Raw genomic sequence first — 43,880 nt, 5'->3', positions numbered from 1 at the left:
CACGCCGGACCTTCTGATAAAGCTCCACTCTCTTCATCCTTCTCCTCCGCCCAAAAACGGAGGTTAGCAGGACTGGCCCCTTTTTATCCCGGTGCTCTCAGCCGACGGATGGCCCCTTTTATTACCGGTGTTCTCAGAAGCTGTCGAATGCTGTTCGGGAAGACCCTGAAAGGGTGTAAAGTTGATAGGACTCGCCGGCGGCATCGGCGACATTGTAGAAGAAGGCGCCGAACTTCGCGCCGGAGAGCTCGGTCGCGATATCCGTGATTGATTGGACAATCCGGTCAAGATCAAGGTCGCGCGAGATCACGTCGGCAACCCGGTTGAGCGTCTGCAGTCGCTCCGTTTGCTGGGCAAGGAGTGCCTCGGTCTTTTTGCGCGCTGTGATATCGCGGGCAATTTTGGAGGCGCCGATGGTAGAGCCGTCTGCGGCCTTGATCGGTGACACTGTAAGAGACACGTCTATCAGCGCACCATCTTTGCGCTGCCGGACAGTTTCAAAGTGCTCGACACGATCGCCCGTCTTGAGGCGACTGATTATCTCGTCTTCTTCGGCTTCTCGATCGGCCGGGATAAGCGTCCGAACCGATCGCCCGATGATCTCATCGGGGGCGTAACCAAAAATACGCTCAGCCGCCGCATTCCAATCGGTGATGATACCTTCCAGCGTCTTTCCGATGATGGCGTCGTCGGAAGACTCTATGATCGCGGCCAGGCGGTGTGCGTCCAGCGAAAGACCCTGCCCAGTGGGTCGCGGTCCGTGCATAGGGATCTCGGCGTCCGCAGCCATCAGGATCGGTTCCCGCTGCCGCCGAGCTCGGCAACCGCTAAAAGCAACTGGTCCATCTTGTACGGTTTATCGAAAACGCGATCGAACAGGTCGTTGCGCGATCTGGCTATGGAGCCTTGCGCGCCGGTAACAAGAATGATCGGGATGCGCTGGAGCGCGCTGTCCGCTTTCATTGCTTCTGCAAGTTCAAGGCCTGTCATCAATGGCATCATGAAGTCGGTGATGACCAAATCGGGCACGAAATTACGGACAAGCTTAAGCGCCGCCGCACCATGCCCGGCATCATGCACCTCGTGTCCGGCCTCTTCAAGGCTAACCACAAGCAGATCCGCAATCAGGAACTCATCCTCGGCAACTACGATCTTCATGGAGAACTCCACCGGGGCCTTTTGTCCATGGTAGCCGTCATGCTTCCAAAGGCTTGGCCAAGCCGGTTGAAATCCCGGTAGCTGGTTCGAACGGTCCCTTTATCGCCAAGCCGTGACCGTCGATATAGACTTCTTGCGGCGCTGCCTGGAAGGATTGATCACGGATCTTGAGCACAGACAGTGCCCGCTTGTACTCGGATCTGATTTCGACTTGTCGCATCATTATGAGGTTATCGAGCAGACTCGAGATCTCCGGCCCAGGCGCTGCTACCTCGGGCGCGAAAAGGTCACGCAACTCCCACGTTCCCACTGTGGTAACGCCCATGGCGCGCAGTTCGTTCGTCAGGGCAGCAAAGAATTCCACCATGCGCGGTCGATGCACCGCTGCGCGTTCGAAGCCGCCAAAGGAATCGAGGAACAACCTTTTCACCCCTCGAGCCGAAACGGCATCGAGAAGCCGATAAGCCATCTTGTCGATGAGGTTCTCGGTCAGCGGCTGCCAGAGAATTTCAACCTCACCTCTCTCGACATGGCCGCTAAGGTCCAACCCCAAGGCCTTCGCCTTCAATAACAGCCGGTCTGGAGATTCGTAGAAGCCAAAGTGGAGGCCCGGCTCCTCCTTTGTGGCCGCAGAGAGGAAATTTATGCCGAAGGAGGTTTTTCCGCAGCCCGAAGGCCCGATCAGCAGGGTGATCGATCCGCGGGGAAGGCCGCCATTCGTTATCTCGTCGAAACCGCTGATGCCGGAACGTAGGGGCCTCGGGTCGGGCTTGTCCTCGATCGACGGGGCGTGGAAGGCGGCTTCGATCCGCGGGAATACGCGGATGCCGTCGTCCGCAATTTCATATTGGTGGTATCCACCCAGCGCAGCGCTTCCGCGAGACTTGCGGGCCCGCAGACGGCGTACAGTGCGTACGCCGACGAGTTCTTCATGCAGTTCCAGCACACCGTCCACCATCGTGTGCTCGGGGCTGTCGTCTTGAACGCCGGCGCTTGTCAGAAACAAAACCGTACATCCGACGAACGCAGCTTGGCTCTGCACCTCGGCTACGAAGGTCTTTACGTCGAGGTCCGTCTCAGCGCGGTCTCTGGCATTCAAAAGGCCGTCGAAGACAATCAGCGACGCCCCCTGGCGCTTCGTCTCTTTACGAAGCAAACTGACCACCGCGCCGAGACCTTCCTTGCTGAGGGTCTGGAACACGCTGATATAAGAGATGTTGGTGCCAAGCTCCGCTTTCTCAAAGAAGCTCAGAGTCGACAGCGACTGAAAGAGTCGATCGTGCGTCTCAGCGAGCAGGGTTACGTACAGCACCTTCTTCCCGGCCGCCGCGGTGGCAAACGCGATCTGATTGCCGAGGATTGTCTTGCCCGCGCCCGGCTGCCCCTGCACGATGTAGGATGCCCCCTCAACGAAGCCGCCGCCGAAAACGGTGTCCAGGCCGGCAACTCCGGTCGAGAAACGGGGTAGGGACTGCGTCACGGATAACCTCACTAGCGCCTAGATGCCTTATCGGCCTGCCTCGGCGCTGATAGCAGGCATCGCCGCGGCCGTCTGCAATATGAATTGATTATTTTGCAGTTTGATCAGCTTACGTTTGGCTGAGGGCGGAAGCGTCGGTCAGCGCCTTCAGGCGCCTTTCGGCCGCAACTGCCCAGAGGACGACCTCTTGCAGACACCGGGCTCTGCAATGCCGGCATAAGGCTCGTGCCTGATTGCCACTAAGCCAGCGACAGGAACTTGGCGGGGGCCTCTTGCGGACAAATTCCGGAACAATTCGTGGCAGGAAGGACGAATGACACGCCTGGCATGAAAAGTCGAGATTTCCGATCAGACGCGGCAGCAAACCTCGAATGGTAGCTGGAGGTGCTACCAGCTGCTCAGGCTGGCTGGATGAGGCGCTTCTGCAACGGAGTACGGCTTGTCGGCACGCTTGCCAAAGAAAGCGATGGCGCGTGGCTGACCGTAAGACAGGTTTTAGAACCTGATGAGTTTCCGCTAACCGCTTCTTTTGAGGGAGGAGGGCAGAGCTCGCTCCGCGGGTTGCGGGCATCACCTGCCGAGTTAGCAAGCACTCCGCACCCGGGAGGTGGAATTTGAGCACTGGGCGACTTGAAAGGGCCAGCACCGAAAATACGGCGTCGGCAAAAGCTGGGCTGCGATTCGCGTGGCGATACCGCCAAAGATTGTCCGCTCACACGTTTCCTGCTCTTGCCTTTCGCATGGCAGCACGCAGCTGAGACGGAGAACTCGGCTTGGCGCAAATCTGCGCGGCGGGGTAGCGCGAACGCAAGTCCGCCTCGTTGGCATGCCCCGAATGGAAGATGAGCGGAATATTCATCTCTTGGAGCCGGTCGGCGGCGGGGAAGACTTCCCCATCCGGGAGACGCACATCCAGGATGGCAAACACCGGACGCTCCCGCTCAAGCGTCTGCATCGTGGCAGCGACAGTGCCGCAGTGCGTTGAAATGCCCAAGCCTTCCTCGGCAACTAGGTCTTCCAGATCAAGCACCACGAACAGTTCGTCTTCGACGATCAGGACCGTCTCGTTCATGATGCGATCACGCTTCCCGGCAATTGTAGGCGAAGGCAGAAGCGGCCTTCATGCACATCGCGCGATATCCGCGCGCCAAGCTGACGAACCGAAGTGGCGACGAGCAACGTTCCAAAACCCGACCCTTCAGCCACTTCAAGCGTATCCGCACCAACTTCGTCCCAGATCAATTCAATTCCGTCGGCGGCTAAAGTCCATTGGACCCGAAGAGTTCCCGCGCGGGGCCCCAGCACACCGTATTTCGCCGCATTGGTCGTCCATTCGTGAAGGATCAGTGCCAGAGAGGAGAGGCAGCTGCGCTCGATTCCGATATCCGGACCTTCGACGAGAATTTCAGAACGCCCTGCGTAAGCGGCCGTGGTGGTCTCGATGAGCGTGCGCAGCGCGATTGTTTGCTCTTCGCAGCCCGACGGCGCCGCAAGCGAGTGGGCGCGGCCTAATGCGGCAATGCGTTCCCGCAAGTCTTCACTATAGCTGCGCACATCTTCGTGCGATCTGCCCGCGGCCGCTATCATGCCGCTAACCACCGCAAACAGGTTCTTCACCCGGTGGTTCATCTCGCGCAGCATGAGGCCCCGCGTTTCTGCCACGGTATATTCCGCGGTCATGTCGATCGTCGCACCGACCAGGCGTCGCGGGCGGGATCCGATCAATCGTCCATAAAACTTGAGGTGGCGATATGCGGCATGGGCCGATCCGGGCTCTGAGACGCGGAAGGCCGCGTCGATATCCCGATCGTCGTAGAGAGCGTGGGCGATGCTGTCTTCGATCGCCGCGCGGTCCTCGGAATGGACCCGTTCCAGCACCTCGCCCAGGCCGAGCTCGCCCGCAGGTGCCAGGCACAGCTGTTTTCGGCTCGTTGGGTCCAAAATGACCTGGTCCTCGTCAGGGCGGTACTCCCAGATGCCGATTCCGCCGGAGCGAACGGCAAGGTCGAGTCGTTCCCGCTCGGCCGCCAAATCGTCCTCCATCACGAGCGCCACGGTGATGTCGGTGAGCACAAGCGTGGCGCCATCGATCGTTCCGTGCTGGGTGCGATAGGGCAGGACGCGCAGCGACATCGTCCGGCCGCCATCGCGGGTGCGCACCCGTCGGTGCAGCGGTTCTCCGCTTTGCGCGACCCGCCGAGCGTCGTCGAGATAGCTGCCGTCATCCAGGCGCGTTGCGACGTCAGCGAGCAAGCGGCCGCGATCGCTCGGCTGAAGGGGGAAGATTGAAGTCGCTGCTTCGGTGAAGCTGCGGATCCGAAGCTGGCCGTCGAGCACGATAACCGCAAGCTCGGTGGACTCGAAGAAATTGCGCAAGTCGGAGTTGGCGACGGTGAGTTGGTCGACTTTGCTCTTGAGTTCGTCATTGACGGTTGACAACTCTTCGTTCGTGGACTGAAGCTCCTCGTTCATCGACATCATTTCTTCATTGGAGCTTTTCAGCTCCTCGTTGGCGGTCTCCAGTTCCTCCACCGCCGTGCGAAGCTTGTGCCGCGTGAGGCGCAACTCCTCCTCGAGCGCTTCCATGTGATCGTCGCCCGGTTCGATCTCCGCATAGTCAGGGCCGTCGAAGGGCTGGAACGCGCCGCGATCGCGCAAGATCAGCAGCAGTGTACCGTCGGGCAGCGGCTCGCAAACGACTTCCAACGGCTGAACGCCGTAATCGGAGCGAACCTCGACATCGCGGGCTACTACGCGCTTACGGGCATCGCGCGCCTGGCRCACCAGCGGGCCGACGACATCGCGCAGTCCAGGCTTGGCGAGGGAGATCGCATTTGAACCGCCGGTTCGCGAAACCGGAAAATCGAAGTAGCGGCTCAGCTTGCCATAGGCGGCGAGGACCGCGCCGTCCTGATTGAGCACCATGGCCGGCGGCGCGTAGTTTTCTGCCAACCGCTGGACCGCGACCCCGGCTTCCGGCTGCTTGCGAGGGCTGTTGCGCGCGCCTGCCTCTTCACGGCGCCGCTGTGCTGCGTGTTCGCCGCCAGGAAGGTCCAGCGGATAGCTGGGGCTTCCCGGCCCGCGCTCAAAGATGCGGGCATGATGGTCGATGGCCGGAAACAAGTGGTCGAAGCGGCCAATGCTTTCCGAAGGGCCGAGGAACAGATAGCCGCCCTGACGGATCGCATAGTGCAGGATAGGCATGACCGATTGTTGAAGTCGGTCGTCGAAGTAGATTAGAAGATTGCGACAGGAGACCAGGTCGATGCGCGAAAAAGGCGGATCCTTGACGATAGAGTGGTTTGAAAAACGAATGAGATCACGAATTTGGCCGGAGATCGAGAACTTGTCTCCATGCGGAACCGTCCAGCGTTCGCGCGCCGGGGACGGAATGTCGGCCAGCGCCGAGGCGGGATAGAGGCCTTCACGCGCGATCTGCAACATCTGCTCGTCGATATCGGAGGCGAATATCTGCACCGGATTGGCCAGGTTCATGTGCCGGGCCGCCTCGGCAAATAGCATCGCGATGCTGTAGGCTTCCTCTCCGCTCGAGCACCCCGGCACCCACACGCGGACTTCGTCATCGACTGCGCGGTCGCGGAGCAGCGGCTCGATTACTTTCTCGCGAAGCGCCTCGAACAAAGCCGGATCTCGGAAGAAACGTGTGACGTTGATCAGCAGGTCGCGGAACAAAGCCTCGCGTTCGACGCTGTCGGAACGCACACGCTGTAGATAGCCGCTGGCCGAATCAATGCTCAGCACATGCATACGCCGCTCTACCCGGCGGACCAGGGTAGAGCGTTTGTAGCCCGAAAAATCGTGGCCCACCCCTTTGCGCAAGGCGGCGCACAGCTCGTCGACGTGATCGGCGACCAGTTCGGCCTCGCGCTTTTTTGGCTTCCCGCGGCGCCGAGCGAAGAAGGCGCTTAGGCATTCGATGATCTCGCCGGGCTGCTTGACGTAGTCCACCAATCCGGTGCCCACCGCGGAGACCGGCATACCGTCGTAGCGAGCGCTTTCCGGTGTCTGGACCACGCACACACCGCCGTGCTCCTTGATGGCGCGCAAACCCGTGGAGCCGTCGGCACCGGTTCCGGATAGTATGACGCAGGCGGCATCGGACTGCTTTTCGGCGGCAAGCGAAATGAAGAAATCGTCGATCGGCCGCCTCAACCCCCGCGGCTGCGCGAAGTCGGTTAGTTGCAAGCGCCCGTCCTGCAAAGCGAGACCCCGTCCGGGGGGTATTATATAGACGCGGTCGGGGCGCAGTTCCTCGCCCCCCTCGCACTGGAGCACGTCGAGCGGCGTGGCGCGGTCCAGGAGCTGCGCCAGCATGCTCTCGTAATTGGGGTCGAGGTGCTGGACGACGACGAAGGCCATTCCGGTCGGCAAGTGGGCAGCCGAGAGCATTTCGCGTAAAGCTTCTAGACCGCCCGCCGATGCGCCGATGCCGACAACGGGTACACTGGGGTGCTTTTTGGACATGATCACAGGATAGAGCTGTTGTCCAGGTTGGCTAGGGTGAGCTTGGCCTGGGCAATGGCGGTGGCGGAATTGGCGATGGTTGTAAGCGTTCCCTCAACGATGATCCCGCTCTCGGCGGCGATCGGACTTAACCGGGTCAAAGTATTACTGAGCTGCGCGTCATAGGCTCTGAGGCGATCGGGCTGTGCGCGGCTGACGTCGAATTGGGAAGCGAAGATGTAGCGCGCGCGGCCCGAAAGCGTGCGCAGGCGCGACATATAGAGCAAGTTGACGAAGGGCTCACCGTCCTTTCGAAAATTGAGGATCGGAGTTCGGACGCTTACCGCAGCATCGTCCTGCAGGAAGGCACGCAGCCGTGCGCGGCCTTCATGATCCCCGGCATTGCCTTGGAGAACCCGACAGTTGATTCCCGCCAGGTCGACCTGCCGGTAACCGGTAAGCTCCGTGAACCGGGCGTTCACCATGATAAGCTCATTATCGCCTGCAGGATCGCCCAGTGCGAGCGCGACCGGAGAATTCTCGAAGAAGGTAAGAAGTTCCTCCGGGACTGTCAGATCCGACAATTCGATACTCCTGAGGCAAGTGCGATCATAGCGGCGATCTCCTGTGAGAACAGAAAGCAGGGATGGCAGGCGCTGTGCACTATCTGCTGCAACAGGTCGAGACCTGGCGGCCTACCACATACCAGGCGGTGAACCCTTTGCCTGGCCCCTTATTCGGCCAACGAGCGCTGCCACAAGGTGAGCCGGGGGTGAACCCGCCGCCTGTGTCATCGTTTCCTTGCTGGCGGCACTCCAGATTGAACGGCCTTTTCGCGCTCACAGGCCAAAAATGAATCGCAGGAGGCCCATGATCCATCATCTGCACCATCTCAAACTGGAGGATCACCTTGATGCCAACAGCCCAGAGGATTGGGGCGATAGGGTTTGCCGATGGGTTTATGACCGCGGGCAAGCGAGCGATTTCACGACCTTGCGCGAGATAGCTAGACTTTTGCCTGAAGTCCGAGCGGAAAACGCATCGATGGATCTGCGTCTTGGTGAGGCCATCAGACAATCCAGCATTATCCGGTCGAAACCCATGGTGGCTTTAACGTGCAGGCAAGCACGACCCGGCAATGCGGCTAACACCAGATACGAGTTTCCAAAACAGGCATGTCCAGTTGGTTCAGCGCCGCAATAGTAAAGCCGACCATGTCGACTTGATGGTTGACCTGCAGACAAGGATCGTTTCTTGCGGCGCCGCGAAAGCTTAGCTTGAAGAAGTCCGATGATCCCCTCTCCGGCGCCATTCCATCGGTGATGTGAAAATCACCGACGGACATCGCAGCGCATGCCATGACCGGTGCGACCGGCGCTGCTGCACCGAAGACGTGATTACCGTAAGCTTCGCGTTTGTCGCTGATGTAACCGGCCGCGATATACACGATGAAAAAGGTGCCCTGGGCTTTGACCCAGGACACCATCATCATCTCAAGGGTATCGCTTAGAAGCGGTAGCCGAGCATCGCGGCAACTTGATGACGATCAGGCTGAATGCCGGTGCCTTCATAGTGACCATAGTCGGAGTAGCGGTATTCGACACGAGCAAGGAAGCCCGAGACGTTGGTCTCGACACCGGCGCCCAGACGGTAACCGTCCAGCTTGTCGCTGCCGCTAACGATCACAGCGCCGTCGTCATAGCTCGCTGTGACCTTGGCGTTGGTGTAGCCACCCTTTGCATAGACGAGGAAGCCGGGGACCAGTTCGCCGCCGAGGCGAACGCCGGCGTAAAGATCGCGGCCAGTCTTGAGCGATGCACGATCGCCGACGACGAACACGTTATCAGCGCTCTCCTTGACGTTCGAATCCGCATATTCGCCTTCGACACCCAGAACGACGCCCTTGATGTTCTTGTCGAAACCGACGACCCCGCCGAACAGAATGCCATCGTCGCTACCACCGCCGATCGGCGTATCGATACGGACCTTGTCCCAACCGGCCATTGCCGCAACATAGGGCCCATCGAACGGCACATTCGCGTCCTGTGCCATGGCGGGCACTGCTGCCGAGGCGGCCAAGGCGAGAGCGGAGACGGCAAAAAACTTCTTCATCTTAAATTCCTGCTTTTCAGTCATCGGCTTACCGATGCTGGTGAAACCGCCGCCCTGACAAAGAGTTTCATGGAGTGTTGCGCGCAATCCATATTGCGCGGACTTAGTGACATCTTTGCAACACAAATGATCCTTATCTCGATGGCAGCAGGGCAGGGCCTTACCTTGATCCATGTCGTCGTTGGCCCTGAGCACGAGTGAGAAAGCGTCGATCGCCCCCATCGAAATGCTGCAGGTGCAGGTAACCGAGATGCGCACCCTGCATCCGCGCCAGCGGCAATCCCTCACCGCATCGAAGGGCTTTTCCGTTATGCAATTAGCGCGGCAAAGAACAGGGCTTGTAAATCGCTGCGGGCAGGCGCCGTAAGGAGCGTTGATTGAACGCGCCGGGAGAGGAAGTGTGGATGTGTTCGCGAGTGCCGCAATAGCTTAAGGGCGGCATCCGGGTGTCGAGAATTGGCAGCCGAGGTAAAAGTAGGGTCGGCACTTGCAAAAGCTGCGTCGCTTGCCGACAAACTTGTCGATGGAGCAGGCCAGGACGACCTCACCGGGGGATCTTGCCAGCTTCCCTCCCTTGATCGAGACGCGAATAAACCAGAACCTTGGCCGGCGAGGGAAGCGATCAAATCAGCAGAACAACCCGATTGCAAAACGCCTGTTGATCGATGGCCACCATTCGGTGACTAAAAATCGCAGCTCACGAATTTAGACCGCAACTTTTCCCCGAGAAGGAGCGAACAGCAATGTGAAGGGGCAACCGCTGCACCTTCGGCCACGATCCATGCTGGAGCATTGCAATGAAAATCGGGAAGAACATCGTCACGTCGCTGGCATTTGGCCTATCGCTGGCCGCAGTGCCCACGCACAGTTTCGCCGCTTTGCCTCAAGGCGCCAAGGCGCCCGACTTTGCGCTGAGCGCTGCACTTGCCGGCAAGGAGTTCAGACTTTCGCTCCAAAAAGAGCTCAAGAAGGGGCCGGTCGTGCTCTATTTCTTCCCCGCCGCGTTCACTTCAGGCTGCACCGTGGAGGCCCACCTCTTCGCGAAAGCGACGGGCGATTTCAACAAGCTGGGCGCCAGCGTCATTGGCGTCACCGCGGGCAATGTGGAGCGCGTGACAGAGTTTTCAAAGTCGGAATGCCGAAACAGGTTCGCCGTGGCCGCCGATCCGGGCGCCAAGGTGGCAACGAAGTTCGACACGACAATGCAGGCCGCGAAACGAACGATTTCTAATCGGACGTCTTTCGTGATCGCACCCAACGGCACCATTCTGCTAAGCTATACCGACATGAACCCGCAGGCGCATATCGCGAAGACATTGGCCGCAGTCCGCGCGTGGAAAGCCAGGCATGGCTGATCAGCCCTCCGTCACCGCCCCTTCTGTCGCTTGCGAGACCTCACCATGCTTGTTGCCCTGATATCCGCTTTCCTCGGCGGATTGATCCTGAACCTTATGCCGTGCGTTTTTCCTATCATCTCCCTGAAGGCCTTCGGGCTCGCGCGGCAGGGGGGTGATCTCAAGCGGATGCGGCAGGAAGGGGTGGCTTTTTTCGCTGGCACATTGCTGGCAATGTTGGCCCTGGCCGCCGCGTTAATCGCGCTTCGGGCCAGTGGGCAAGCGGTGGGATGGGGTTTCCAGCTTCAGTCTCCCCTGGTTGTCGCACTGCTTGCGCTCGTGTTGCTTGGTTCTGCGCTTAACCTCGCCGGCATGTTCGAGTTCGGGCTCAGCGTCCAGCGTCTGGGGCAGGCGGCCGACGGGAAGGGCGGGCTCCTGGGTGCCGGACTGACCGGCGCGTTGGCCGTCGTCGTAGCAACGCCGTGCGCCGGGCCCTTTATGGCCGGGGCCATCGGTTTTGCACTGGTTCAGCCACCACTGGCCGCGCTCGAAGTTTTTGCCGCGCTGGGGGCGGGCGTCGCTGCGCCCTTCACGCTGCTCTCCTTCAGTCCGGCGCTCGCTCGGCGCTTGCCACGTCCCGGCGCTTGGATGACGACGCTGAAACAGGCACTTGCCTTTCCGATGCTTGCAGCGGCGGCCTGGCTGCTTTGGGTGCTGGCACAGCAGACCGGCAGCACTGGCCTAGCTGTGATGCTGGGCTGCGCGCTTCTGCTGGCATCTACCTGCTGGATCTACGGCATCGCGCAAAGGCGCAGCATGACCGGCCGCCCCGCCGAGCGCCTTTACGGCCTCACCCTGTTAGGGCTGGCAAGCATTGCAGCCCTCTGCGCCTCTCCGGGCGGCGCGCTTCGCAAGCCGCATACCCCGGCACAGGCACAGGCACAGGCCAGCTCGAGGCCCCTTGAAAGCAAGCCGGTACCGTGGTCGCCCGAAGCCGTCGCGCGGGAACGTGCCGCGCGGCATCCTGTCTTCGTCGACTTCTCCGCTGAATGGTGTCTGACCTGCAAGGTCAACGAGAAAGCCGTGCTCTCTACATCTGCGTTCAAGGCAGCCATCGCCCGCACGGGTACAACCTACATGGTCGCGGACTCGACCAATTATGATCCGCGCATCGAGCAGGCTATGATGGCTCTAGGCCGATCCGGGCTGCCGCTTTACCTCGTCTACCCCGCGAAGGGTGGCGACCCGGTTGTGTTGCCGCAAGTATTGGATACGGCGACGGTCCTAACGGCCATGGAAGCGGCGTCGGGCAAGAAGGTTTGACGAATGACAGAGCGAACCCCTGCCTCCAGACGGATCGTCGCGCCGGCGTGACCGATCCGCTCCCCCTTGAGCATGCATGGCCCAGTCTGATGCGGCGTGCGCAGGATGGCGACCAACAAGCCTACCGACTTCTTCTGCGCGCGCTGGTGCCTGTCCTGCGAGCGCGTGTCCGCCGCCGTATCTTCGATGACGTTCTGGCGGAAGACGTGGTGCAGGACGTGCTGATCACAATCCACCGATTGCGCCATACTTACGATCCCGAAATGCCGCTGCTGCCGTGGGTGTCGGCTATCATCTCTGCACGTTCCGTAGACGCCTTGCGGCGGCAGGGTCGCTCGCGGAACCGCGAGGTTGGTGATGACGAGGCACTTGGTGGCAGTGCCGATATCCCGGCGTCGGCCGCCTTCGCAAACCTTCATGCGCAACGGGATCTCGCGCGCATGCTGAGCATCCTACCCAAAAGGCAACGACAAATGGTGGAACTGGTGAAACTGCAGGAATTGTCTCTCACCGATGCGGCGCAGGAAAGCCGGCTCTCCGTTTCCGCCGTCAAATCCTTACTGCACCGGGCGCTAATGCGGTTGCGCGAACATGGAAAGCAGACCCATGGTTGATCATGACACCCTGATCGATAGGCTTTGCGAGGAAGCCGCACCGGTGCGCCGGGTGGCGTCGATATGGCGCCGAACGCTCGTTTGGGTTCCTGTCGCTCTAGCGCTAGGCTACTTGGCGAGCGGCTTGGTTCATCGCACAGCGACGGACTGGCACGCACCGATGGCGGGCATCGCCGCTGTCAATATCGGTCTTTCCTTGGCATTCGGCCTCGCCGCTTTCGCAGCCGCCTTGTCCATGAGTATTGCCGGCAGCATCGCACGGATAAAGATATGGGGCTTGGCGATCATTGGGGGCTGGCTGGCTTTGTCTGCGTATAGCATCGGTATTTCCGCGCAGCGAGCAGAACACTCGGGCGAAGGAAGCTATTGCTTCACCTTCGTTGTAATCGCAGGAGTTCCTATGGTCGCCGTCGCCATTTTGGCGCTGAGGCGAACCAGGTCGCTTCGCCCCGTCCGATCCTTGGGGCTCGCCGGAACCGGCATTGCATTTCTTTCATTCGGGCTGCTGGCCTTTTGCCATCCGGTCGCGCTGTCGGCGGCAGACTTCGTTGGCCACTTAGCGGCAGGCCTCTCCCTGGCCGGGTTAACGATCGCAATCGGGCTCAAAGCAGTCAAAGTATGATGGCTGCAAGCGTTCTCGACATTCGGCAGGCTGGTTGCCGTGGCCATAAACCTACCACGACCGGCCCATAGCGCCTTGGCCGGAGCAGACCTTTCGCTGACATATTCGGCGTCGAACGCTTCCATTTTGTCTGCTAAAACTATGACGATCTCGTTCTCCCTCGCAGGCGAGCCCACACTCGTGACCGACACAGTATCGGTCTCGGACAGGCCATTGCTGTCGCTTTTGCCGAGGCTGGCGTCGACGTGGCTCTTGCCGGTCGTAGCCAGCCTACCGGGTCGGCTCGATTAACACCTATGAAAATTATGGCGAGCCGCGAAACGTCTTGCTTACACTTCGCGCCGGTTACTGATGCATTCGGCGCCTTGTCGGCCATTTATGCCCTGGACGGACAAGGCGCTCGTTCAGCAGATAAATAGCGGAGCTTCGGCATCCATAGAGTACAAACGGGAGCCATTCACAGGGGAGTTCTGAACCTGAGCATCGGGATTTGACGTCCGAACGACGACAAACGGTCGGCATCATTGAGGGCGAACGACAGGTATGGGACTTTGCGCTCTGTCCGCTTCGGAGCCGCGATAATGGGATAGCGGTCGTTCTCGCCTTAGGATGCTGATTTCAAATTCAGCCAAAATAGCCGCCGTTCGGGCGGCCGCTCAGCATCCCTGAGAGCCGCCGTACATTCAACTCGCCAGCTACGGCGACCGCTAGCTCGTTCGCCGCCTCCGTTCGGCACAACCCCGCCACTGGATCTCGGCGAAGGCATGATCGGGCCGCTACGCTACTACTTTTCTCCGATAAACTTTGCGCGCGCCAATGGTCCAGCGGGGGGCAGGAATGGTAATACCGCCGAAGTGAACTTCCTTCACTACCCAGCTTAAGCTCAAACAATCGGCGCGACCGCCGCCGATTTCACGCTCGCCGGCGGGAAGCGCGCGCGACTAGGTCGCCTGAAGCCAAACATGCCAAAGGTCGATGGCACCCGGGGCATTGTCGGGCGGCGATTTGTGGTTAAAATTAAAGCCGCGCCCATGCCGCGAGCACCCGACATCGATTGTGTTGCCGAGCGCGACTGGTCCCATCTCGACGTTGTAGGTCTCGGCGTGGCCCTCTTGTCCAAAATAGACCGAAAGTTTCGTGGATATCGTCGAACCGTCCCGAACATAGCCGAGCATGAATGCCTCGCGGGCGCCCCAGCCATATTCTCCAATGAGAAAGCGGCGCACGCCCTGCGAACAGTACATCGCCTCGGTCTTGGTGTTTGCCTAGCAGCTTGGCTTCGGCCACCAACGGAAACCGGGCGGATCGACAGGTGAGCCAAATCGAAAGATCGGGCTGCTTTTCAAGATGCGAGCCGTCGAAACTGATGCATTCGTCGCTGCGTCCGACGCAGCGGACAAGACTGCGCCATAAGCCTGTATCATCGTCAGCCTCGTCCACCATCGCGTTGAGCCGGCTTACCAACAGTGCCGTGACTTCGGGCTCGGATCCGGTTTCTACCGTATCGGGCCATTCGTCGCGGACGTGCGCGAAGGCGGCCGCCAGGGTCTCGGCGAGCACGATCATGATCGGTGCGGCGATCGACGGCAAGGGAAGGTCGAGGCCGCGCGTCAGTTCGGCGACCTGATCCGGCCGCGGCGTCAGCACGGATTCGCTCATGCTGCGTCTTTTCCCGTGATGAAGTCGAGTTCGTTCCAGACAATATGCTGCGCTAGGAGCCGCGCCTGCGTCGCAGTCCAATAGCGCTGCTGAGCAAGTCGCGCGACGAAAAGAACTTCGGGAGCGGCGTGCAAAACCATTTCGGTTGCCGCGCTCGCGTCGGCGAGAGCAAGCAGGCCCTCCCATTGGCCGGGCAGACCGGTCGAGGGCGTGCTGCCGGCCCGCTCGATATGGATCCCGCACCATGGCGAAAGGGATCGGGTTTGTATCGGCTTTGCCGTGACCACCGTACCGAACCGCTTCGCCCAAGGCGCGAGCTCTCGCTCGAGCTTCGCGCAAAAGTCCGTCAAGTCTCGGGGATGTGCTTGCGCGGAGACCTTCGCGGCGGTGAACGGCGCGTTGTAGCCGAGAGTGTCGGAAATGACCTGGAGATCGGCTGAGCACAGACCGTAGAGTTTGGCGACCCATTGATCGACATCGCTCCACGATGCTCTATCCGCCGCAAGGTCTTCGAAGAGCGAGCAGAGTTCGGCGGACTGGGCCTCGCTGAACCGGCGCAGGTCGGGAACGGGAAGCCGGCTGAGCGCGGCCTTCTCGACGACATCGCGTTCGAACCCGAACTTCCCGCTCGTGATCAGCGCAAACCACAAAGTGAAACGACTGCCCAGTATGGGGCGAGAAACCGAACCAGCGTCTGGCTGGATCCAAGGGTGCCCGTGCTGAAGCCGTAGAAGCTCTCATTATAGGCCGCAGCTTTCGCGGTCACGCCAACACGCAATCTTTCGCGTCCGGCCGGCGGTGACTGATGCACGAGCGCGATCGGACCTCCGAAGAGCGCCGGATCTCTCGGATCGTGGATCCGGCGATGCTGGAATGGGAACAATCGGTTGATGTCGATCAGAATGTTATCGAGGCTGTCGGCCGTGATGTCGGGAAGGCCGTGCAGGTAGTCCGCCGGCGCCCCTGGCTTGCCATCGCCGTACTTGCGGATGCGGCTGCTCGGCTTAAGCGTCTGGTAGCCATTGCCGGCACCGGTCAGGTATCCCGTCGGCGACCCGCCGACGAGATCGCTCCACAACTCGGCGAGCGTCGAAAACCCCTTGCGTCTGATGCGTTCGACCAGCGAGAGGTCCGCCTTGGTGCCGCGGAACAGGATTTTCAGCAATTCGGGCGTGCGGGCCAAGTCCTCGGTGGCTATGATCTCGGCGGCATGGGCGTCGACGCGCATGCTGCCGGCCACATTGAGCGATGATTCCAGGCGCGGGCTGATCAGGCGGAATCCCGCGCTCGGACCTGGGACGCGATTGGCCGCGAGCAGCAAGCAAAAGGGTGCGTCGATCTCGGGCCATGATCGGGTATGGCTTACCCTACAGCATGGCCAAGATCATCGCATCTCGGTCGATGAGAAAATGTGCACTCAGGTCACGGGCGCGATCAAAACCGCGCCCATTAGGTGCCGGATCAGGGATGCGACGCTGCTCAATCGCCCCGGGAGTACCTGTTATCCTGCTGAATATGGACAAGCTGATACGTCTGCCTCAGCCCCCACGATCCACACCACAGCCCTTTTACCCATAGACCAGTGGATGGGGTCCGCGGGTTCCTCCATGTCAGGATTCCGTACGCAAGCGCCCGAAATCCTTGGGCGAGTTGTCATCCGCAGAGACTTCGCCGAATGGCTGATTCAACCGAGAGCTGCCATTCGCAAGCGTTCCGGAAAGGATGGTGAAACAAGAAAGTCGCTAAGCCAGGGCTGCGAGGCATGCCGCTAGGGTGTGAAGTCGCTCGCTAGGAGAAGATTCCTAGGCGACGGGCTTTGGTGCCCGTTGAGGCTTTGGAATTAAGTACGGCCTCTGCAGTGCGGAACTTAATTACAAGTCTCGGTCAGTCGGCCTGGAGGGCAAGTAGGCCGCCTGAACCGACAATCTGACTTGGGGTGAAGCGCTCGGCAACTGCACTATCGAAACATCGAGATCAGGTCATGCCGGAGAGACCGGAGGCCCGGCGTGCCGGGCCTCCCACCAATCAATAATCCATCGCCGGCATCGGCGCGGATTTCTCCTCCTTCGGCACCTCAGCGACGAGCGCCTCGGTGGTGATGAGGAGCGAAGCGACCGAGGCGGCGTCCTGCAGCGCCGTGCGCACCACTTTCGCCGGATCGATCACGCCCGCCTGGACGAGATCCTGATACTCAGCGGTGGCGGCATTGAAGCCCCAGTTGTAGTCGGAGCTTTCGAGCAGCTTGCCGACGATATAGGCGCCATCCTCACCGGCGTTCTCGGCGATCTGCCGAGCGGGCGCACGCAACGCCCGGCGGATGATGTCGATACCGGACTGCTGGTCGTCATTGGCGGCCTTCAATCCATCCAGCGCCTTGATTGCGCGGAGCAGCGCGATGCCGCCGCCCGGCAGGATGCCTTCCTCGACCGCGGCCCGCGTCGCATGGAGCGCGTCGTCGACGCGGTCCTTCTTCTCCTTGACCTCGACCTCGGTTGCGCCGCCGACGCGGATCACCGCGACACCGCCGACGAGCTTGGCCACGCGCTCCTGCAACTTCTCGCGGTCATAGTCGGACGTGGTGGTCTCGATCTGCTGGCGCAGCTGCGCGACGCGGCCATCGATATCGTCCTTCTGGCCCACCCCGTCGATGATCGTCGTATTATCCTTGTCGATCGTCACCTTCTTGGCGCGGCCGAGCATGTTGATCGTGACATGCTCAAGCTTGATGCCCAGATCTTCGGAGACCGCATTGCCGCCGGTCAGGATCGCAATATCCTCCAGCATAGCCTTGCGGCGATCGCCGAAGCCCGGCGCCTTGACCGCGGCAATCTTGAGTCCGCCGCGCAGCTTGTTGACGACGAGCGTAGCGAGCGCCTCGCCCTCGACATCCTCGGCGATGATCAGCAGCGGCCGGCCGGACTGGACGACCTTCTCGAGCAGCGGCACGAGCGCCTGCAGGTTCGAAAGCTTCTTCTCGTGGATTAGGATGTACGGATCGTCGAGCTCGACCTTGAGCTTCTCAGCATTGGTGATGAAGTAGGGCGAGAGATAGCCGCGGTCGAACTGCATGCCCTCGACCGTCTCGAGCTCGGTTTCGAGGCTCTTGGCTTCCTCGACGGTGATCACGCCTTCGTTGCCGACCTTCTCCATCGCTTCCGCCAGGATGCGCCCGACCTCCTCGTCGCCGTTAGCCGAGATGGTCGCGACCTGCGCGATCTCGCTGTTGGCGCCCACCTTCTTGGCGCGGGCTTCGAGGTCCTTGACGACCGCGCCGACGGCCAGGTCGATGCCACGCTTGACGTCCATCGGGTTCATGCCAGCGGCGACGGCCTTCGAGCCCTCGCGCACGATCGCCTGGGCGAGAACGGTCGCGGTGGTGGTGCCGTCACCGGCCTTGTCGTTCTGCTTGTTCGCGACCTCGCGCAGCATCTGCGCGCCCATATTCTCGAACTTGTCGGCGAGCTCGATCTCCTTGGCGACGGTAACGCCGTCCTTGGTGATGCGGGGAGCCCCGAACGACTTCTCGATGACGACATTGCGGCCCTTGGGACCCAGCGTCACCTTGACGGCGTTGGCCAGCGTATCGACGCCGCGCAGCATGCGGTCGCGCGCGTCCGACGCGAACTTCACTTCCTTGGCAGCCATCGCTGCTACTCCTTTCTAATGTCCTTCCTGATGGTTAGAGGGATGGCAGGCGGGATCAGGCCGCCTGCTTGAGAGGCACGATGTTGTCGATCACGCCGAGGATGTCGCTTTCCTTCATGATGAGCACATCCTCGCCGTCGACATTGACCTCGGTGCCCGACCATTTGCCGAACAGGATGCGGTCGCCGGCTTTGACGGACAGCTCGACAAGCGCTCCGTTATCGTCCCGCGCGCCGGGCCCAACGGCCACGACTTCACCTTCCTGCGGCTTTTCCTTGGCGGTGTCGGGAATGATGATGCCGCCCGAGGTCTTTTCCTCGGCTTCGATGCGGCGGACGACCACACGGTCGTGCAAGGGGCGGAAATGCATGCATAACCTCCAGATGCAAAACAGGTTGCGATGTCCCTGCCGTTCATCTGAACGACAGGTTCGCGTGAACTAGGAAAAGAGATTTTCGGGTTCAAGAGGGCGAAAGAAATTTTTTGGCACTCATCTCCCCCGAGTGCCAATCCAGCCCTTCCAACAACATGGCCGACATCTTCCCTCTTGACGCGACTCAGACCAGCACCAAAATCTCGAGCCGCGTGCGGCACTGCCCGCGCATGAGAAAGGAGCGACACAAGGAAAGGAGCCACGGCTATGTCGCAGCCATTTTCCCGTTACTTGCACCCCTTCGATGTTGCGGATCATCCGAGCCTGGAGCCGGAGGTAAAACGCGCCATCCTCGCCTCCTGGGCGTCCGACCGATCTGCGGTGAAGGACCAGCCGGCGATGCGAAAGCCGCCCGGCGCCAAGCGCGCCGTCCCGATCGATGAGGTCTTCGCCGCCATTCGATCGCTCGATGAGCCACGTACTGACGGCCGACCGCTGCAATGAACGATCGCGGTTTCATTGCGCAGCTGGAGGGCTACGGTCTCACCACCGCCGAGATCCATTATTACCGGCCCGATGCGCCGTCGCTTCTCCAGCTGTTCATCTGGCAGGAATATGATCTTGCGCCCGATTTCCCCGTGCTGTTCGATTTCCTCGACCATTGGCGGCGCGAGATCGACGCCGCGCTCCATTCGGTCCTGATCGCCCATGGCCGGCTGATCGGACCCACCGAATGGCGCGTGGTTGATGGCATCATCCCGCTCCCATGACAGGCGGTCTTGGCGAGCGCTGGCGCCGGCGAGGCGGACGGACGGTCGGCCTCGTCCTTGCCTTCGACCCCATCACGGAATTCGCGCTCACGCTGCTGTCGGTGCCGCCCGATGAGCTGGAAGCGTTGGGCTGGAGCTTCGCCGACCGCAAGCGGCTCCTCGATCATTTCCTGCGATCCGGCAAGGCAGCGCAGCGGGTGCCCCGCGATGCGCTGGGGCAAAGCCTGATCACGCTGCGGCTGCCTCGGCGGGACCTTGCACCGCTTCAGCGTTTCGCCCGCCGCGAACTGCCCAAGGCCGCGTCCAACGCCGCCATGCTGGGCCGGGTGCTTCGGGTGCTCGACGAGGCCGCATAGCGGCTGATTCAGCCACCCAGAAACGGCGCGGCCGCGAGACCGTCGAAGACGAACTGGACAGCGAGGCCGGCGAGAAGCACGCCGGAGATGCGGCCCACTACGTCGGCTCCGGTGCCCCCGAGCAACAGGACAAGGCGGTCGGCTGCGAGCATCGCGAGCCAGGTCAAGACGATGCAAACGACGATCATCGCGAGCACGCCGCCCCCTTCAATCCAGTTCCCGGTACGGCCCATGACGAGCACGGCGGCCGAAAGGCTGCCTGGACCCGCGATCAAGGGAAATGCCAGTGGAAAGACCGCGATGTCGCCAGGCCCTTCGGCTTCCCGGCGCTCCCCCTCGCTGATCGACGAGAGTCCGGGGCTGGAGAAGGTGAGGGTCAAAGCTTGGAGGAAAAGGAGCACGCCGCCGGCCACCCGGAACGCGGGCAGCGAGATGTGCAGGAGCGAAAGAACGACGCCGCCCGCCACCGCGAACAGCAGCAGCACGCCGGCGGCGATAGTGACCGAGCGCGTGGCGAGGCTGATCCGCTCTCTACGGTGAATCCCGGCCGTCAGGCCTGCGAAAACCACCGCCGCCTCGATCGGGCCGATCGTGACGAGCAGGGTGATGAAGCTTGAGAGGATGCTGGCTGATATGTGCATGGGTTAGGCAAGGGAAAACTTGCATAAGGGAGCGGCACTTACGCCGCTCCCTTATGCCTCAGGTGGCTTTGAATGAACTGCCGGGATGCCGACAGCAGGCTGCGTCATGTGCGATGCATCCCGTCAATTCGGTTCGGGTGGGCGACAGTCGCCGGCGGCGCTTCGCGGCAGTCACCGGAGCTGTTCGATACGACCTTCGGTTGCTCCCCCGAGCCGACAGAGGTGACCTGAACGCTTCGGCTGTAGGTGCTTTTTCCGTTGATCGTCGAGACGAAACTGTAGCTGACGGTCCTCAGAGGCAGGCTGCGCAACGCCGTCAGTTCGATCTTCCCGTCTCCGGCCATTGCCGGGAGCGGCAAGGCGCGGACCTGGCGCATCATCACGTCGCTCTGCCGGTACATGTCGGCCGCGATCCGATCGAACAGCGCGAATGGGGCCGGCTCGAACGGATCGAGCCAGGCGATCGGTGCCACGCTGGAGGCAGGCGCGACCGTGATCTTGGGCGCGATATCTCCCTCATATTCTATGCGGTCGACCCTACCGTCAGGCAGACCGACCTTCATCACATGGCTGCCATGGCTCGCCGCCAGCGCAGTACCGATGGCGGCGACCGCCGCCACGCCGGCCAGGACGGCTGTACGAATTTTTCGCATCAATCGTATCCTCTGATCATGGTGAATGTGAAAATGCCTTTCCCCCGCCGCCAACCGCGGTTCCCGAGCCCCGGGGCGCTATCAAGCGTAGCCGGATACCGGCTGCAGCATCGCGCGTGCGGACCCGTCGGCCAGCGACACAGCACCGGCGCCGGTTCCGCTGGCAGGCGACTGGGAAGCGGATGCCGGCGACCCGGCGCGCCATGGATCGAGAAGTCCAATCCCTGGCGCCGGCAGTAGTCCGCTGCGGTCTCTAGGTCGGGAAAGCGCAGATCGATCGTCTCGAGCGGATCGCCGCCGCCGGTCCATCCGGTCAAGGCATCGGCCACTGGCCGCCAGCGCGGCGCAAAGCGCACCCGCCATTGCCCGCGCCTGCCCCGTCCGCCCTGGTTGGTCGCGCGGGGCACCGGCTCGATCACGGCCTGTGCATCTAGCGGAAGCGCGCTCGCCGCGCATGGCCCAACGTGGTTATCGTTGGCGATTGGCCCGGGACCGAAGTCCCGGGCCAGGCCGTCAGGCCGCCTTGCCATTGACCGGGATGCGGCGGACATTTTCGTTCGCCGCCTCCGTCTTCGGCAGGGTGACTGTCAACACTCCGTTCCTGAAGGTTGCGGCGGCGTGGTCACGGTCGATACCCTGCGGCAGTCCGATACGCCGTTCGAAGCGGCCGTAGCTGCGCTCGGTATAACCGCGGTCCTTGTCCTCGACTTCGGACCGCTTCTCGCCCCGGAGCGTGAGCACACCATCTTCGACGGAAATCTCCACGTCCTTCTCGTCGAGACCCGGCAGTTCCGCCGTGACGCGGATTTCCTTGTCGGTCTCGCCGAGTTCGACATGGGGCCAGTCGGCAGCGCGGTCGAACCCAGCCAATGCGGGTACGCCGAAGCCGCGGAAGACGTCGTCGAACAGCCGGTTGACCTCGCGGTGGAGCGAGAGCAGCGGGTGGGTATCACTGTCGCGGCCGCGCTCGGCGCTGACCGGGACGGGGAGCCGATTTTCCTGCCGGCTCCAGGGAATGAGATCACGAATTGCCATGATTGTCATCTCCTTTTCTGGCTGGAATGAGCAAGGCCTGCCGGCCCGCCAAGGGCGCGCCGGCAAACCTTTTGGTTAAGAATCAGGCCGCTTCGCGGGCCTCATCCCTGGGTGCTTCGATCTGATCCTGGGCAACCTTGCCGCCAGCGATCTCGATCCGTCGCGGCTTCATCGCCTCGGGCACCACGCGCTTGAGAGCGATGCTCAGCAGGCCGTTCTCGAAGCGGGCATCGCCAGCTTCCACGAAGTCGGCTAGCTGGAAGCGCCGCTCGAACGCGCGTGCGGCGATGCCGCGATGCAGATACTCGCCCTGTCCATCGTCCTCGGCACGCTTGCCGGTCACGGTGAGTAGGTTCTGCTGGGCCACCACCTCGATGTGCTCGGGGCGGAAGCCGGCGACCGCCAGCGTGATGCGATAGCTGTCGTCGCCTTCCCTCAGAATATCGAAGGGTGGATAGCCGTCGTCTTCACGCGCGCCGGCTTCGAGCAGGTTGAACAGCCGATCGAAGCCCACGGTCGAACGCCGATAAGGTGCAAAGTCAAAAGCAGTGGTTCTCATTTCCAAATCCTCCTGATTGAGCAATTCGGGCATGAGAAACGCCGGAGAGAGCCGGCGCTCTCAATGTCCACCGGACCCGGTTTCCAGCGTCCGGCGAGGAAAATCTAGGAAGCACAAAACGGGTTTCAAGAGGCATTTTTTCGGTTGGCCCGCCGTTTCGCCTCCTGCCCTCAGGCGATCCAACTAGCCGCCTAAAACCATGTGAAATCGCCCCATTGATCCATAGGCGCGGTATGATCATCGGCCGGAATGGCGTGATTTTGGTACCCGATGGGTGATGTCGACGTCGAATGGGAGGGGCGCCATGCGTCGAGCGGCGGCCGGCGGAACTAAGACGAGCTTTGGTGCGCCAAGACGCTCGCGTGCTTCTAACGTTCTGACTGTGATCCGCCGGATACTTCCGTCGGGTTCGGCCTCCTTCAGGCTATGAGGATATAGACCGCGCTCAGCCCGCGCTTGCGAGGAGAACCGGGATCATACCGGCTTTGAAGCGGAATGTCCGTCGTCAGAACATTTGGCACAACTCGCGGCGTAAATTAGCGGAGTGCAGGCCTCGTCTGGGGGTTGATGTTAGGCGGCGAGCTGCGGTGTTGCAAGCGCGGGTGCTCGATGGTCTGGCGTTTGATCCTTTCGCGTTGTTTGATGATGGCTGGTGCCCTGCCGAAGTAGGCGTCGGCAGGCGTCACATTGTTCAGGCTCTCGTGGTAACGCTGGTGGTTGTAATGCTCGACGAAGGCCTCGATCTGGGCCTCGAGGTCGCCGGATAGGAAGTAATTTTCCAGCAGGATGCGGTTCTTCAGGGTCTGGGAATGCATCGGTGCGCCGCGCACATGGCTCATCTTCTGGGCCTCAATGTATTCAGCCAGTTCGCCGGCGATGTAGCTGGGGCCGTTGTCGCTGAACAGTCTGGGTTTGTGCAGCACCGTGGCGCTGTCACAGCCCGAGGCCTTGAGGGCGAGGTGCAGTTATCGGTGACATCCTCGGCGCGCATGTTGGTGCACAGTTTCCAGGGGATGATGTAGCGCGAGAAGTCGTCGAGCACGGTAGACAGATACATCCAGCCCCATCCGATGATCTTGAAGTAGGTGAAGTCGGTTTGCCACATTTCGTTCGGGCGGGTGGTCTTCATATGGAACGCATCGGCGGCCTTGATCACGACATAGGCTGGACTGGTGATCAGGTCGTGGGCCTTGAGCAGGCGGTAAACCGTGGATTCTGACACGAAGTAGCGCCTCTCGTCGGTGAACCGCACCACCAGTTCGCGCGGGCTGAGATCGGTCGCGTCAGCTTCCAGTGCCATCTCGATGATCTGGTCCTGGATGTCTTCGCCGATGCGCATGAGCGCGAACCTGTTCGCCGCGCAGCTGCGCAGCGGGACTTTGGTCGAGGTGGTCGAGGCCACGCTCGCCCGCCACGGGCTTGCGCCGGGCGATCTAGAGCTCGAAATAACCGAGACGATCGCACTCCGTCATGAGGACAAGGACCTGGCGCCACTGCTGAGCCTCTGTGACCGTGGGGTCGGCATCGCGTTCGACGATTTCGGCACGGGCTTCGCGTCGCTCAGCGCACTCATGGACTTTCCGCTCACCCGCCTCAAAATCGATCAGAGCTTCGTGCGCGATGTGTGCAGCAACCGCCACAGCGAAACGATCGTGCGCAGCGTCATCACCATCGGCCGCAGCCTCGGGTCGGACGTCATCGCCGAGGGCATCGAGACCGAGGAGCAGATTGCCCGTCTGCGCGAGTGACGCTGCGCTTCGGGCCAGGGCTATTTCTATGTCAGCCCGGTATCGGCAAACGACTTCGCTCGTACCTTTCTGGGAGATGCTCCTGGCGCCGATACTCGGATCGCGCGTTGGTCTGAGGGCGCCGATCGGCAGGGCCGACGACCAGCTGTTACACGATGCGCGGACGATCGCTTTTGACAGACTTGGACGTTCGCGGCGACCGGCGCGAACGACGTAATGGTCGGAGGCTGCTGCCTGCGTGAACGACCGAAAATGGGACGCGTTGCCGCCAAAGGGTTTGCTGCACACGGAGCGGCAGCTTCTGGCGACAGCTGCCGTTGGAGGCTCGACCCGTTAACGGCGCATGTTGGTCGCGACCTGCCGGTCAGCGGACCTTCCGCACCTCGGAAACTGAAATCCGGTGCTGAGGGTCTGAAATGTCGAAGGGTCGTCTAATCGCGCGTCATAGAGCAAGTCCTTTCTGTGCCTAGTTGATATTCAGCATCATGGCGCTATCGCTGTATGCCGGGAGCAGGGTCGTCTTCGCGGTCGGCATGAGCCGCCGCATGATGGGCTTCGCGGGAAGAGCCTTCCAATGTTTCGGGCGCACTCGGCTTAAATAGCTGTGCAACCCTTCGAGCGGAATGGCTCGGCCCACGTCCCCGGCAGGGACATGACGCCGGCGTTCAGATCATGAACGCCAAGGAAAAATGAGCAAAACGCGGGCAGTCATGCTATTGCAACTATGGCTGGATCGAAGAGTTCGCCCGATTTGAGCATAGTATGCATAATGACGGCCAGTTTGCGGGCAACGGCGACCGCAGCGCGCTTGAAGCCAATCCGTTCCCTGAGCTTCAGACCCCACTCTCGCAGACCGCTATCGGCCTGGCTGCGGGTGAGAACAGTCACCGCCGCCTCGTAAAGTAATCCGCGAAGGTGCTTGTCGCCGCGCCCGGGAATATGGCCGTCGTAGTCGATCTCACCCGATTGATAACGTCGGGTCGTCAGCCCGAGCCAAGCTCCCACTGACCGGGATTTCCTGAAGTTTGCCGGATCTTCAATGGCCGCCATGAACGAAGTGGCAGTGATGCTACCGACCCCTGGGATCGACATCAGGATCTGACAGTCTTGGCTTTGCCGCGCCTCACTAATTAACTGGCGGCTCAGTTCAGCCACATGCTGACGCAGGCTGCGCCAGCTTTCGAGAAGGGGCAGAATGATCCGAGCCAGAGATGCCTCATCCGCCAATAGATCCCGGACATTCTTCTCGAAGACGCTTCCTCAGCCCGCGGCGCCTGGCCGAAGACATGGACCTGCGCCACCTGTCGCGCGCTACGCAGCGCAACTATCTGCGGGATGTGGCACGGTTCGCCACTTGGCTGGGCCGTCCTCCCGCACTCGATCGCCTGGCCGTGCCTGATGGGCACAATCCAGAAAGCCACTCATATGGAAGGGGATGTTGTCGCCAACATCACTCATGAGCCGACCCCGGACCTTGTCCCATGTGGCAAGTGCGACATGAAAGTCAGGCTCACCAACGATGAGCACGGGCTGCCTCTTATCCGCAAACCATTTATAGGTTCCACCCTTCGCCCGACGGACAGATTCGAGCAGGTAGTTACCTAAGGAGCCGACCAGACCATCGATCTCTGTTGCACCGAGCTCCCCAACATATTGATGAGCCTCGGCAAGCATCTGCTCGACTAGCGAAAGCTTGAAATCGAGTAATCCAATGTTCCACCAGGGCGCGATTGAGACATTGAAACAGCTCGCTCGGCCGCCGATCGAACGTCTTGCATTAGTTCGTCCACGAATATCTCCAGTATTCTGATACGCCGATTTTGCACTAACTGAAAAGTCCGCTGGACCTATCGCCATGTCGTAATGACGCGCGGCTATCCGAAGGGCGGCGGTGTGGAGGGCGAGACCCGCCTTACGCGCGTCTGGCGCGGCTTCGACCGACGGACCATCCAGCATGAGCACTTCGGCGCAAATCGTGTCGCCGTCTTCGCGATCGATGTTTCGGAGGCGGCGGTATGAGCATCTTCGACACGGACACTATCACGACCATCGACGCTGTTAAGCGAAAGGAGGTCGCCCCCTCGCGGAAAGGACGACCTCTATAACCGGGGGGCACCCGATTATGCAGCGATCTTAGATGGAAGACCGTGAACGGCTCAATATCTCGATGGGATGTTTGCTTTAGCTCTTAAGGATGCACGGCACCAAGTGAAACGAACGATTTACCACGCGACATGAGCAATGAGACAAACGAAAAGAGGCCGCCCTCCGCAAAAGGGGCGACCTCTAAACGGTGTGGCCGGGGGAGAGTCCGCCACCGTGGCGCCATCGCAAGATGGCACTGCAATAATACCTCAAAAGGGCTAGCGGTTCCGAACCTCCTGCATCACCCGTCTTCAGCCGGGGCGGTTTCATCGGGGGCCTGGCTGACGGGGCGGCTGGCGACCGGAGGTTCCCTCGCGCCGGGCACGTCGGTGACGCGAGAAAGTAGATTTCCGTCAGCTGCATCAGCAACCATGCTTGGCCAAAGCCGATGCAGCGGCAGGATTGTTCCGTTTGCACTTCGCCTATCTGGCCGCCATATGAGACTGTTTCGCGAAACGAGGTGCTGTAATGGACGAGCTTCAATTAGACCGCCTAGTTGACAACATCGACCAGCTGCTTTCCGAATATCTTGAGCTGAAATCTGCCGATGAGAGCCGTTCTGGGAAAGTCATCACCGGAACTATTCTCTGGGATGGCTTGTTTCCACGAGATGAATTGGACTCGGTTTCTGGACGCGCGCTGCTCTCGATCGGCGAGACTTTGGCCTTGGTCGGAGGTATCGAATTGATGCTTCGGGTGCATACGGCATACGAGAATAAGTTTGGGGTTCAAAAGGCAAACAGTCTGAGCGCACGATGGGACAGCGCGGCCGAACTTTGGTACCACTGAGTCTCGCCACCAGCACAGAGACGCCGCCCTCGAGAAAAAGGCTTCCCGAAACGTGGCGATGAGATTGATCTGACGTTGGTCTGACGATCAAAAGTGCCCGGCGCGACGAGGCGCCGGGCAAAGTCTGGGTCGTCTCGCGCTTTCGCGCCAAATGAGTCGGCCCGACCGGTAATGAAACATACGACGTTCGGGACCGTGCGCTTAACCCTATTGCTTTCAAAGGGTTCCTTAGCCTCACAAAATTTTAATCAGCGTGTTTCCCCGATCTAATATTAAGATCGCTCGAAGGAATCGATTGAGGAGGTTTAGTGATGGAGATTAGCCATCTTCATGCCCTGCTTGCCGCGATCTTTCTTGGCATCGGGCTGGTTTCCGTAGGTATCCTGGCTGATGGGATAATTGGCCGGCAGCTCCGCAGGGCTGTGGCTGCGCTCGGATGCTGTGTAATTCTTGTGAGCGTCGTCGCGTTTTGATCATAAGAAAAGAGGCCGCCCCTCACGAAAGGGGACGGCCTCGGTACGATGTGCCAGGGGGTCTGATTGGCCACCGCAGCGAGTTAACATCCAGCAAGGGCGATGGTTCCATGGTGGGTGCCATCCTGCGCTGGCGTCGGACCGGCTATTCATCGGCAATTATGCGCATTCCGCTTCGCACCTATCACCCTGTTATACAATCAGCAGCTGCGGCAGCGCGGATGGACGCGCCCTCATAGTCTCAGCAGAGGGGGCGGACGCGTGGGGCGTTTGCCAGCCGGTGTCGAGCCCGGTCTGCAGCTAACTACCGTGCCCCTTGTGCGCCTCCACAAACCTCCGAAGCCGCTCAGGGTCGCCGGCCCCCCGACTTTCTGAGCCTGGCTGAGCATGCGCTTCGTTGTGGGCTTCCAACGCTTCGAAGTAGCCTGAAAGCGATAGCCGTTCCCAATCCAGGTGCATCCCGCCGCAGTTGGCGATCAGCTGCTCTTTTCGGAGGGGCTGGGGGCCAGCGGCGCCTCCCCCGCGCCGGGCGCTTTTTTTAGGCTGATGCCCACGATCGCTGCGTGTAGAATCGACCAAGCGACGTGCAAACCCTCGACCATCGGCGGTTCGGGAAGACATAGCTCTCGACCAGTTCGCGCGCAGTCTGCGGGCCGACCTCGATCTCTGCGCCGTCAACCATTCCAGTCTTGCCGCCGAGCAAGCCCCGGCGGATCGTCTCGCGGATCTCTGTGACCATGGCCGAACCGCCGCCCAAATAGACAGGGGCGGTGCCATCGATGCCGAGACCTGCGCCCATGGCATCGTACATCGCGAAGACTGCCTTATCCCCGCACTTGCGCTCCAGCTCGACCACCTGCGGGAGGCCGAGCCAGAAGCGATAGTCGCCGTCCCCGAAGGCCAGCGTGACGGCGGTGTCAGGCATCAGGCGGCAGCGGTCCAGGTGAGGGCGCCTTCACCTTCCAGCGCGATTTCGGCGGTGCCGGCGCCTTCCTGGGAATAGGTCTGGTTGCGCGTGGTCATCAGCGCGGTGCCACCATAGGTGCCCATCAGGTCGCCGCCGTCGGTGCCGTCGTCGCGATATAGCTCGATCGCGTACGTCTTGCGAACGCCGAACGCGTCGGTCATCTCTTCTTCAAGATCGATGTTGCCGGAGCCGGTGCCGCTGATCGACCAGGACGAGCCAGTGACGCGCAGCTTGCGGGTGCCGGGCCGATTGGGCTTGGTGCAGTCGCGGCGATAGGTCTCGTTGGTCTGGGCGGTGCGGTTGACGGTCACGCCCTCGATACCGCAGACGAGCGTGAGCACGGCCGGCGGACCATCGGCGGTCTGAATTTTGATGAGGGCGAAGTCGGCGCTATTAGGCTCGGACACGGGCAATCTCCAGCATGGCTTGCTGGAGGGTAGGGCGGGTCAGTCCTCCGCCTTACCGCCATCGATGGTGCGGAACCGTGCGCGGGCTCGGTCGGCATTCCAGTCGGATGGTTCCGGCGCAGCGGCCTCCACGACCAGGCAACGCATGGCATGGGCCGCTTCCTCGTCGCCCTGCCAATCAAGCCGATCGGCCGCGTCTAGGATATCGTCGGGATCGACCGCCTCGGTGCGGATCATCTGCGTCAGAAAGGCGCGCAGCATGCGCTCGGCGAGAGGGGCATCCATGCAACTAATGTATCAGCCCTGGAACGCCCTTGCACGAACAAACGCGATCCCGTGATAGGCATCCTTCTCGCCCCCGTCGGGCATGAGGCGCGAGGACTGAACCTGAAAGCGGTACCGCCGGCCGCTGACCTCGAAAGGGTGGTTATGTAACGCTTCGACAACCGCAGTATTAACATCCCCGGCATGGTCGCGCGCTGTTTTAGTCATCGCCCCAGCGCCGTTGTAGATGGGTTTGGCAAAGGAGTGCAGTTGGAACGACACCTCGACGCGGGCGGTGCAGCCGCGCCCCTGGGATAGGGACTGAGTCCCTTCGAGCCGCACGACCGGCCATGTGGAGCTTCGGCGACGGGATCGATGGATGTCTTCGCAACGATGTGGGCAAGCGGTGCATCGGCCTTCAGCGAGAAGGCGAGGCCGATGTCGGCGAATGCTTGGTCCAGCATCAGCAGGGCGTCCCGATGGAACCGATGAGACGCGGGCCGCCGAACAGCCGGCGCTGGGTCTCGGCGAACTGTTGGCCCCAGACGGTGGCGGCGTAACCGCCCTGGGCGCGCTGGGCGACGACGCTGTCCGAAAGGGTAGCGCTGAAGGTGCCGCTCTTGAAACTGGTCGCGCCGGTCGCTGCGAGGGTGCCAGTACCCGGCGCCAGGCCCACGCCATTGATGGCCAGCAGGTGGGCTGTCAGCAGCACAGTCGCGTCCTGCTGTTCGTCTCCATAGCTCTCCCCGACGCGCGCCTCGGCCTTTGTGGCCCAGGCCGCATACGGCTCCTCGGCCAGCGTGGAGAACGCAGGGAACAGTGACTTGAACTGATCGAGCGGGAGACGAGAGTAGGGCATGCTGCACAATGTGAGCACGACACTTGAACTATTACCGCTTTCGCAATGTGTCGTTTGCGCGGGTGACGCTTTACTGTCACCGGCGCGTCCGTGGTGCGACCCGTAGGACTTGCAACGCCCTTAGCCGCATATTTCGACCATGAAAAATTACTTTTTGGACATGAAGCCATCACTTCTGCGAGAACTTCATCAATCACAGCGAGCAAAAAATAGCCCGGACCAGCTGAGCTGGTCCGGGCTAGGTTGAAAGGACTCGCAAGCTTCGTCCCTCGGGTCGCACGGAAATTTCTACTTGCGAAAATGAGATAATCAATAACCCAAAAGTGACATCCGCGGCGATGTACGGCGGGTCGGCTTGCTTTACCCCCGTCGACGTGCCCCTCTAGCGGCACCAGTTCGGCCTTAGCTCAACTGCTACGAGCCGCGGCGGCACCCGGTTTGAAAAGCGCGTCCGCAGTGCCGCTTTCCGAGGCCATCGATATGACGCAAACGACGACAACGGCGGCGACGAGCAGGAGAATGATGGCAGCCGCGATAAATTTACGAACGAGCATTGACTGCCAATGCCGTAGTTAAAGCCAATTGCCAATGACTGGCGGGGATACGATCAGTCGTCGAACGTGACAACGGCCTGTGACCTGCAGCACATAAGAAGACGGCCCGGCAGGTCCTGCGGCGCCGTCTCGTCGGTGTATTCGTTCCCATCCCGCGCCTGGTGGTTGAGGCGCGGGTGGGCCTTCCGACTGTGCCCCGAGATCCACGTATCGATTCCTGCCTCTCGGCGCCGCTCTTCCGCGAGCGCGCTGGTCAGCTTGTTGAGTTGGTCCGAGGCGATTCGGGTTGCTCGCTTCCGGCTCATGCCCACGCTGTCCCGGATGGTGCTGGCCACCTCGCGCGCCGGGGTCCGGTTCCGCAGCCCATCGAACACGGCATTGCTGATTTTCTGGCGGGTCACGTCGGACACGTCCTTGACCAAGGCAACGTTCCACTCGATCGAGGTCTCCAGGCTGGCGCGCACGTCACCGGCGCCGATCATCGTCTCCAGATCCACGCCGGTGGCCGACAGTACCGCGCCGCGCCACTTGACGCGGTACCATTGTTCAGTTCGTAGCGCCCAGTCGCGCACTTCTGGCGTCAACAGCAGGACAAGCCGGTTAATCTGCTCGGCGGCGCCGTCGATCTCGGCGCGCACGTCGGCCGGGGCGTCCGTAGTCATCTCGGAGACTGTAGCCGAGTAGGCCGCGATGATGCGTTCTGCACCGGCTGCCCACGCTTGAACCACAGGGTTATACACAGCCCGGAAAAGGTTCGTCGCCAGCGTTCCCGGAGGATCGATATCGCGCAGGACGATGGAGCGCTTGCGCATGCCCGGCATTGCCCGGCGCGTCATGGCGGCGAGGTCGTATCGGGGCATCAGTCGCCGCCCCAGCCCTCCACATGCGCGTCAATGCGCGCGAACCGAGCCGCGATTGCCACGGCGCGCCACCAGTCCATAATGCCGATCCATACCAGCGGGCAGAGAGTCAGCGCGATCGGCTTGCAGAACTTGGTATTGCTGCGAAGGTGAATGGTGATGTTGCTCTGCGCCATTGTCAGGCCGTGATGTGCTTCACCGCCCACATGACGGCTTCTTGGACTTTCTCGGCGGCGATGTTCAGCTCGCGCTCGACGACGCATTCAACCATGTCGACCGCACCACTGTCCGCGATGTATTCGACGGGCGGCGTGCGCAGGCTGTTGATCAAAATCAGGAACTCGGCGCCCTTGTCCTTGATCGCGACCATCTGCGCCTTTTCGGCGTCGCTGAGGACTCGATAGGTGTGACGCACGGCATTGTTCGCGGTGCGGTCATCGCCCGCGCTGTTGACGTGCTCGGTCATCATCAATTCTCCGTGATCGACCGCTTCCAGTCGAGGTTCAGGGGTTCAAACAGCTCCGGCCCGAACTCCAGCACGCCCTAGTAGGGCTTGAGCGCGGTCAGGTCGGTGTTCGCCGGCACGTCGAACGAGATCGTGACGTGCGGGTGATACTCGTCGAAGTCGTGGCTGCCGCCCGCGTCCACCATGGATCGGTGACGGCTCACGGCATGCGTCGACGCGCATCTGCAGCTGGGCATCACGCCCACCGGCCGGAACCCCGTCGGTTTCGATGTGGCTGACAGCGGCAAGGACAAGAACGCTACCATCACGGCGCGCGGCCCTCTGGCCGTCTCATCGGATCAGTGGAAGGCGGGCGAAGACGAGCTTCTGAAGTCTGCAACCCGCGCCCGTGCAACCTGCGTCGAGAACGATGCGGATCGTGGGAGCTGGTGAGGCTCGCAAGAACTGGCTCTACACGGCGGTCACGCGCGCCGCCGAGCAGGTCACGGTGATCGTATGACGCCCGGCGATCTGCTTGAACTGGCCCGCGCCGCGCACATGGGGCCCATCACCGCCGAGGACCGTGAGGAGTTCGGCCGGGCTTTGGTACTCCAAGGTTACTCGCCCGAGCGCGCTGCCTGGATGGCTAATGGCGAAATCCTCGACAACGACGGCGCTCTGCAAATGCTCGCGCGCCACCGCCTTCGCTACTGCAAGGAGGCATCCAATGCCTGACACCCGCACTGAGCATATGCCGATCAATCTGTTGCTTGCTGATCTGCGGCAGGCGCTGTTCGATGCAGCGAAATCCGATCCGAGTGCACATTCGTCCCTTCGCTACGAGGCTGGCCGCGCCGTCGGCCTCATGGGTCGCGCAATGGATGAGATCAGCGCCGCGCAGGCATCCCTGCCCGCCGCGAGCGAAGGGGAGCAAAGCAGCGATCTTGAATGCGCCGCCCAGCTTGAGCGCTCCGGCCTTATCACCCGCGAGAAGTACAATCACATCTGCGAGAACATCAAGGCACGGGACCGCATGCGGGAGGCCATGGCATGATCCAATCCCTTCAACCGACTAACGCATTTCGCGGGCTGCCGGGGGGACTTACTTCCAGGCAGCCCGCAGGGCTCGCGCCCTTACTAGTTTCCGGCGTTCTTAGCCGCATCCTGCGCGGCGTCGCCAGCTTTGTCGGCAGCATTGCCGACGCTGTTTGCCGCATTCTCGACCGCGTTATCCTTGCGCGCTTCGCTCGTGGTGCTTTGGCTGAAGAGGTAGATGCCTGCAACCACCGCAATCAGCACTGCGACGGCGAGGATTATGCTGGTTCCGCCGCCGCGGCGCTCTTCGACGACCGTGGTGGTATGACGGGGATTGTCTGCCATTTTCAACTCCTCTTTATGTTTTGCTCCCGAGCGAAGAACTCCGAACTTCAAAAACAGTTTCGGGAGGCGATGGCGTGAGTGCCCAGCCCAACGAGAACGGCGTGTATCCGAAGGATGCTGCCGAGTGCATCGCTTGGCCTGGGTGCAAACCGTACGTCTACGCCGAGATTTTCGTCCTTAAAGTCGATGGCGTCTGGCTTGGAGCCAAGCGCTACCAGCTTGGCGGAACGGACCAGCGCGGAGGCTCGGGCCCGCTGACGAAGGGGCATCGCATCCGGCAGGGCGGCGACCACAGCGACCGGCGGTCATGCATCGCAGACGAGGCGCGGAAATTGCTGCGCTCCATGGAAACCAGCGACTACAAGCTGGCGCCGAAGATCCGTGAGTGGTGCCAGGACCTCATCGACGGGCCGGAGCCGATGGACCTTTTTGGAGCCGCATCATGAAGCCTCTCTCGATTCACGATGTTCAGACCAAAGGCGTGGAGCTCACACTGCAATCGCTTCGCGCTTATTGGTCGGATCATGAGCACTTTGCAGTCGCATGGTTTGGCGGGAAGGACAGCACTGCGCTACTCACGGTGCTTATCCACCTGATCGATGCCGGTTTGCTGCCGCAGCCTGAATGCCTGTGAGTGTTCTATTCCGACACGCGCCAGGAGCTGCCGCCGATCCAGTTTGCGGCCGAGCAGATCATGGCGAAACTGCGCCTGCGCAACTGGATCCGCGTCGTCACGGTGCGCGCGCCTCTCGACAAGCGCTTCATGGTTTACTTCCTCGGCCGCGGCGTGCCGCCGCCGAACAACAACACGCTGCGCTGGTGTACCCCGCAGATCAAAGTCGAACCGATGGCCGGCGCTGAAAGAAGCGCTGCTGGACGCACCCGGCAAAGCGCTGATGCTCACCGGCGTCCGCCGAGGCGAGAGCGCCATTCGCGACGGCCGCATTGCTATGTCTTGTTCGAAGGACGGCGCGGAATGCGGGCAGGGCTGGTATCAGCAGGTGCTTCCGGATGCGAAGGGCATCAAGGGCCGCCTCGCCACATTGGCCCCGCTTCTTCGCTGGCGCGTCTGCTGGATCTGGGACTGGCTCAAGATCTACGCGCCGATGCCTGAGTTTGGTGGTTGGCCGACTCAAATCTTGGCCGATGCCTACGGCGGAGACGACGCGAAGGAAATCAACGCACGCACGGGCTGCATCGGTTCTTCGCCAGCTATGCCGCATTGAAGGCAGGGCGCACCAAACGCGCGACTGTGAAATATCTCGTGGCTGATCTGGTTAGGGATTTTGACGAGGCCACCGAGCGCCGCACAGATATCAAGAAAAACACCAAGGTACTCTGCCGAATCTCGAACAAACATGTGACCAGGACGCTAGGAGAATTCCCGGCCGATAAGGTCGAGGCATCGGATATTCGCTACATTCTGGACAACGCCATCGATGGCGCCGGCACTAAGAGCATGTCCGTGAAGATGATGTGCCTTCTCTACAATTGGGCCCGCGATGAAAAGAAGACGACGATTGATCCCGCGAAGGGCGTGAAATCTGCAAAGCTGGGAGAGCATCAGCCATGGCCCGAAAAGATCCTTGAGGCTGGCTTGGCCTGGCAGGATAAACGCCTGCAGTTATCCATCAACTTGCTCTATTTCACCGGCCAGCGGATCGGAGACGTGCTAAAGATGCGGTGGGACGACATAGACGGGGGCGAGATCTATGTTCTGCAGCAGAAGACGGGAAAGGAAGTCTGTCCGCCGATCCATCGCCGCCTTGCCGCTGTTTTGGCTGATACGGTCCGAACCGGCGAAACCATCTTGGCGAACGATGAGGGCGCACCCTTGTCTGACGAGAAGGTACGCGATGACATCAAAGCCTTTTCTGCCGGTATGGGCAGGCATTGCGTTCCTCACGGGCTCCGTAAAAATGCAGTCAATGCGCTCCTGGAGTCCGGTCGCACAATCGCGGAAGTCGCGTCCATTACCGGCCAAAGTTTCCAACTTGTTGAGCATTACGCCCGTAAAGTGAATAACCGGAAACTTAGCAGGATCGCGATGTCCAAGCTTGAGAACAAAAATGGTTCAGGAAAACCCGAAACAAAACCTTCAGAGAAATCGTGATGTTTCAAAGCGTTGAAGGACTCTCCACTTTACGACATGGAAAAGGTTTGCCATCGGTCCATGTCCAGTAAGCCGCCATTCTCCTCTCCACCCATGTCAGCCTTTTCCGGGCGAAGATCACTCGCGCGGGACCGGACATTGAGTGACGCCGAGGATTATCGGCAGGCGAATGACCGCTAGCGGTGAATCCCGCCGCTCGTCCGGCGAGCGAACAACGACCGGGCCTAGTCGCCAGGAGAAGTGCTAAGTGGAGCGGGGTCTTTGCGGATTGGACGCATACGCTTGCCCCGCCATGGCTAGCCATCGTAATTCGAGGACATCCAATCTTCCCGGCCATGCCGGACACGCAGAATGATGACCCCGTCCTGATCTCCTACATCATAAATCACCAGATGGGCCTTGTAGGGATGCGCGCGGACAGGCGGCGAGATATCCTCTCTCAAGCGCGCGGCACTGGGATAATCTACGAGAAACGCGAAAATCCTGCTCAGGCCTTCGTGATAGGCGTCAGCATGAGGCAGGCCGAACCGCTCCATGCCCTCAAGAAAAATAGCTGTCAGATCATCGACTGCGGCGCGTGTTAAGCGGAAGCGACGCACGGTCAGGCTTGCAAGCCTGCCTGACCGATCGCCCGCCCCCGGATATCCGCCATCGTCTCGTCGCTGAGACCACTTGCGCGGGCTTCATCGACAAGGCGCTGCATGGCGGCAACCTTGTCGGCGCGTTCCTGGTCACGGCGGATAAGATCACGCACATAGTCGCTGGCATTGCTATACCGGCCGGTGTCAGCTTGCGCTTCCACCCATTGCTTCATAGCGTCGGGCAGTGAAATGTTCATCGTCGCCATGGCAACCTCCAAGGCGAAAGCAATAGCAAAGATTGGCAAGGTTTGTCAATTGATGCTCGGCCATGGCCTGCAGTTCACACGTCTTGGCGCTGCCTTCGCTCGCGGATTTTAGACCGCCAAACTGCACGGCAAGATGGGATCCGACAATGAGCGGGACTTTGACCGACGGGCAAAGCAGGGAGTGGGCCAGTTGAAACAGTCCATCGGGATCGCCTGCGAAATCGTTGTCTATGATGATACGGGCCACCGTCGCCGAACGGGACGACACGGCGTGGGCGCGCTTCGCGACACACAGGGCAAGCCCACCGCGGCGCTGATGAAACGGCGTCGGTCGACGTTCCTTATCACAGAGCGGGCATCCTTACCTTCTTGGTCCTGGGCTATCTGGACCCCACAAGCTCTGGCAGGTAAAGTACGCATTCTATGTAAAGTATAGGCTGTGTTTATGGGTACCCTTGAGTGAATTTTACCATCCGGGGTTATGGCCCGGTTCGACCTGAACAAATGTCCTTCTCGCGGTGGAGCTGAGCCGTGCCGGGCACTGATAGGCGCTTATTGGTCGGCGAGACCGCCTCGCCGACCTAAGATGGATAATCAAACGATCGTGTTTTGTACCTTCGCGTGGCTGCCTTCCTCATCTGGCTTGATCTTTCCCCCGAAGAGCTGTTTTACCTTTGCCGCGAGCGACATGTCAGATTCCCATAGCTCCGCCTCATCGATGTCAAAGCGGAGCAACGCGAGATTTGGATCGGATTTCCCGGCGGGGAACCACGCTTCGACAGGTTTCGACCAGAGTTTTTCAATCATCGCTGGGTTATCGTCGATAGCTACTCGTCCGGAAAGCGAAGCAAAGAAATCTTGTCCCTTGGAGACGAACTGAGCCATGGCCGCTCCGCCCGCTGCCAATCGGTTATCCTTACCGATGAAAAACCAGATGGTATCAACCTGATCCTTATCGAGCTGCGCCGTCAAGGGTTCCGGATGGGTAAGGCCACCATCGGCCAGGCCGACCATTATGAACGGGCCCTTTTCCAGCTTTTCCCACATGTGCTGTTTAAGGGCGTGAGTATCAGTTCCCATAACCATCTCCTCAGTTGGGGAAACTATAACATTTCAGGGTCAGGCAAGGTTGCGCGGGCGGCGGAAGGCCGCTGAATACCTCACCTCGCGCGGCCCACGACGCCGATTTTCTCTGACCAATAATGGGTGCATGTCGCGGCCACCGCGCCGATGCAGACAGCGTTCGCGTATTGATCGTCGCTCGCGTGACCGATGCTTGGCTGCGTGCGTGCAGCATGGCCGATCAGGTGGCGCTTGCCCGCGAAGCCGAGGTGCTGGCGGTGCGCCGTCGCGGTCTTACCAGGCAACTCAACAGCAAGCGCTACTCTACCGATCGACCTGCTACGTAGCGAAGCAGCGGTCGCAAAAGTCGCAGCGGAGATTCCCGCACTCGAAGCCGCCCGGCACGTGGCGCTGGCTGAACTGGCAATCCTGACCGGTCGTCCGTCCTCGGATATATCGGCAGCCGCCGCTGCCTGCACCCGCCTCCCCTTTGCTTGATACGCAGCTACCCGCGGTCGACGGCGCGACCTTGCTACGCTGCCGTCCGGACGTGAGGGCGGCGGAACAGAGGATCGCCGCAGCCACCGCACAGATCGGCGTCGCCGTGGGCGATCTTTATCCGCATGTCGAACTCGGCGGCGGGCTTGGCCTTTCATCGCCTTCAGCAGCAGGTCTCGGCGCGCTCGAAAATGCGGTTTGACGTTCGGGGCCGTTGCTGAGCTGGAGCTTTCCCAACGCGAGCGCCGCGCGTGCCCGCATTGCCGGCGCGCGTGCAGGAGAGGCAGCCGCGCTCGCCCGCTTCGACGCGGTAAACGGCGCTGGGCGAAGCGGATCAGGCGGCACAGGACTATGGCGCCGCGCTCGAACGGCAGGCGCAATGGCGCATTGCCCGGCTACGCAACCAACGCACCGGAACGATCACTCTGGCGCGCCGCGCCGCCGGGGTCGCGACTGCTTTGGACATGCTCGATAGCGAACAGGCAGACATTTCGACACGCCGCGCACTGACCGCGGTCGATGCCGAACTTGCCGCCGCGCAAGTGCGCTTCTTCCGGGCGCTGGGCGGTGGCTGGCAAGACGCACCCGCAGTCACCCTACCTCCCGGTTACTCCGAGCTGCCGCCGGCCCGCCTGCCTTTCGGCATGCGCTGTTCGCGGCGGCCAACAATGTTGCGCAGGCGGTCGGTCCTTCTCCAGGCGGTTGGCTGACAGAGGCCTATGACTGCGCTGGATTCTCTGACTTCAAGTGCCGCCAGGCCTGCTGCTGCTCGCGGCAATCGGCTGGGCGACACCGCGCACCCCCGCCGCCCCCGAGCGGCTGCGTAAGGGCGACTGGGCGGGAATCTCGGCCATGGCGATCGGGCTATCCGCGTTTCAGATCATGCTGGAGGAAGGCGGACGGGAAGACTGTTCGCATCCTCCTTCATTGTCGATGCCGCCATGGTCGCCGCGGTGGGGCTCACCGCATTCGTCATGATCGAGCTACGCGGCGGCAATCCGCTCATCAACCTGCGCCCACTTGCCCGATACAATTTCGGCATCGCGAGCCTCATGCAGTTCGCGCGTTCGGTGCGGTGGTGTTCGGCGTCGTGTCCCTGGTGCGAATTATTTCGCCGAGACGCAAGGCTATAACGCGCAAGACATCGGCCTGACGGTGATCCCCTATGGCCTCGTCCAGCTTGTCATGTCCTTTGCCACGCCGCCGCTTATGCGGTGGACCAGCGCGCGATCATCATCCTGGGGTTCGTCGTGATGGCGGCAGGGTGCCTGATGAACGTCCATCTGGACAGCGATGCCGCCGCCAATGTCATCGTCCCCTCTCTGATGGTGCGCGGCATCGGCCAGTCCTTCATTGTGGTCGCGTTGGGGGTCACGGCCCTAAACGGGCTGGAGAAATCGGAAATGGGCTCTGCCTCCGCCCTGTTCTCCACCGTGCGCAACGTAGGCGGGGCCATCGGCATCGCGCTGGCCGGGCAGTTTGTGGTGGAACGCGAAAAGCTCAAGGCCGCGCGCCTTGGCGAAGCCGTCACGCCTCAACCCATTCGACCTTCCGGGAACGGACGGTCGAATGGGTTGAGGCGCTCGCTCATCAAGCATTGGACCGGGATGATGCGCTTCATGCCAGCGCCGCCGAACCGCTGCGCCGACAGCATTGAAGATGCTGGCCCAGACGCTGCATGGCCAGTCGCTGCTGATGGCCTACAGCGATGCCTTTCTGGTCGCCGGACTGTGCATGTTGCTGTGTGCCGCCGGCAGCTTTGCCCTCAGAAACCTAAACGATCGGAAGTGAGACATTCCCGTCATCCGCGGCGCGAGGGGGGAGCAGTGAGCGGTGAACGACACCTTAAGCCAACCCCGGTTGCGGCGCATTCGGCATGCAGCGGATTGCATGCCCGCCCAGGACCTATGCCGGGCGGGCGCGCAATCCAGAGGGATTAGTCCATCGCTGTCGCCAGCTTCAGGCGTTCCATGCCGGTTGGCTCCTTCACGCCGGCAAAATCGAAGGTCACGCGCTCGATCGTACCGGTGAATGGGAACAGGCCCTTGTCTTCATAGTCTGCGCAGACCGGCGAGATGCAGTCCATGCCGACGTCCATACATTCGGTGCCGCAACGCTGCGGAACCTGCTCGTCGATCCGTCCCGCCGCGACCACGGTTCCGTCGATCGAGAGGCCGACTTTTGCGGGGCCACCCGCTTTGTCGGACTCCGGCAGGAAGGTGACGACGATCTCGTGCTTCCCCGCGCTTAGGGCCTCGGGCGAAATCACGTCGGTGCGCTTCATTCCGAAGAAGTTGTAGTGGAAGCGCGCCTTGCCTTCCCACAGGAACAGCGAGAAGCCCGCAGCGTCCCCGCCAAGCGCGAAGATCACGCCCTCGGCGCCGCCATCGGGTATTTCCACCGGCACGGTCAGCGTGAAGGGAACGCCGATGAGGCGCGGCCCGCTGCCTTCGGGCAAGCGCGTCATGCCGGGATAGAACGTCACCTGCTTGCGCCCGTGGAAGTAGCTGGGCCGCAAGGTGACGTCGAGCCGTTCGGAGAAGCGGTCGTCGATCGGAAGCACGTTGTACTTGGTCGCTTCCGAAATGAACACGCTCTTCAGGAAATCGACCTTGTCGGGGTGCTTGTCGGCCAGATCCACGGCCTGGCTGAAGTCGCTGGTGATGTCGTAGAGTTCCCACTTGTCGTCGGCGAAGCTGAAGGAACCGGACGTCTCCCAGGGCAGTCGGCCGTGCCGGCAGGAGGCGATCCAGCCATCGGCATAGATTGCGCGGTTGCCCAGCATCTCGAAGTACTGGAGATTGCGCTTGCTGGGTGCCTCGGCGTTGGCCTGTTCGAAGGTATAGGCGAAGCTGATGCCCTCGATCGGCTTCTGGATGTAGCCGTTGACCTCCTTGGCCTCCTTGATGCCCGCCACTTCCATCAATGTCGGCATCAGGTCGATCACATGATGGAACTGCGAGCGGATGACGCCGCCTTCCTTGATCTTCTCCGGCCAGGATACGATCATCGAATTGCGCGTGCCGCCGAAGTGCGAGGCGACCTGCTTGGTCCACTGGAACGGCGTGTCACCCGCCCAGGCCCAGCCCACGGCGTAGTGCGGCGAGGTGCCGGGAAGGCCCCAGCGATCCTTGAAGCCGATCGCTTCCTCGATCGAGGGCTGGCGGCCGTTCAGGCTCATGATCTCGTTCGGCGTGCCGACCAGCGATCCTTCGCCGGAGGAGCCATTGTCACCCAGGATGTAGATGACGAGCGTATTGTCGAGATCGCCCATCGCCTCGATCGCGTCGACCACCTGGCCTACCGCGAAGTCGGCATGTTCCAGGAAATCGGCGTAGTTCTCGGCCTGGACGGCGAAGAGTTCCTGCTGCTCCTTGGGATGGCTGTCCCACGAGGGGATCTGCTCGGGCCGCTCGGTCAGCTTGGTGCCGGCAGGGATGATCCCCGCGTCGAGCTGCTGCTTGTGGACGATCTTGCGGTATTCGTCCCAGCCCATGTCGAACCGGCCCTTGTTCCTGCCCCGCCAGTCCAGCGGTGGCTGGTGCGGGGCATGGGCAGCGCCGGTCGAGAAATAGGCGCAGAACGGCCGGTCTGGGGCAATCGCCTTCTGCTGGCGGATCCAGCCGATGCATTCGTCCGCCAGGTCCTTGGTCAGGTGATAGCCTTCCTCGGGGCGCTTGGGCGGCTCGACCGGCGTGGTGTTGCGCAGGAGCGAGGGATAGAACTGGTCCGTCTCGCCCGAGATGAAGCCGTAGAAGTAATCGAAGCCCTGGTTCGTCGGCCAATTGTCGAACGGCCCGGCCGGGCTGGTGAGGTTATCCGGCACGTTGTGGTTCTTGCCGAACCAGGCGCTGGAATAGCCGGCATGCTTCAGCATTTCGGCAAACGTCGTGCAGCTCTTGGGAATGATGCCGCAGTAGCCGGGATAGCCGGTGGCCATTTCCTGGATCACGCCGGCCGCCACTGTGTGATGGTTGCGCCCGGTGAGCATCGCCGCACGAGTCGGCGAGCACAGTGCCGTCGTGTGGAACTGGTTGTAGAACAGCCCGCGCTTGGCCAGCTTTTCCGCCACCGGCATCCGCACGAGACCACCATTGACGCTGGGCCAGCCGAAGCCGACGTCATCAAGCAGCACCAACAGGATGTTCGGTGCGCCTTCGCGCGCTTCCTTCATCGGCGGGAAATCGGGCGTCGAGTCCTTGGCGAACACCTTGATGTCCGCGTTGGGGAAGTCCCATTCCGGCTCCGGTAAGCGGTTGCGGTCGACATGGATCGGGAAGTCAGGGCCTTTGGATGCGGGCATAGCTGCGTTCCTCGTTATTATTCACAAGAAGATAAAAGATTGCGAAGTGGAAAGTAACGTCGCGGGAATTCAACGGTATCGGGAATTCCCCCCCTTCCGCTTGGGGCGACTACGGGGCGGTTTAGCGTAGGGATTTGATTCCCTCAGAAGCGGAACGTGGCTCCCACGATCGGTCCGTCTGTTGTGACATCGTAGAGCCGCCCGTCGGGCGACCTTCGAGGAGAGACTATATGGCACCTTCCGGCTCAATCGGCCCGACACGGAAGGCGGCGCTCATGGCGACTGCGATGGCACTGCCGGGGATAGGGGCGCTATGCGGGCCGGTGGCGCCTTCCGCCCGGGCGCAGGCCGCTTCCGCGAATGCCGCCTCCAGCTCTATCGACCCCGCCGCCATGCAGGCCATGGACCGCATGAGCGCCTTCCTGCTGACTCTCGGCAGCTTCCGCGTCAGGGCGGACGCCACCACCGAGCAGGTTCTGGTCACCGGCCAGAAGATCCAGTTCGGCGGCAAGGTGAACATCCTGGCGAAGCGGCCCAATGCCTTCAAGATCGTCACATCGGAAGATGCCTGCACGTCGATGTCCACGCGAAGAACGAAGGCGATGGCGTTGATCCAGTAATTGTTGTCCAACGTCTGTGCGACCGCCGGGGCGCTCAGGGCGCTTACCGCTGGACGGTGAGGTGCGGGCTGATTTACCCAGCCAAGTTCTCCGCATCGTTCAAGAAACCGCGCTCAGCATCCAGCAACCTCAAATACGTACGGTCCGCTACGATCCTGCGCCTGCCGCAAATGTCGTCGGAGAGCATCTGCGAAGGGCTGTGAGCCTTTGTCAGGGGCTTTGCGCACAAGGGCTGGGGTGCGAGTGGGCTTTCGGGATGTGGGAACAGATGAGGGGCCGGGCGACGTGTTTTGCCTGGAGCGTCGAGAGGCTGGAAGTTTTGTGTGTGCGCTTTTCCCGCAAAGGCGCAACGGCGGCGCTACCGAGGGAGCGGTCAAGGCTCAATGATATTGTTGCGAACCGCATAAAGCACGAGTTCCGCCGTCGTCCTGAGCTTCAGCTTGTGCATGGCCGCGGCGCGGTGGGTTTCCACCGTCTTCACGCTGATGCCCAGCATATGGGCGATCTGCTTGTTCAGCTTTCCTTCTGCGATCAGTTGCACGATCTCGCGCTCGCGCGCGGTGAGCATGATGCTCTTGTCGGTCGAGTTGTCAACGCCGGTATAAAATGGGGCCAGGCACCGGTTTAAAAAGGGGCCAGTTGGTTCAGTCAAACAGCCTCGGATTGAGGCTGGGCACTATCGGCAGCGGGGAAGCGGCTGTAGCGGAGCGGAAGCCGATTTCCCGCTGCCGATAGCCTGCCGATAGCC

50 protein-coding genes and 3 pseudogenes are annotated in these 43,880 nt (G+C 61.3%); 18 read left to right on the top strand and 35 right to left on the bottom strand.

What is annotated here, in order from left to right:
- Positions 1-133: 133 nt before the first annotated feature.
- The 8 genes from AB4Z00_RS24880 to AB4Z00_RS24845 form a co-directional block, all read right to left on the bottom strand.
- Entirely contained in the window at positions 134-790 is a 657-nt protein-coding gene (locus AB4Z00_RS24880) for a PAS domain-containing protein (RefSeq protein WP_442047659.1), read from the bottom strand.
- Entirely contained in the window at positions 790-1,158 is a 369-nt protein-coding gene (locus tag AB4Z00_RS24875; protein ID WP_442047658.1) for a response regulator, read from the bottom strand. Before AB4Z00_RS24875 ends, AB4Z00_RS24880 begins: the two co-directional genes overlap by 1 nt.
- 37 nt (positions 1,159-1,195) lie before the next feature.
- A complete protein-coding gene (locus AB4Z00_RS24870) occupies positions 1,196-2,638 on the bottom strand; it encodes an ATPase domain-containing protein (protein ID WP_442047657.1) in 1,443 nt (480 codons plus the stop codon).
- Positions 2,639-3,350: 712 nt separating this feature from the next.
- A complete protein-coding gene (locus AB4Z00_RS24865; protein WP_442047656.1) occupies positions 3,351-3,710 on the bottom strand; it encodes a response regulator in 360 nt (119 codons plus the stop codon).
- Positions 3,707-7,123: a chemotaxis protein CheB gene (locus AB4Z00_RS24860; protein ID WP_442047663.1), complete on the bottom strand. Its 3,417-nt coding sequence runs from the start codon at positions 7,121-7,123 to the stop codon at positions 3,707-3,709. The genes AB4Z00_RS24865 and AB4Z00_RS24860 overlap by 4 nt, the downstream gene beginning before the upstream one ends.
- Before the next feature lie 2 nt (positions 7,124-7,125).
- Positions 7,126-7,686, bottom strand: a complete 561-nt coding sequence (locus tag AB4Z00_RS24855; RefSeq protein ID WP_442047655.1) for a PAS domain-containing protein — start codon at positions 7,684-7,686, stop codon at positions 7,126-7,128.
- 560 nt (positions 7,687-8,246) lie between these two features.
- Positions 8,247-8,594, bottom strand: a complete 348-nt coding sequence (locus tag AB4Z00_RS24850) for a hypothetical protein (protein WP_442047654.1) — start codon at positions 8,592-8,594, stop codon at positions 8,247-8,249.
- A gap of 14 nt (positions 8,595-8,608) precedes the next feature.
- Positions 8,609-9,436, bottom strand: coding sequence for an outer membrane protein (locus AB4Z00_RS24845; protein WP_442047653.1), 828 nt, complete (start codon positions 9,434-9,436; stop codon positions 8,609-8,611).
- Positions 9,437-10,011: 575 nt separating this feature from the next.
- On the opposite strand from AB4Z00_RS24845, the gene AB4Z00_RS24840 reads away from it, so the two are divergent.
- From AB4Z00_RS24840 to AB4Z00_RS24825, 4 genes are read left to right on the top strand one after another with little or no spacing between them, the layout of a single operon-like run.
- Positions 10,012-10,569, top strand: a complete 558-nt coding sequence (locus AB4Z00_RS24840; RefSeq protein ID WP_442047652.1) for a peroxiredoxin — start codon at positions 10,012-10,014, stop codon at positions 10,567-10,569.
- Positions 10,570-10,614: 45 nt separating this feature from the next.
- A complete protein-coding gene (locus tag AB4Z00_RS24835; protein ID WP_442047651.1) occupies positions 10,615-11,871 on the top strand; it encodes a protein-disulfide reductase DsbD family protein in 1,257 nt (418 codons plus the stop codon).
- Between the two features lie 47 nt (positions 11,872-11,918).
- Positions 11,919-12,485 (top strand): sigma-70 family RNA polymerase sigma factor, encoded by a 567-nt coding sequence (locus AB4Z00_RS24830; RefSeq protein WP_442047650.1) that lies wholly within the window; start codon positions 11,919-11,921, stop codon positions 12,483-12,485.
- The gene (locus AB4Z00_RS24825; RefSeq protein WP_442047649.1) at positions 12,478-13,107 is read left to right on the top strand and encodes a DUF1109 domain-containing protein; all 630 of its coding nucleotides are present in this window, start codon (positions 12,478-12,480) and stop codon (positions 13,105-13,107) included. The genes AB4Z00_RS24830 and AB4Z00_RS24825 overlap by 8 nt, the downstream gene beginning before the upstream one ends.
- Before the next feature lie 1,017 nt (positions 13,108-14,124).
- Here AB4Z00_RS24825 and AB4Z00_RS24820 read toward each other — a convergent pair.
- From AB4Z00_RS24820 to groES, 5 genes are all read right to left on the bottom strand, one after another.
- Positions 14,125-14,766, bottom strand: a complete 642-nt coding sequence (locus AB4Z00_RS24820; protein WP_442047648.1) for a hypothetical protein — start codon at positions 14,764-14,766, stop codon at positions 14,125-14,127.
- Positions 14,763-15,416 (bottom strand): hypothetical protein, encoded by a 654-nt coding sequence (locus AB4Z00_RS24815; RefSeq protein WP_442047647.1) that lies wholly within the window; start codon positions 15,414-15,416, stop codon positions 14,763-14,765. Before AB4Z00_RS24815 ends, AB4Z00_RS24820 begins: the two co-directional genes overlap by 4 nt.
- Positions 15,401-16,087: a hypothetical protein gene (locus tag AB4Z00_RS24810; RefSeq protein WP_442047646.1), complete on the bottom strand. Its 687-nt coding sequence runs from the start codon at positions 16,085-16,087 to the stop codon at positions 15,401-15,403. The genes AB4Z00_RS24815 and AB4Z00_RS24810 overlap by 16 nt, the downstream gene beginning before the upstream one ends.
- Positions 16,088-16,791: 704 nt before the next feature.
- Positions 16,792-18,411 (bottom strand): chaperonin GroEL, encoded by a 1,620-nt coding sequence (groL, locus tag AB4Z00_RS24805; RefSeq protein ID WP_442047645.1) that lies wholly within the window; start codon positions 18,409-18,411, stop codon positions 16,792-16,794.
- Between the two features lie 55 nt (positions 18,412-18,466).
- Positions 18,467-18,781, bottom strand: coding sequence for a co-chaperone GroES (groES, locus tag AB4Z00_RS24800; RefSeq protein ID WP_442047644.1), 315 nt, complete (start codon positions 18,779-18,781; stop codon positions 18,467-18,469).
- Between the two features lie 270 nt (positions 18,782-19,051).
- Between groES and AB4Z00_RS24795 the strand changes: the two genes are divergently transcribed.
- From AB4Z00_RS24795 to AB4Z00_RS24785, 3 genes are read left to right on the top strand one after another with little or no spacing between them, the layout of a single operon-like run.
- Positions 19,052-19,288, top strand: a complete 237-nt coding sequence (locus tag AB4Z00_RS24795; protein ID WP_442047643.1) for a hypothetical protein — start codon at positions 19,052-19,054, stop codon at positions 19,286-19,288.
- Positions 19,285-19,554, top strand: coding sequence for an usg protein (locus AB4Z00_RS24790; protein ID WP_442047642.1), 270 nt, complete (start codon positions 19,285-19,287; stop codon positions 19,552-19,554). Before AB4Z00_RS24795 ends, AB4Z00_RS24790 begins: the two co-directional genes overlap by 4 nt.
- Positions 19,551-19,910: a hypothetical protein gene (locus AB4Z00_RS24785; protein ID WP_442047641.1), complete on the top strand. Its 360-nt coding sequence runs from the start codon at positions 19,551-19,553 to the stop codon at positions 19,908-19,910. Before AB4Z00_RS24790 ends, AB4Z00_RS24785 begins: the two co-directional genes overlap by 4 nt.
- Positions 19,911-19,918: 8 nt before the next feature.
- On the opposite strand, the gene AB4Z00_RS24780 is transcribed toward AB4Z00_RS24785, so the two are convergent.
- The 6 genes and pseudogenes from AB4Z00_RS24780 to AB4Z00_RS24755 form a co-directional block, all read right to left on the bottom strand.
- Positions 19,919-20,551 carry a MarC family protein gene (locus tag AB4Z00_RS24780; RefSeq protein WP_442047640.1) on the bottom strand — a complete coding sequence of 211 codons (633 nt, stop codon included), beginning with the start codon at positions 20,549-20,551 and terminating at the stop codon, positions 19,919-19,921.
- A gap of 104 nt (positions 20,552-20,655) precedes the next feature.
- Positions 20,656-21,258: a hypothetical protein gene (locus AB4Z00_RS24775; RefSeq protein WP_442047665.1), complete on the bottom strand. Its 603-nt coding sequence runs from the start codon at positions 21,256-21,258 to the stop codon at positions 20,656-20,658.
- Positions 21,204-21,734 carry an NADH dehydrogenase ubiquinone Fe-S protein 4 gene (locus AB4Z00_RS24770; RefSeq protein ID WP_442047662.1) on the bottom strand — a complete coding sequence of 177 codons (531 nt, stop codon included), beginning with the start codon at positions 21,732-21,734 and terminating at the stop codon, positions 21,204-21,206. Before AB4Z00_RS24770 ends, AB4Z00_RS24775 begins: the two co-directional genes overlap by 55 nt.
- Positions 21,718-22,239 (bottom strand): Hsp20/alpha crystallin family protein, encoded by a 522-nt coding sequence (locus AB4Z00_RS24765; protein WP_442047639.1) that lies wholly within the window; start codon positions 22,237-22,239, stop codon positions 21,718-21,720. Before AB4Z00_RS24765 ends, AB4Z00_RS24770 begins: the two co-directional genes overlap by 17 nt.
- 82 nt (positions 22,240-22,321) lie before the next feature.
- Positions 22,322-22,798 (bottom strand): Hsp20 family protein, encoded by a 477-nt coding sequence (locus AB4Z00_RS24760; protein WP_442047661.1) that lies wholly within the window; start codon positions 22,796-22,798, stop codon positions 22,322-22,324.
- A 536-nt stretch (positions 22,799-23,334) separates the two neighbouring features.
- Positions 23,335-24,134: pseudogene (locus AB4Z00_RS24755) on the bottom strand (DDE-type integrase/transposase/recombinase); the annotation flags it as partial.
- A 1-nt stretch (position 24,135) separates the two neighbouring features.
- On the opposite strand from AB4Z00_RS24755, the gene AB4Z00_RS24750 reads away from it, so the two are divergent.
- A complete protein-coding gene (locus AB4Z00_RS24750) occupies positions 24,136-24,546 on the top strand; it encodes an EAL domain-containing protein (protein ID WP_442047660.1) in 411 nt (136 codons plus the stop codon).
- A 708-nt stretch (positions 24,547-25,254) separates the two neighbouring features.
- Here AB4Z00_RS24750 and AB4Z00_RS24745 read toward each other — a convergent pair.
- Together AB4Z00_RS24745 and AB4Z00_RS24740 are read right to left on the bottom strand one after the other, a co-directional pair.
- Positions 25,255-25,806: pseudogene (locus AB4Z00_RS24745) on the bottom strand (IS110 family transposase); the annotation flags it as partial.
- A 51-nt stretch (positions 25,807-25,857) separates the two neighbouring features.
- Complete coding sequence (locus AB4Z00_RS24740) at positions 25,858-26,508, bottom strand: hypothetical protein (RefSeq protein WP_442047664.1); 651 nt, start codon at positions 26,506-26,508, stop codon at positions 25,858-25,860.
- A gap of 651 nt (positions 26,509-27,159) precedes the next feature.
- On the opposite strand from AB4Z00_RS24740, the gene AB4Z00_RS24735 reads away from it, so the two are divergent.
- A complete protein-coding gene (locus AB4Z00_RS24735; RefSeq protein WP_442047638.1) occupies positions 27,160-27,480 on the top strand; it encodes a hypothetical protein in 321 nt (106 codons plus the stop codon).
- Positions 27,481-28,491: 1,011 nt separating this feature from the next.
- On the opposite strand, the gene AB4Z00_RS24730 is transcribed toward AB4Z00_RS24735, so the two are convergent.
- The 8 genes from AB4Z00_RS24730 to AB4Z00_RS24695 all read right to left on the bottom strand — a co-directional run bounded on the left by AB4Z00_RS24730 (position 28,492) and on the right by AB4Z00_RS24695 (position 32,566).
- On the bottom strand, positions 28,492-28,878 hold the full coding sequence (locus tag AB4Z00_RS24730) for a hypothetical protein (protein ID WP_442047637.1): 387 nt from the start codon (positions 28,876-28,878) through the stop codon (positions 28,492-28,494).
- Entirely contained in the window at positions 28,878-29,327 is a 450-nt protein-coding gene (locus tag AB4Z00_RS24725) for a phage tail tube protein (protein WP_442047636.1), read from the bottom strand. The genes AB4Z00_RS24730 and AB4Z00_RS24725 overlap by 1 nt, the downstream gene beginning before the upstream one ends.
- Before the next feature lie 39 nt (positions 29,328-29,366).
- Positions 29,367-29,612, bottom strand: a complete 246-nt coding sequence (locus AB4Z00_RS24720; protein ID WP_442047635.1) for a hypothetical protein — start codon at positions 29,610-29,612, stop codon at positions 29,367-29,369.
- A gap of 442 nt (positions 29,613-30,054) precedes the next feature.
- Positions 30,055-30,450, bottom strand: coding sequence for a DUF4054 domain-containing protein (locus AB4Z00_RS24715; protein ID WP_442047634.1), 396 nt, complete (start codon positions 30,448-30,450; stop codon positions 30,055-30,057).
- A gap of 607 nt (positions 30,451-31,057) precedes the next feature.
- Positions 31,058-31,864 (bottom strand): phage minor head protein, encoded by an 807-nt coding sequence (locus AB4Z00_RS24710; protein WP_442047633.1) that lies wholly within the window; start codon positions 31,862-31,864, stop codon positions 31,058-31,060.
- Positions 31,864-32,040 (bottom strand): hypothetical protein, encoded by a 177-nt coding sequence (locus AB4Z00_RS24705; RefSeq protein WP_442047632.1) that lies wholly within the window; start codon positions 32,038-32,040, stop codon positions 31,864-31,866. The genes AB4Z00_RS24710 and AB4Z00_RS24705 overlap by 1 nt, the downstream gene beginning before the upstream one ends.
- Positions 32,041-32,042: 2 nt before the next feature.
- Complete coding sequence (locus AB4Z00_RS24700; protein WP_442047631.1) at positions 32,043-32,333, bottom strand: Acb2/Tad1 domain-containing protein; 291 nt, start codon at positions 32,331-32,333, stop codon at positions 32,043-32,045.
- Positions 32,334-32,407: 74 nt separating this feature from the next.
- The gene (locus tag AB4Z00_RS24695) at positions 32,408-32,566 is read right to left on the bottom strand and encodes a hypothetical protein (RefSeq protein ID WP_442047630.1); all 159 of its coding nucleotides are present in this window, start codon (positions 32,564-32,566) and stop codon (positions 32,408-32,410) included.
- A 173-nt stretch (positions 32,567-32,739) separates the two neighbouring features.
- Here AB4Z00_RS24695 and AB4Z00_RS24690 point away from each other — a divergent pair, with 173 nt between their 5' ends.
- From AB4Z00_RS24690 to AB4Z00_RS24680, 3 genes are read left to right on the top strand one after another with little or no spacing between them, the layout of a single operon-like run.
- Entirely contained in the window at positions 32,740-32,829 is a 90-nt protein-coding gene (locus tag AB4Z00_RS24690; protein WP_442047629.1) for an ATP-binding domain-containing protein, read from the top strand.
- On the top strand, positions 32,826-33,044 hold the full coding sequence (locus tag AB4Z00_RS24685) for a hypothetical protein (protein WP_442047628.1): 219 nt from the start codon (positions 32,826-32,828) through the stop codon (positions 33,042-33,044). The genes AB4Z00_RS24690 and AB4Z00_RS24685 overlap by 4 nt, the downstream gene beginning before the upstream one ends.
- On the top strand, positions 33,037-33,363 hold the full coding sequence (locus tag AB4Z00_RS24680; RefSeq protein WP_442047627.1) for a hypothetical protein: 327 nt from the start codon (positions 33,037-33,039) through the stop codon (positions 33,361-33,363). Before AB4Z00_RS24685 ends, AB4Z00_RS24680 begins: the two co-directional genes overlap by 8 nt.
- Before the next feature lie 83 nt (positions 33,364-33,446).
- Here AB4Z00_RS24680 and AB4Z00_RS24675 read toward each other — a convergent pair whose 3' ends face one another.
- Positions 33,447-33,689 carry a hypothetical protein gene (locus AB4Z00_RS24675; RefSeq protein ID WP_442047626.1) on the bottom strand — a complete coding sequence of 81 codons (243 nt, stop codon included), beginning with the start codon at positions 33,687-33,689 and terminating at the stop codon, positions 33,447-33,449.
- Between the two features lie 74 nt (positions 33,690-33,763).
- Between AB4Z00_RS24675 and AB4Z00_RS24670 the strand changes: the two genes are divergently transcribed.
- The 4 genes from AB4Z00_RS24670 (at position 33,764) to AB4Z00_RS24655 (ending at position 35,802) form a co-directional block, all read left to right on the top strand.
- The gene (locus AB4Z00_RS24670; RefSeq protein ID WP_442047625.1) at positions 33,764-34,135 is read left to right on the top strand and encodes a hypothetical protein; all 372 of its coding nucleotides are present in this window, start codon (positions 33,764-33,766) and stop codon (positions 34,133-34,135) included.
- Positions 34,132-34,323, top strand: a complete 192-nt coding sequence (locus tag AB4Z00_RS24665) for a hypothetical protein (protein ID WP_442047624.1) — start codon at positions 34,132-34,134, stop codon at positions 34,321-34,323. Before AB4Z00_RS24670 ends, AB4Z00_RS24665 begins: the two co-directional genes overlap by 4 nt.
- Positions 34,324-34,803 carry a hypothetical protein gene (locus tag AB4Z00_RS24660; protein WP_442047623.1) on the top strand — a complete coding sequence of 160 codons (480 nt, stop codon included), beginning with the start codon at positions 34,324-34,326 and terminating at the stop codon, positions 34,801-34,803.
- 138 nt (positions 34,804-34,941) lie between these two features.
- Positions 34,942-35,802, top strand: a complete 861-nt coding sequence (locus AB4Z00_RS24655) for a tyrosine-type recombinase/integrase (protein WP_442047622.1) — start codon at positions 34,942-34,944, stop codon at positions 35,800-35,802.
- A gap of 296 nt (positions 35,803-36,098) precedes the next feature.
- On the opposite strand, the gene AB4Z00_RS24650 is transcribed toward AB4Z00_RS24655, so the two are convergent.
- The 3 genes from AB4Z00_RS24650 to AB4Z00_RS24640 all read right to left on the bottom strand — a co-directional run bounded on the left by AB4Z00_RS24650 (position 36,099) and on the right by AB4Z00_RS24640 (position 37,729).
- Positions 36,099-36,401, bottom strand: coding sequence for a type II toxin-antitoxin system RelE/ParE family toxin (locus tag AB4Z00_RS24650; RefSeq protein ID WP_442047621.1), 303 nt, complete (start codon positions 36,399-36,401; stop codon positions 36,099-36,101).
- 2 nt (positions 36,402-36,403) lie between these two features.
- Positions 36,404-36,649 carry a type II toxin-antitoxin system ParD family antitoxin gene (locus AB4Z00_RS24645; RefSeq protein ID WP_442047620.1) on the bottom strand — a complete coding sequence of 82 codons (246 nt, stop codon included), beginning with the start codon at positions 36,647-36,649 and terminating at the stop codon, positions 36,404-36,406.
- A 594-nt stretch (positions 36,650-37,243) separates the two neighbouring features.
- On the bottom strand, positions 37,244-37,729 hold the full coding sequence (locus AB4Z00_RS24640; RefSeq protein ID WP_442047619.1) for a pyridoxamine 5'-phosphate oxidase family protein: 486 nt from the start codon (positions 37,727-37,729) through the stop codon (positions 37,244-37,246).
- A 1,694-nt stretch (positions 37,730-39,423) separates the two neighbouring features.
- On the opposite strand from AB4Z00_RS24640, the gene AB4Z00_RS24635 reads away from it, so the two are divergent.
- Positions 39,424-40,149, top strand: a complete 726-nt coding sequence (locus AB4Z00_RS24635; RefSeq protein WP_442047618.1) for a hypothetical protein — start codon at positions 39,424-39,426, stop codon at positions 40,147-40,149.
- On the opposite strand, the gene AB4Z00_RS24630 is transcribed toward AB4Z00_RS24635, so the two are convergent.
- The gene (locus tag AB4Z00_RS24630) at positions 40,146-42,512 is read right to left on the bottom strand and encodes an arylsulfatase (RefSeq protein ID WP_442047617.1); all 2,367 of its coding nucleotides are present in this window, start codon (positions 42,510-42,512) and stop codon (positions 40,146-40,148) included. The two genes, AB4Z00_RS24635 and AB4Z00_RS24630, sit on opposite strands and share 4 nt — an antisense overlap.
- Positions 42,513-42,787: 275 nt before the next feature.
- Between AB4Z00_RS24630 and AB4Z00_RS24625 the strand changes: the two genes are divergently transcribed.
- Positions 42,788-43,132 (top strand): DUF2092 domain-containing protein, encoded by a 345-nt coding sequence (locus AB4Z00_RS24625; RefSeq protein ID WP_442047616.1) that lies wholly within the window; start codon positions 42,788-42,790, stop codon positions 43,130-43,132.
- Between the two features lie 373 nt (positions 43,133-43,505).
- Here AB4Z00_RS24625 and AB4Z00_RS24620 read toward each other — a convergent pair.
- A pseudogene (locus AB4Z00_RS24620) lies at positions 43,506-43,697 on the bottom strand (response regulator transcription factor); the annotation flags it as partial.
- Positions 43,698-43,880: the final 183 nt, after the last annotated feature.

Source organism: Novosphingobium sp. YAF33 (genome assembly GCF_052113265.1).
GTDB lineage: Bacteria > Pseudomonadota > Alphaproteobacteria > Sphingomonadales > Sphingomonadaceae > Novosphingobium.
The sequence above is the reverse complement of the archived record's forward strand: the minus strand, read 5'-3'. Positions and strand labels throughout refer to the sequence as shown.

What these genes read in the sequence shown, in the direction of transcription:
- AB4Z00_RS24880 (WP_442047659.1), bottom strand. Translation starts at nt 790, where the DNA reads ATGGCTGCGGACGCCGAGATCCCTATGCACGGACCGCGACCCACTGGG.
- AB4Z00_RS24875 (WP_442047658.1), bottom strand. Translation starts at nt 1,158, where the DNA reads ATGAAGATCGTAGTTGCCGAGGATGAGTTCCTGATTGCGGATCTGCTT.
- AB4Z00_RS24865 (WP_442047656.1), bottom strand. Translation starts at nt 3,710, where the DNA reads ATGAACGAGACGGTCCTGATCGTCGAAGACGAACTGTTCGTGGTGCTT.
- AB4Z00_RS24850 (WP_442047654.1), bottom strand. Translation starts at nt 8,594, where the DNA reads ATGATGATGGTGTCCTGGGTCAAAGCCCAGGGCACCTTTTTCATCGTG.
- AB4Z00_RS24845 (WP_442047653.1), bottom strand. Translation starts at nt 9,436, where the DNA reads ATGGGGGCGATCGACGCTTTCTCACTCGTGCTCAGGGCCAACGACGAC.
- AB4Z00_RS24840 (WP_442047652.1), top strand. Translation starts at nt 10,012, where the DNA reads ATGAAAATCGGGAAGAACATCGTCACGTCGCTGGCATTTGGCCTATCG.
- AB4Z00_RS24835 (WP_442047651.1), top strand. Translation starts at nt 10,615, where the DNA reads ATGCTTGTTGCCCTGATATCCGCTTTCCTCGGCGGATTGATCCTGAAC.
- AB4Z00_RS24825 (WP_442047649.1), top strand. Translation starts at nt 12,478, where the DNA reads ATGGTTGATCATGACACCCTGATCGATAGGCTTTGCGAGGAAGCCGCA.
- AB4Z00_RS24820 (WP_442047648.1), bottom strand. Translation starts at nt 14,766, where the DNA reads ATGAGCGAATCCGTGCTGACGCCGCGGCCGGATCAGGTCGCCGAACTG.
- groL (WP_442047645.1), bottom strand. Translation starts at nt 18,411, where the DNA reads ATGGCTGCCAAGGAAGTGAAGTTCGCGTCGGACGCGCGCGACCGCATG.
- groES (WP_442047644.1), bottom strand. Translation starts at nt 18,781, where the DNA reads ATGCATTTCCGCCCCTTGCACGACCGTGTGGTCGTCCGCCGCATCGAA.
- AB4Z00_RS24795 (WP_442047643.1), top strand. Translation starts at nt 19,052, where the DNA reads ATGTCGCAGCCATTTTCCCGTTACTTGCACCCCTTCGATGTTGCGGAT.
- AB4Z00_RS24790 (WP_442047642.1), top strand. Translation starts at nt 19,285, where the DNA reads ATGAACGATCGCGGTTTCATTGCGCAGCTGGAGGGCTACGGTCTCACC.
- AB4Z00_RS24785 (WP_442047641.1), top strand. Translation starts at nt 19,551, where the DNA reads ATGACAGGCGGTCTTGGCGAGCGCTGGCGCCGGCGAGGCGGACGGACG.
- AB4Z00_RS24780 (WP_442047640.1), bottom strand. Translation starts at nt 20,551, where the DNA reads ATGCACATATCAGCCAGCATCCTCTCAAGCTTCATCACCCTGCTCGTC.
- AB4Z00_RS24770 (WP_442047662.1), bottom strand. Translation starts at nt 21,734, where the DNA reads ATGGCAAGGCGGCCTGACGGCCTGGCCCGGGACTTCGGTCCCGGGCCA.
- AB4Z00_RS24765 (WP_442047639.1), bottom strand. Translation starts at nt 22,239, where the DNA reads ATGGCAATTCGTGATCTCATTCCCTGGAGCCGGCAGGAAAATCGGCTC.
- AB4Z00_RS24760 (WP_442047661.1), bottom strand. Translation starts at nt 22,798, where the DNA reads ATGAGAACCACTGCTTTTGACTTTGCACCTTATCGGCGTTCGACCGTG.
- AB4Z00_RS24750 (WP_442047660.1), top strand. Translation starts at nt 24,136, where the DNA reads ATGAGCGCGAACCTGTTCGCCGCGCAGCTGCGCAGCGGGACTTTGGTC.
- AB4Z00_RS24735 (WP_442047638.1), top strand. Translation starts at nt 27,160, where the DNA reads ATGGACGAGCTTCAATTAGACCGCCTAGTTGACAACATCGACCAGCTG.
- AB4Z00_RS24730 (WP_442047637.1), bottom strand. Translation starts at nt 28,878, where the DNA reads ATGCCTGACACCGCCGTCACGCTGGCCTTCGGGGACGGCGACTATCGC.
- AB4Z00_RS24720 (WP_442047635.1), bottom strand. Translation starts at nt 29,612, where the DNA reads ATGGATGCCCCTCTCGCCGAGCGCATGCTGCGCGCCTTTCTGACGCAG.
- AB4Z00_RS24715 (WP_442047634.1), bottom strand. Translation starts at nt 30,450, where the DNA reads ATGCCCTACTCTCGTCTCCCGCTCGATCAGTTCAAGTCACTGTTCCCT.
- AB4Z00_RS24710 (WP_442047633.1), bottom strand. Translation starts at nt 31,864, where the DNA reads ATGCCCCGATACGACCTCGCCGCCATGACGCGCCGGGCAATGCCGGGC.
- AB4Z00_RS24705 (WP_442047632.1), bottom strand. Translation starts at nt 32,040, where the DNA reads ATGGCGCAGAGCAACATCACCATTCACCTTCGCAGCAATACCAAGTTC.
- AB4Z00_RS24700 (WP_442047631.1), bottom strand. Translation starts at nt 32,333, where the DNA reads ATGATGACCGAGCACGTCAACAGCGCGGGCGATGACCGCACCGCGAAC.
- AB4Z00_RS24695 (WP_442047630.1), bottom strand. Translation starts at nt 32,566, where the DNA reads ATGCCCAGCTGCAGATGCGCGTCGACGCATGCCGTGAGCCGTCACCGA.
- AB4Z00_RS24690 (WP_442047629.1), top strand. Translation starts at nt 32,740, where the DNA reads ATGCGGATCGTGGGAGCTGGTGAGGCTCGCAAGAACTGGCTCTACACG.
- AB4Z00_RS24685 (WP_442047628.1), top strand. Translation starts at nt 32,826, where the DNA reads ATGACGCCCGGCGATCTGCTTGAACTGGCCCGCGCCGCGCACATGGGG.
- AB4Z00_RS24680 (WP_442047627.1), top strand. Translation starts at nt 33,037, where the DNA reads ATGCCTGACACCCGCACTGAGCATATGCCGATCAATCTGTTGCTTGCT.
- AB4Z00_RS24675 (WP_442047626.1), bottom strand. Translation starts at nt 33,689, where the DNA reads ATGGCAGACAATCCCCGTCATACCACCACGGTCGTCGAAGAGCGCCGC.
- AB4Z00_RS24665 (WP_442047624.1), top strand. Translation starts at nt 34,132, where the DNA reads ATGAAGCCTCTCTCGATTCACGATGTTCAGACCAAAGGCGTGGAGCTC.
- AB4Z00_RS24645 (WP_442047620.1), bottom strand. Translation starts at nt 36,649, where the DNA reads ATGGCGACGATGAACATTTCACTGCCCGACGCTATGAAGCAATGGGTG.
- AB4Z00_RS24640 (WP_442047619.1), bottom strand. Translation starts at nt 37,729, where the DNA reads ATGGGAACTGATACTCACGCCCTTAAACAGCACATGTGGGAAAAGCTG.
- AB4Z00_RS24630 (WP_442047617.1), bottom strand. Translation starts at nt 42,512, where the DNA reads ATGCCCGCATCCAAAGGCCCTGACTTCCCGATCCATGTCGACCGCAAC.
- AB4Z00_RS24625 (WP_442047616.1), top strand. Translation starts at nt 42,788, where the DNA reads ATGGCGACTGCGATGGCACTGCCGGGGATAGGGGCGCTATGCGGGCCG.